At 62.2% G+C, this 56,409-nt stretch carries 58 protein-coding genes and 1 pseudogene (1 of these 59 running past the window's edge); 15 read left to right on the forward strand and 44 right to left on the reverse strand.

Annotation, left to right across the window (positions count from 1 at the left end):
* Positions 1-45: 45 nt before the first annotated feature.
* On the reverse strand, positions 46-816 hold the full coding sequence (locus XB14_RS14805; protein WP_077962352.1) for a flagellin: 771 nt from the start codon (positions 814-816) through the stop codon (positions 46-48).
* A gap of 288 nt (positions 817-1,104) precedes the next feature.
* Positions 1,105-2,046, reverse strand: coding sequence for a flagellin (locus XB14_RS14810; protein WP_064816979.1), 942 nt, complete (start codon positions 2,044-2,046; stop codon positions 1,105-1,107).
* A gap of 369 nt (positions 2,047-2,415) precedes the next feature.
* Here XB14_RS14810 and XB14_RS14815 point away from each other — a divergent pair, with 369 nt between their 5' ends.
* Positions 2,416-4,329 carry a glycosyltransferase family 41 protein gene (locus tag XB14_RS14815; protein ID WP_077962353.1) on the forward strand — a complete coding sequence of 638 codons (1,914 nt, stop codon included), beginning with the start codon at positions 2,416-2,418 and terminating at the stop codon, positions 4,327-4,329.
* A 171-nt stretch (positions 4,330-4,500) separates the two neighbouring features.
* On the opposite strand, the gene fliP is transcribed toward XB14_RS14815, so the two are convergent.
* The 14 genes from fliP to XB14_RS14885 form a co-directional block, all read right to left on the reverse strand.
* Positions 4,501-5,238, reverse strand: coding sequence for a flagellar type III secretion system pore protein FliP (gene fliP / locus XB14_RS14820; RefSeq protein ID WP_077962354.1), 738 nt, complete (start codon positions 5,236-5,238; stop codon positions 4,501-4,503).
* Between the two features lie 8 nt (positions 5,239-5,246).
* Positions 5,247-5,744: a flagellar basal body-associated FliL family protein gene (locus XB14_RS14825; protein WP_077962357.1), complete on the reverse strand. Its 498-nt coding sequence runs from the start codon at positions 5,742-5,744 to the stop codon at positions 5,247-5,249.
* An 18-nt stretch (positions 5,745-5,762) separates the two neighbouring features.
* Positions 5,763-6,476, reverse strand: coding sequence for a flagellar basal body L-ring protein FlgH (gene flgH / locus XB14_RS14830; protein ID WP_077962358.1), 714 nt, complete (start codon positions 6,474-6,476; stop codon positions 5,763-5,765).
* The gene (locus XB14_RS14835) at positions 6,473-7,012 is read right to left on the reverse strand and encodes a MotE family protein (protein ID WP_077962359.1); all 540 of its coding nucleotides are present in this window, start codon (positions 7,010-7,012) and stop codon (positions 6,473-6,475) included. Before XB14_RS14835 ends, flgH begins: the two co-directional genes overlap by 4 nt.
* Positions 7,009-8,124: a flagellar basal body P-ring protein FlgI gene (locus XB14_RS14840; protein WP_077962360.1), complete on the reverse strand. Its 1,116-nt coding sequence runs from the start codon at positions 8,122-8,124 to the stop codon at positions 7,009-7,011. Before XB14_RS14840 ends, XB14_RS14835 begins: the two co-directional genes overlap by 4 nt.
* Positions 8,121-8,633 (reverse strand): flagellar basal body P-ring formation chaperone FlgA, encoded by a 513-nt coding sequence (flgA, locus tag XB14_RS14845; protein WP_077962361.1) that lies wholly within the window; start codon positions 8,631-8,633, stop codon positions 8,121-8,123. The genes XB14_RS14840 and flgA overlap by 4 nt, the downstream gene beginning before the upstream one ends.
* Before the next feature lie 16 nt (positions 8,634-8,649).
* Positions 8,650-9,438 carry a flagellar basal-body rod protein FlgG gene (flgG, locus tag XB14_RS14850; RefSeq protein ID WP_077962362.1) on the reverse strand — a complete coding sequence of 263 codons (789 nt, stop codon included), beginning with the start codon at positions 9,436-9,438 and terminating at the stop codon, positions 8,650-8,652.
* Between the two features lie 11 nt (positions 9,439-9,449).
* Positions 9,450-9,791, reverse strand: coding sequence for a flagellar hook-basal body complex protein FliE (locus XB14_RS14855; protein WP_077962363.1), 342 nt, complete (start codon positions 9,789-9,791; stop codon positions 9,450-9,452).
* Entirely contained in the window at positions 9,791-10,210 is a 420-nt protein-coding gene (flgC, locus tag XB14_RS14860; protein ID WP_077962364.1) for a flagellar basal body rod protein FlgC, read from the reverse strand. The genes XB14_RS14855 and flgC overlap by 1 nt, the downstream gene beginning before the upstream one ends.
* 5 nt (positions 10,211-10,215) lie before the next feature.
* A complete protein-coding gene (flgB, locus tag XB14_RS14865) occupies positions 10,216-10,596 on the reverse strand; it encodes a flagellar basal body rod protein FlgB (RefSeq protein ID WP_077962931.1) in 381 nt (126 codons plus the stop codon).
* A 177-nt stretch (positions 10,597-10,773) separates the two neighbouring features.
* The gene (locus tag XB14_RS14870) at positions 10,774-11,328 is read right to left on the reverse strand and encodes a flagellar protein (RefSeq protein ID WP_077962365.1); all 555 of its coding nucleotides are present in this window, start codon (positions 11,326-11,328) and stop codon (positions 10,774-10,776) included.
* Entirely contained in the window at positions 11,328-12,719 is a 1,392-nt protein-coding gene (gene fliI, locus XB14_RS14875) for a flagellar protein export ATPase FliI (RefSeq protein ID WP_077962366.1), read from the reverse strand. Before fliI ends, XB14_RS14870 begins: the two co-directional genes overlap by 1 nt.
* 18 nt (positions 12,720-12,737) lie before the next feature.
* The gene (gene flgF, locus XB14_RS14880) at positions 12,738-13,463 is read right to left on the reverse strand and encodes a flagellar basal-body rod protein FlgF (protein ID WP_077962367.1); all 726 of its coding nucleotides are present in this window, start codon (positions 13,461-13,463) and stop codon (positions 12,738-12,740) included.
* Positions 13,464-13,465: 2 nt separating this feature from the next.
* The gene (locus XB14_RS14885) at positions 13,466-14,245 is read right to left on the reverse strand and encodes a DUF1217 domain-containing protein (protein WP_077962368.1); all 780 of its coding nucleotides are present in this window, start codon (positions 14,243-14,245) and stop codon (positions 13,466-13,468) included.
* A 183-nt stretch (positions 14,246-14,428) separates the two neighbouring features.
* On the opposite strand from XB14_RS14885, the gene motA reads away from it, so the two are divergent.
* The 6 genes from motA (at position 14,429) to XB14_RS14915 (ending at position 19,705) form a co-directional block, all read left to right on the forward strand.
* Complete coding sequence (gene motA / locus XB14_RS14890; RefSeq protein WP_077962369.1) at positions 14,429-15,307, forward strand: flagellar motor stator protein MotA; 879 nt, start codon at positions 14,429-14,431, stop codon at positions 15,305-15,307.
* 4 nt (positions 15,308-15,311) lie between these two features.
* On the forward strand, positions 15,312-16,253 hold the full coding sequence (locus tag XB14_RS14895; RefSeq protein ID WP_077962370.1) for a FliM/FliN family flagellar motor switch protein: 942 nt from the start codon (positions 15,312-15,314) through the stop codon (positions 16,251-16,253).
* Between the two features lie 60 nt (positions 16,254-16,313).
* Positions 16,314-16,922: a flagellar motor switch protein FliN gene (gene fliN, locus XB14_RS14900; RefSeq protein ID WP_179119595.1), complete on the forward strand. Its 609-nt coding sequence runs from the start codon at positions 16,314-16,316 to the stop codon at positions 16,920-16,922.
* A gap of 29 nt (positions 16,923-16,951) precedes the next feature.
* A complete protein-coding gene (gene fliG / locus XB14_RS14905) occupies positions 16,952-17,983 on the forward strand; it encodes a flagellar motor switch protein FliG (RefSeq protein ID WP_077962372.1) in 1,032 nt (343 codons plus the stop codon).
* Positions 17,984-18,182: 199 nt separating this feature from the next.
* Entirely contained in the window at positions 18,183-19,259 is a 1,077-nt protein-coding gene (flhB, locus tag XB14_RS14910; RefSeq protein ID WP_077962373.1) for a flagellar biosynthesis protein FlhB, read from the forward strand.
* A 5-nt stretch (positions 19,260-19,264) separates the two neighbouring features.
* Entirely contained in the window at positions 19,265-19,705 is a 441-nt protein-coding gene (locus XB14_RS14915; protein ID WP_077962374.1) for a hypothetical protein, read from the forward strand.
* 107 nt (positions 19,706-19,812) lie between these two features.
* Here XB14_RS14915 and visR read toward each other — a convergent pair whose 3' ends face one another.
* The 20 genes from visR to XB14_RS15015 form a co-directional block, all read right to left on the reverse strand.
* Entirely contained in the window at positions 19,813-20,559 is a 747-nt protein-coding gene (gene visR, locus XB14_RS14920; protein ID WP_077962375.1) for a transcriptional regulator VisR, read from the reverse strand.
* 12 nt (positions 20,560-20,571) lie between these two features.
* Positions 20,572-21,312, reverse strand: a complete 741-nt coding sequence (visN, locus tag XB14_RS14925) for a transcriptional regulator VisN (protein ID WP_077962376.1) — start codon at positions 21,310-21,312, stop codon at positions 20,572-20,574.
* An 840-nt stretch (positions 21,313-22,152) separates the two neighbouring features.
* On the reverse strand, positions 22,153-23,826 hold the full coding sequence (fliF, locus tag XB14_RS14930) for a flagellar basal-body MS-ring/collar protein FliF (protein WP_077962377.1): 1,674 nt from the start codon (positions 23,824-23,826) through the stop codon (positions 22,153-22,155).
* A 358-nt stretch (positions 23,827-24,184) separates the two neighbouring features.
* Positions 24,185-24,577, reverse strand: a complete 393-nt coding sequence (gene cheT / locus XB14_RS14935; protein WP_077962378.1) for a chemotaxis protein CheT — start codon at positions 24,575-24,577, stop codon at positions 24,185-24,187.
* A 73-nt stretch (positions 24,578-24,650) separates the two neighbouring features.
* Complete coding sequence (gene cheD / locus XB14_RS14940) at positions 24,651-25,205, reverse strand: chemoreceptor glutamine deamidase CheD (RefSeq protein ID WP_077962379.1); 555 nt, start codon at positions 25,203-25,205, stop codon at positions 24,651-24,653.
* Complete coding sequence (locus tag XB14_RS14945; RefSeq protein WP_025425902.1) at positions 25,202-25,591, reverse strand: response regulator; 390 nt, start codon at positions 25,589-25,591, stop codon at positions 25,202-25,204. The genes cheD and XB14_RS14945 overlap by 4 nt, the downstream gene beginning before the upstream one ends.
* Positions 25,591-26,649 (reverse strand): protein-glutamate methylesterase/protein-glutamine glutaminase, encoded by a 1,059-nt coding sequence (locus tag XB14_RS14950; RefSeq protein WP_077962380.1) that lies wholly within the window; start codon positions 26,647-26,649, stop codon positions 25,591-25,593. The genes XB14_RS14945 and XB14_RS14950 overlap by 1 nt, the downstream gene beginning before the upstream one ends.
* The gene (gene cheR, locus XB14_RS14955; RefSeq protein WP_077962381.1) at positions 26,646-27,554 is read right to left on the reverse strand and encodes a protein-glutamate O-methyltransferase CheR; all 909 of its coding nucleotides are present in this window, start codon (positions 27,552-27,554) and stop codon (positions 26,646-26,648) included. The genes XB14_RS14950 and cheR overlap by 4 nt, the downstream gene beginning before the upstream one ends.
* Positions 27,551-28,021: a chemotaxis protein CheW gene (locus XB14_RS14960; protein WP_077962382.1), complete on the reverse strand. Its 471-nt coding sequence runs from the start codon at positions 28,019-28,021 to the stop codon at positions 27,551-27,553. Before XB14_RS14960 ends, cheR begins: the two co-directional genes overlap by 4 nt.
* Before the next feature lie 5 nt (positions 28,022-28,026).
* Complete coding sequence (locus XB14_RS14965) at positions 28,027-30,318, reverse strand: chemotaxis protein CheA (RefSeq protein WP_077962383.1); 2,292 nt, start codon at positions 30,316-30,318, stop codon at positions 28,027-28,029.
* 19 nt (positions 30,319-30,337) lie between these two features.
* Entirely contained in the window at positions 30,338-30,703 is a 366-nt protein-coding gene (locus XB14_RS14970; protein ID WP_025425897.1) for a response regulator, read from the reverse strand.
* A 3-nt stretch (positions 30,704-30,706) separates the two neighbouring features.
* A complete protein-coding gene (locus XB14_RS14975) occupies positions 30,707-31,000 on the reverse strand; it encodes an STAS domain-containing protein (RefSeq protein ID WP_065372388.1) in 294 nt (97 codons plus the stop codon).
* Between the two features lie 41 nt (positions 31,001-31,041).
* Entirely contained in the window at positions 31,042-32,655 is a 1,614-nt protein-coding gene (locus XB14_RS14980) for a globin-coupled sensor protein (protein WP_077962384.1), read from the reverse strand.
* A 689-nt stretch (positions 32,656-33,344) separates the two neighbouring features.
* Complete coding sequence (locus XB14_RS14985) at positions 33,345-34,733, reverse strand: FGGY-family carbohydrate kinase (RefSeq protein ID WP_077962385.1); 1,389 nt, start codon at positions 34,731-34,733, stop codon at positions 33,345-33,347.
* A gap of 4 nt (positions 34,734-34,737) precedes the next feature.
* Positions 34,738-35,052, reverse strand: a complete 315-nt coding sequence (rhaM, locus tag XB14_RS14990) for an L-rhamnose mutarotase (protein ID WP_077962386.1) — start codon at positions 35,050-35,052, stop codon at positions 34,738-34,740.
* A 7-nt stretch (positions 35,053-35,059) separates the two neighbouring features.
* Positions 35,060-36,064, reverse strand: coding sequence for an ABC transporter permease (locus tag XB14_RS14995; RefSeq protein ID WP_077962387.1), 1,005 nt, complete (start codon positions 36,062-36,064; stop codon positions 35,060-35,062).
* On the reverse strand, positions 36,064-37,044 hold the full coding sequence (locus XB14_RS15000) for an ABC transporter permease (RefSeq protein ID WP_077962388.1): 981 nt from the start codon (positions 37,042-37,044) through the stop codon (positions 36,064-36,066). The genes XB14_RS14995 and XB14_RS15000 overlap by 1 nt, the downstream gene beginning before the upstream one ends.
* Positions 37,041-38,537: a sugar ABC transporter ATP-binding protein gene (locus tag XB14_RS15005; RefSeq protein WP_077962389.1), complete on the reverse strand. Its 1,497-nt coding sequence runs from the start codon at positions 38,535-38,537 to the stop codon at positions 37,041-37,043. The genes XB14_RS15000 and XB14_RS15005 overlap by 4 nt, the downstream gene beginning before the upstream one ends.
* Before the next feature lie 322 nt (positions 38,538-38,859).
* Positions 38,860-39,849, reverse strand: coding sequence for a rhamnose ABC transporter substrate-binding protein (gene rhaS / locus XB14_RS15010; RefSeq protein WP_077962390.1), 990 nt, complete (start codon positions 39,847-39,849; stop codon positions 38,860-38,862).
* 120 nt (positions 39,850-39,969) lie between these two features.
* The gene (locus XB14_RS15015; protein ID WP_065774466.1) at positions 39,970-40,782 is read right to left on the reverse strand and encodes a DeoR/GlpR family DNA-binding transcription regulator; all 813 of its coding nucleotides are present in this window, start codon (positions 40,780-40,782) and stop codon (positions 39,970-39,972) included.
* Positions 40,783-40,984: 202 nt separating this feature from the next.
* Between XB14_RS15015 and XB14_RS15020 the strand changes: the two genes are divergently transcribed.
* The 7 genes from XB14_RS15020 to XB14_RS15050 all read left to right on the forward strand — a co-directional run bounded on the left by XB14_RS15020 (position 40,985) and on the right by XB14_RS15050 (position 47,917).
* Complete coding sequence (locus tag XB14_RS15020; RefSeq protein ID WP_077962391.1) at positions 40,985-43,084, forward strand: bifunctional rhamnulose-1-phosphate aldolase/short-chain dehydrogenase; 2,100 nt, start codon at positions 40,985-40,987, stop codon at positions 43,082-43,084.
* A 14-nt stretch (positions 43,085-43,098) separates the two neighbouring features.
* Complete coding sequence (rhaI, locus tag XB14_RS15025) at positions 43,099-44,394, forward strand: L-rhamnose catabolism isomerase (protein ID WP_077962392.1); 1,296 nt, start codon at positions 43,099-43,101, stop codon at positions 44,392-44,394.
* A 157-nt stretch (positions 44,395-44,551) separates the two neighbouring features.
* Positions 44,552-44,806: a GlsB/YeaQ/YmgE family stress response membrane protein gene (locus tag XB14_RS15030; RefSeq protein ID WP_077962393.1), complete on the forward strand. Its 255-nt coding sequence runs from the start codon at positions 44,552-44,554 to the stop codon at positions 44,804-44,806.
* Positions 44,807-44,948: 142 nt separating this feature from the next.
* The gene (locus XB14_RS15035; protein WP_077962394.1) at positions 44,949-45,137 is read left to right on the forward strand and encodes a hypothetical protein; all 189 of its coding nucleotides are present in this window, start codon (positions 44,949-44,951) and stop codon (positions 45,135-45,137) included.
* Positions 45,138-45,225: 88 nt separating this feature from the next.
* Positions 45,226-45,687, forward strand: a complete 462-nt coding sequence (locus XB14_RS15040; RefSeq protein ID WP_077962395.1) for a YbaK/EbsC family protein — start codon at positions 45,226-45,228, stop codon at positions 45,685-45,687.
* Positions 45,688-45,807: 120 nt separating this feature from the next.
* Entirely contained in the window at positions 45,808-46,194 is a 387-nt protein-coding gene (locus tag XB14_RS15045; protein WP_043613096.1) for a DUF930 domain-containing protein, read from the forward strand.
* Between the two features lie 475 nt (positions 46,195-46,669).
* Positions 46,670-47,917: a glycosyltransferase family 2 protein gene (locus XB14_RS15050; RefSeq protein WP_077962932.1), complete on the forward strand. Its 1,248-nt coding sequence runs from the start codon at positions 46,670-46,672 to the stop codon at positions 47,915-47,917.
* Between the two features lie 105 nt (positions 47,918-48,022).
* Here XB14_RS15050 and XB14_RS15055 read toward each other — a convergent pair whose 3' ends face one another.
* The 8 genes and pseudogenes from XB14_RS15055 to XB14_RS15085 form a co-directional block, all read right to left on the reverse strand.
* Entirely contained in the window at positions 48,023-48,244 is a 222-nt protein-coding gene (locus XB14_RS15055; protein WP_034796981.1) for a hypothetical protein, read from the reverse strand.
* Positions 48,245-48,485: 241 nt separating this feature from the next.
* The gene (locus XB14_RS15060; RefSeq protein WP_419178597.1) at positions 48,486-49,682 is read right to left on the reverse strand and encodes a flagellin; all 1,197 of its coding nucleotides are present in this window, start codon (positions 49,680-49,682) and stop codon (positions 48,486-48,488) included.
* Between the two features lie 171 nt (positions 49,683-49,853).
* Positions 49,854-50,249: pseudogene (locus tag XB14_RS33935) on the reverse strand (hypothetical protein); the annotation flags it as partial.
* Positions 50,250-50,430: 181 nt separating this feature from the next.
* Positions 50,431-51,477, reverse strand: a complete 1,047-nt coding sequence (locus XB14_RS15065) for an acyltransferase family protein (protein ID WP_077962397.1) — start codon at positions 51,475-51,477, stop codon at positions 50,431-50,433.
* Between the two features lie 200 nt (positions 51,478-51,677).
* Positions 51,678-53,183, reverse strand: coding sequence for a tripartite tricarboxylate transporter permease (locus XB14_RS15070; protein WP_077962398.1), 1,506 nt, complete (start codon positions 53,181-53,183; stop codon positions 51,678-51,680).
* Position 53,184: 1 nt separating this feature from the next.
* Positions 53,185-53,706, reverse strand: coding sequence for a tripartite tricarboxylate transporter TctB family protein (locus tag XB14_RS15075; RefSeq protein ID WP_077962399.1), 522 nt, complete (start codon positions 53,704-53,706; stop codon positions 53,185-53,187).
* 1 nt (position 53,707) lies between these two features.
* Complete coding sequence (locus XB14_RS15080) at positions 53,708-54,688, reverse strand: Bug family tripartite tricarboxylate transporter substrate binding protein (protein WP_234804048.1); 981 nt, start codon at positions 54,686-54,688, stop codon at positions 53,708-53,710.
* A 54-nt stretch (positions 54,689-54,742) separates the two neighbouring features.
* Positions 54,743-55,813 carry a 4-oxalomesaconate tautomerase gene (locus tag XB14_RS15085; RefSeq protein ID WP_077962400.1) on the reverse strand — a complete coding sequence of 357 codons (1,071 nt, stop codon included), beginning with the start codon at positions 55,811-55,813 and terminating at the stop codon, positions 54,743-54,745.
* Positions 55,814-55,911: 98 nt separating this feature from the next.
* On the opposite strand from XB14_RS15085, the gene XB14_RS15090 reads away from it, so the two are divergent.
* A protein-coding gene (locus XB14_RS15090; protein WP_077962401.1) for a LysR family transcriptional regulator crosses the window boundary here: on the forward strand, positions 55,912-56,409 show its 5' portion. 402 nt of this gene lie beyond the right edge of the window; the window shows 498 of its 900 coding nt (coding positions 1-498); it begins with the start codon at positions 55,912-55,914; the stop codon falls past the right edge of the window.

Consider the following 56,409-nt stretch of genomic DNA (forward strand, 5'->3'; position numbering starts at 1 on the left):
TTCGAAATGACGGGCGAAGGTCGCCCGTCTTATGCTGCCTGCCGATTAACGGAAGAGCGACAGGATGTTCTGCGAGTTCGAGTTGGCGATCGTAAGCGCCTGGATCCCGAGCTGCTGCTGCGTCTGTAGAGCCTTCAGGCGGGTCGATTCCTCGTTCATGTCGGCGTCGACGAGACGGCCAACGCCCTTCTCGATCGAGTCCGAGAGGTTGTCGACGAAGCCCTTCTGCAGGTCGATACGGCTGTTGAGTGCACCGAGGTCGGCCGCAGCGTCGGTCATCTGGGTCAGGACGGAGTCGACACCAGACAGAGCCTGCGACAGAGCGCCGGTCGTCATGCTGGTGATGTCGAGCGCGTCGCGGTTGAACGAACCAACAACCGACTTCGTGCCGGCAGCGTTGTTCGGGTCGGTGTAAACCCAGTTTTCGCCGGAGAACGAGGCCGACTTGGCAATGCTCAGAAGCTGGTTCTGCAGCTCCTTGATTTCCTTCTGGATCTTGCTCTTGTCAACGCCCGGCTCGCTGGCGGTTACCAGCTTCTTCTTGATTTCGTCGACGACGTCCTTGGAGTTTTCCATGGCCGAAGAAGCAACGTCGGTCTTGGCGGCGCCGAGGCCGAGGGCGTCCTGAACGGCCGAGAGGGCCTTGTTGTCCGAACGCATGGTGGTCGCGATCGACCAGTAAGCAGCGTTGTCAGCCGCGGTGGCAACGCGCAGACCCGAGGAGATGCGCTCCTGGGTGGTTTCCATCGAGGAGTTGATCGAACGCAGGGTGGCGAGTGCGCCCATGGCAGAAGAGTTGGTCAGAATGCTCGTCATTGGCTGAGTGCCCCTTGTTGGCAAAGATGGAATGAAAAGGGACATTCCGGGATTACCGGGAAACGACGGTCAGCCTCATGCCTGCTGACGCTTTAATCTGTTCGGGTCAACCCGTCGTTTCGATGGTTACAACAAACACCATCGTGGTTAACGAACCCTAAAACCCGGAGAAACTTTTCGAAGTTTTATCAGTGCATTGGCGACAAATAAAAACCGCGCCTCTTGCGAAGCGCGGTTTCGTATCTTGCATCGGGTGCGGACCGTGGCCCGCCCCTTTCAGCCTGCCGATTAACGGAAGAGCGACAGGATGTTCTGCGAGTTCGAGTTGGCGATCGACAGTGCCTGGATGCCGAGCTGCTGCTGCGTCTGCAGAGCCTTCAGGCGGGTCGATTCCTCGTTCATGTCGGCGTCGACGAGACGGCCAACGCCCTTCTCGATCGAGTCCGAGAGGTTTTCGACGAAGCCCTTCTGCAGATCGATACGGCTGTTGAGCGCACCGAGGTCGGCGGCAGCGTCGGTCATCTGGGTCAGGACCGAGTCAACACCCGACAGAGCCTGCGACAGAGCGCCGTTCGTCATGCTGGTGATGTCGAGCGACAGAACGCTGAAGGTCAGCGATACGGTCGCGCCGGTCGTGTCGGTGTAGGAGATGTTGCTGGAGAGCAGGCCCGTGCCGTTGGTGACGTTGGCACCGGAAGCGTTCACTTCGATCAGCGAGCTCTTGTTGGTGTCGTACTGCAGCGTCGTCAGGCTGACATTGCCCTTGGCGTCGCGGTTGAACGAACCAACGACCGACTTCGTGCCGGCAGCGTTGTTCGGGTCGGTGTAAACCCAGTTTTCGCCGGAGAACGAGGCCGACTTGGCAATGCTCACGAGCTGGTTCTGCAGCTCCTTGATTTCCTTCTGGATCTTGCTCTTGTCAACGCCCGGCTCGCTGGCGGTTACCAGCTTCTTCTTGATTTCGTCGACGACGTCCTTGGAGTTTTCCATGGCCGAAGAAGCAACGTCGGTCTTGGCAGCGCCGAGGCCGAGGGCGTCCTGAACGGCCGAGAGGGCCTTGTTGTCCGAACGCATGGTGGTCGCGATCGACCAGTAAGCAGCGTTGTCAGCTGCGGTGCCGACGCGCAGACCCGACGAAATACGCTCCTGGGTGGTTTCCATCGAGGAGTTGATCGAACGCAGGGTGGCGAGTGCGCCCATGGCGGAAGAATTGGTGATGATGCTCGTCATTAGAGTGTCCCTTGATTACTTTAGACGATTTAGGGGACATACCGGACTTCCCGGTGATGGCGGATCGGCTTCATGCCACTCGGTTCCAACTATCTCGGAAGAAACCAAACCCGTCATGTGAAAGGGACTATCGCGTGCAAAGCTTGCGAATTGATTAAATGCCCAAGGCAGCTTGGGCCGAGATAACTTATACTTAACAAGACTTTAATGGCGCCACGAATGCAGAGATCACGGCCCCGCTGCCGCCAGCATAGATGTGTCGGACGGTGGTTCGCTCCTGCCTGAGGCAAGCTCCCCCGGGTAAACTCGGCTTCGAACAAGGACTAGCAAGCCGGCGCCGGTCGCCGCGCCTCTTCGACGGAGCTCTTAGTGAACGCCCAAGCCATCTTTTCGACCGCCTCCCGGCAATACCAGAAGGGGCAGTACACGGACGCGCTCAACCAGCTGAATGTGCTGATGGAGATCAACCGCGACACCAAGACCTATGTGCTTCTGGCGAAGGTCCTCGTGAAACTCGGTTTCAAGGCCGAGGCGGCCCGTGCCTACCAGCTCGCCGGTGAAGCCGGCGGCTCGCGGGCGGAAGATTACCTCACCGACGCCATGAAGCTCTACTTCGCGAACGGGCAGGAGGACGAGGCGCTGAGCATCGGACTGCCGCTTCTGGAGAAGGCCAAGACAGACGCCGAGATCGCCTTCATCATCGCCTCGATCTTCCTCAAGCGCGGCGAAAAGGAGATCCTGGGGCTTTTCAAGGCGCCGCTGACCCTGAGCACCAACCGTCTGCACAATGCGCTTGCCTTCAAGCTGTTGACCGCCGAGATCAACGACCTGCAAGATCGTGACGCGCTCGCCAATCTCTTCCGCAACAACCCGAAGAACACCACGCTGCGGTCGGCCCATCTCGTCTATGCGCGTGAGGCCAACGACTATGCCGAGGTCGAGAAGCACGAACGCGACATCCAGCGGGCACTGAAAGCCGGGCAGACCGAAATTCTTGCAGCTGAAGCGCCCTACTATCACGCGACCTGGTGTGGCGACGAAAGCTTCAACCGGGTCGCCGGCGCACAGCTCAACCCGTTCCCGAGCAGCCTGACGGAAGTACGCCGCGCCGCGCCGCACCGCTGGGGCGAGCGCATCCGCATCGGTTATGTTTCCGCCGACTTCTGGGACGACCATGCGACGATGAAGCTGCTGAAGGCGGTGTTGATGGCGCACGACAAGACGCGCTTCGACGTCACCCTCTTCTGCCATACCAAGAGCGCACTTGCGGCGCGCGACCAGGACATACGGGCAAGATGGGGCAGGATCGTCGAGATCGGCGACCTCACCGACGACGAGGCTGCGCATGTCATTCGCCAGGAAAACATCGACATTCTCGTCGACCTGAAGGGGCATACGCTCGAAAGCCGGGTCTCCATCTTCAACCGGGCCGCAGCTCCCGTGCAGGTGGGCTGGCTGGGCTTCCCCGGGACCACCGTCAACGTCGATCTCGACTACATCATCGGCGACCCTTGCGTGCTTCCGGACAGCAGCAAGGCGCATTACTACGAAAAATACTGCCGCCTGCCGGAGACCTACCAGCCCAACGATCCCTACGAGCGCGCCCGGCCCCGGGCGATTTCGCGCAAGGATGTCGGCCTTCCCCAGGATGCATTCGTGTTTGCCTCATTCAACGCAAACCGCAAGATTTCGCTTCAGACGGTCAACCTCTGGATCGACATCCTTCACCAGACCCCCGGAAGCCTGCTGTGGGTGCTGTGCGACAGGGCGGATGCACGCACAAATCTGCTGGCCAAGTTCAAAGGCGCCGGCATCGATACCAAGCGCATCGTCATCTGCGGCAAGTTCGCCTACCAGAACCACGTCGACCGCGTTCCGCTCGCCGATCTCGGCCTCGACACCTATCCCTATAACGGCCACACGACCACATCCGAACAGCTCTGGGCAGGCCTGCCAGTGCTCTCCTTCAAGGGCACCAACTTCGCTTCGCGCGTCAGCGAAAGTCTGTTGAACGCCATCGGCCTGCCGGAACTCGTGGCTGAGGGACCGGAAGACTACGTCAAGGAAGCTGTCGCGCTCTACAACAACCGTGACAAGATCGCCGATTATCGAAAGAGGCTGGACGAGAACCGGTTCCGGATGCCGCTATTCGATGCGGAGCGTTTCTGCCAGCACCTGGAAACGGGCTACGAAATGATGGCCGACCGCGCCAAGCGCGGACTGGCCCCCGATCATATCGACGTTCCGGCGTTGCCGGCGCGCACCGGGTCGTTCGAGCGCTGAACGGCGATCATCCCTGAAAGACAAAAGGCAGCGCCGCGGCGCTGCCTTTTTTGTTGTCCCGTTTCGAGGATCGCAAAGCCCGATGGCGGGAATGTTCCGGAGCGCCGCTGGCCGAAGCAACCGCACCGCGGTCGTCGTCGTTATCGTGCTGCGCGCTCTTGCGCGAGGGGCCTAGCTGAAGGAGCGCACCAGACTGCCGACAAGCAGATTCCAGCCGTCGATCAACACGAAGAAGAGAATTTTGAACGGCAGCGAGATCGCCGTCGGCGGCAGCATCATCATACCCATGGCCATGGTGATGGTGGCGACGATCAGGTCGATCACCAGAAAAGGCAGCATGATCAAGAAGCCGATTTCAAAGCCGCGGCGAATTTCCGAGATCATGAAGGCCGGCACGAGCGCGCGCAGGTCGACCTTGTCGTCGACGACCACCGTCTGGCCCTTTTCCTTGGCGAGATCTATGAAGAGCTGCAGATCCTTGTCGCGGGTGTTGGCGAGCATGAAGTCGCGGAAGGGCTCGGTGATCCGCGGGATCGCCTCCGTCTCGGTGATCTGATTCTTCATCAGCGGGTCGATGCCATCGCGCCACGCGCGATCGAAAGTCGGCCCCATGACGTAGAAGGTCATGAACAGCGCCAGCGAAACCATGATCATGTTGGACGGCGTGGTCGCCAGGCCCATGCCGGTGCGCAGGATGGCAAAGGCGATCACGAAGCGCGGAAAGCTGGTGACCATGATCAGGATGCCGGGGGCCACCGACAGGACGGTCAGAAGACCGAAGGTGCGGATGATCCACGAGGCGGCAGAGCCGTCGATAGGCGTATTCAGGATATCAGAGGGAAAGCTCTGGGCGCCGGCAATACCGGACATCGCCATCATAGCAATTATAAAGGCGACTAGCCGGACCATTTACCGAATCATTGGATGACGAAGGTTCTGAACATCACATTGGTTACGCGCCCATCGGAGCGCAGGTCAACCCGCTCCTGGATGTCATCCCTGAGATATTGAAAGCCGCGCGGTCCCTGGATCTGCTGCAGGGAAACGGTCTTCAGATAGGCGGCGATATCCTGGTGGACCTGCTCGGCCAGCTTGGGGTCGGGCACGCCATCGAACTGCAGCGCCACTTCCAGCCGGATCCAGTTTTCCGAGGGATAGGCGAGGTTGGTGGTGATCGGCTCGAGCTGAATGACGCCATTCGCCTCCGTCGCCACCTTCGGCAGGCCCTCTTCGCCGGTCGCATTGGCGGCCGGTTCCTTGGCTGCCTCCACCTCTGCCTTCGGCGGAGGCGGGGCGAGCAGGCCGCCGACCAGCCAGCCGCCGCCGCCGGCAAAAAGCGTCAGCACGGCGATGGCCGCAATGGTCAGCACCTTCGACGGCGGCTTCGGGCCGGTGGCGGAGTCAAGTTCTTCCATCTTGCCGTTCCCTGCCGATCAGATCGGCGAAAATAGATCCATGAACTGCTGGCCGTAGGGCGGCTGCTGCACTTCGGTCAGGCGACCACGCCCGCCATAGGAGATGCGCGCCTCGGCGATGCGGTCGTAGGAGATGACGTTGTCGGCATCGACGTCTCGCGGCCGGACGATGCCGGCGACATTGAGGATGCGCAGCTCGTGGTTGACGCGAACTTCCTGCGAGCCGCTGATCAGCAGATTGCCGTTTTCGAGGACCCCGGTGACAACGGCGGCAACGAGCACCCGCAGCTTTTCCGAACGCTCCGTCGTGCCATCACCCTCGGTCTTGGTGTTCGAGCCGTATTTCAGCTCGCCGGACCAGTCGAAGTCGCTCGTCTGAGACTTGCCGTTGGCGCCGACGTTGAAGCCACTCGAGTTCTTGCGGCTGCGGTCCGTCTTGTTGTCGAAGGTTGCGCCTTCGTTGATCTTGATGTCGACCGTCAGGATGTCGCCGACATTGATCGCGCGCGCATCCTTGAACAGCGCCGACTGCTGGTCGTTCCACAAGGAATAGCCGTTCACCATCTGGCGCGGCTGCTTCGGATACATCGCCAGCTGCGGTGTCTGCGAATATTGCAGGCCGCTGCCGATCGGGCTCATCGATGGTGCCCGGCCGATCTCGTTGAACGCCTGGTTCTGACATCCCGCAAGGAGGGCGGCCCCGGTCAGTATGGCCGTTAGACGCGTTTTCATGATGGTTCCTTCGAGGTGTTCGGGTCGCTGGCGCTCGAGATGATGTTGGTGAGGACCGCCGCCTTCTCGTCGGTCATCTCGCTCAGGATCAGCGAGGACTGGCGCGGCGGCAGCTGCATGACGATGGCGGCGGCAATCTCCGGCCTCACCATTTCAAGCTTGCCGGCGGCGGCGTCCGGTTTCATCGTCTTGTAGATGTCGACGAGGCCGAGTTCCGCCTGTTTCAGGAAATCGTTGCGACGCTTCAGCCAGTCTTCGTATTCCTCGCGGCGTTTCTCCAGCGTCGCGATGCGCTCGTCGATGCCTGCCTGCAGCGTCTCGAGGTCCTTGCGCTGCAGCACGTAGCGCTGATCGCGCGCCGCATCGGCGATGTTGGTGCAGAATTGCTGGATCTCGTTCTGAGTCGCGTCGCCGGCAGGCGGCGCCGTGACGTCCTGGGCAAAGGCGCCGGGCATCGACAGCATCGACGCGACAGCTGCCGCGGCGAGCAGCAGCTTGCGGGTCCGGCCGAGAGAGTGATTGTCATTTGCCGTCATTGCAGCACAAGCTCCGCCTGGAGGGCACCGGCCGTCTTGATGCTCTGCAGGATGGCGATGATGCCATCCGGCTTGACGCCGATATTGTTGAGGCCGGCGACGAGCGAACGAAGGCTCGATCCGTTGAGGATCGCCACCGCCCCGCCGTCCGACTGGGCGTTGATCGTCGTGTTCGGTTCCATCGCCGTCTGTCCGCGCGAGAACGGCAGCGGCTGCACGACCGTCGGGGTCTCACTGACCTCGACGGTGAGCGTGCCGTAACTCACCGCGACTTCGTTGACCCGAACATCCTGGCCGATCACGATCGTGCCAGTGCGTTCATTGATGACGACGCGTGCCGGAACATCGGTCTCGATGACAAGATTTTCGATGTCGGCCATCAGCCGGGCGAGATCCGCCATCTTCGGCTTCTCGACGAGAACGGCCTGGCTATCGCGCGCTTCGGCAATGCGTCCGCCATATTGCTGGGCCGCATACTTGTTGATCGCAGCCGCCATGCCGACGGCGGTCGAGAAGTCCGGGTTGCGCAATTGCAGAACGAGGTTGAAGCCGTCCTTGAACTTGGACGGAAGCTCGCGCTCGATGATGGCGCCGTTCGGCACGCGTCCGGCTGTCGTGACACCCTGGTTGAGGGTCGCGGCGTCGCCTTGAGCGTTGAAGCCGGTCACGACGACGGAGCCCTGCGCGACCGCATAGATCTGCCCGTCGGCGCCGGAAAGCGACGTCATCACCAGAGTGCCGCCGCGCAACGAGGTGGAATCACCGAGCGAGCCGACGGTTACGTCGACGCGGCTGCCGGGGCTCGCGAAGGGTGGCAGCGTCGCCGTCACGAGCACCGCCGCAACGTTGCGCGTGCGGGAATCGCCGCCCTGCGTGGAAATGCCGAGGTTCTGCAGCATTGCACGGATCGACTGGTCGGTGAACGGTGACGAGCGAAGGTTGTCGCCGGTTCCCTGAAGGCCGACGACGAGGCCGTAGCCGATGAGCTGATTGTCGCGACCCGCCTGGAGCGAGGCGACATCCTTGATCCTGGACGCGCCGAAGGCAGGCGTCAGCCCCACGGAGAACGCGACGGCAAGCGTCAGGAACCATTTGCATGCAAGCATTTTCATTTCGCCACCACATGGATAGTGCCGTCGGCCATCACCGTCCCGGAAACGATGACGCCGGTATCGATGTTACGCGCCCGGATGAGCTCGCCGACGGCGGCGTCCTGGAGCGGCGATCCGGCGGCGCTGATGGTCAGGCCGCCATTGCTGAAGACGAGGCGCACGGTCGAGCCGCGCTCGACGGCGTATTGCTCGCGAAGCGCGCTGACGAGGATCACCCGGCCGGGCAGAAGCGTGCGCTTGGTGACCTTGCCGTCGATTTCGCTCAGGGTTCTGACGTAGCCGTCTGCAAGGTCGGGATTGGTGACGTCGACCACTTCGACGCGGCTCGCGTCGACGGTCTCGCCCGGATAGATGGTCTGCGTGGGGATCACCGCCGTCGGCCGCTCCGCATGGCCTGCCGAAGGCAGCAGGAACGTGGCAGCAAGCAGGACGCCTGCCGCCAACCGCCGCGCCTTGGATGCGCGGCCGGCCTGCGAAGCCTCGATGTCTGCGGATCGGCGAAACGTCATGTTTGCCCCCTTTTCGTTACCTGAGGTTCTTGCTCACCGTGGCGGCCATCTCGTCGGCAGCCTGAATGATCTTGGAGTTCATCTCGTAGGCGCGCTGCGCCGAGATGAGGTCCGTGATCTCCTTGACCGGATCGACGTTCGACGCTTCGAGATACTTCTGCTTGATCTGGGCGAAGCCCGGATCCGCCGGGGTGCCGACAATCGGCTCGCCGGAGGCCGGCGTCTGCTTGAAGAGGTTTTCGCCCTGCGGCTCCAGACCCGCCTCGTTGACGAAATTGGCGACCGTCAACTGGCCGACTTCCTGCAACGCCGGGTCGTTACCGATGCGCACCATCACCTGACCGGACTTGGTAAAGACGATTTCCGTCGCATCCTGCGGAACGGTCACGCCCGGAACCACGGTGTAGCCGTCGATGGTGACGAGCTGGCCCTGGGCGTTCTTGTTGAACGCGCCGGCGCGGGTATAGACCGTTTCGCCATCCGGCGTCTCGACCTGGAACCAGCCGCGGCCGATCAGCGCCAGGTCGTAGTCGTTGCCGGTCGAGACCATGCTGCCCTGGATGTGAAGGTTGCGCACGGCGGCGGTCTGTACGCCGAGGCCGATGATCGCGCCTTCAGGAACGATCGCCTGGTTGGAACGGTTCGGCACGCCCTGGGCGCGCTCGGTCTGGTAGAGCAGATCGGAGAACTCGGCACGCGCGCGCTTGTAACCCGTCGTGTTGATGTTCGCGATGTTGTTGGCGATGACTTCGAGGTTCAGCTGCTGGGCGTTCATGCCCGTGGCGGCAATGGAAAGGGCCTTCATGTCTCGTTCCTTCAGATCTGCATGCGCGCGATTTCGAGGTAGGCGGTGACCACCTTGTCGCGGATGGCGATCGCGGTCTGCAGCGACTGTTCGGCGCTCATGACCGCATCGACGACTTCACGGGTGTTGGCCTGGCCGCGGATGCCGTCGAGCGACGCGCCTTCGGCCTTCTTCATGGCGCCGATGGCGTCGCTCGCCATGTCACCGAGAACAGAGGCGAAGCTCTGCCCCTGCGGGACAGCCGGCGTTGCGGCCGGCATGCCGAAGACCGACGACGAGGACGACGTGGAGCGGGTGCCGTCGGTCTCCTTGGTGACCGAGAACGCGCCGAGGGATTTAACTGCATCGATCATTATTGCGAGGCTCTCAACAGGTCGATTGTCTGGGAAATCAGGTCGCGGGACTGCTTGATGGTCTGGAGGTTTGCCTCATAGGCGCGGTTGGCTTCGCGCATGTCGGCCATCTCGACCAGGATGTTGACGTTCGGCAGCTTGACCATGCCCTTCTCGTCGGCGGCCGGATTGCCCGGGTCGAACTCGATGTTGTAGTCCGAATCGTCCGTGCCGAGGCGCTCGATCTCGACCAGCGAGGCGCCGCTTGCCCGATCCACTTCGGCGGCAAAACTGATGGTCTTGCGGCGATAGGGATCAGAACCCGGTATGTCACCGGTCGAGCGGGCGTTGGCGATGTTTTCGGAGACGATGCGAAGGCGGGTCGATTCCGCCTGTAGGCCGGAGGCCGATACCTTGAGGGCCGAGGTCAATGGATCCATGATTCTTACTTCCGTACCGTCATCAGCATCATTCGGTGAAAGGCCTTTACAAGGCCGGCGCTGAGCTCGTAGTCGCGCTTGATCTCGCCGGTCTTCATCATTTCCTGCTCGATCGCGACGCTGTTGCCGGATTGCTGGATCTGCACGCCGTCGACCATGCCGACTTCTGCCACCTGCGAGGCTGCGAGGCCTTCGGTGAAGTGTGCCTTGTGGGTCGCCGCCATCTGGATGCCGGCGTCCTGCAGCACGCTTTCGAACGGCTTGACGTCCTTCGCCTTGTAGTGCGGCGTGTTCGCATTGGCGATGTTGCCGGCCACCACGTTCTGGCGAACGGTCAGCCACTGGGCCTGCCGGGACGCGAGTTCGAAAAGCTGAATCGGTTGCATCAAAAGCTCCATGCTTGATGATGCGAACCTAGGCCGGTAATCTTGCGTGGGACTTTCGTCGGAAAGCGATGCCGGAGAGAACGCCGCCCTGGCCGCCAACGGTTGCCCAAAAGGCGGAAAGCCGCGTCATCCGACAAAGATGGCACGGCGATCGGCGGCAAGAAAAGCGAGCCGACCTCAGTCGGCCTGGTACATTTCGCCCGAGGAGGTGATCATCACCCAATGGCCGTCACGCTGCTCGAGCGTGGCAAGACGCGTGTTGTCGGGCAGAACCGAGCCGATGCGCACGATATACATGCCGCTCGCATCCTCGATCAGCGCCCGGCCGTTGGCGACATGCATCAACTTGAAGCCCGACTTGCCGGGAAAGGGCTGCGACAGCCCCTCTCGCGCGGCAGCGCCTTCCGGTCCCGGGCCGGCGCCGATGCCCGGTACCGACGCCGTCGTCAGCTGGTCGATGGCGGCCAGGGTTTCGCCGTCCGCATCGGGCATGGCGAGCGGCGAGACCGAGACGACGTTGCGCGCGGCACGCTCCGGCAGATCACGGGTCGAGCCCTGCCACAAAGGCGGCATGGTGAACTTGTCCTGGTGGAAGAAGGCGTACCAGGGAAAGAAGGTTGCGAAAGCGGCGAGCGCTACGCCGGTCGCGGCCAGGAACTTGTCGGTCATCGGCATGCGGCTTCGCTTGCGCTGATGGACCATCTCGTCCGCATCATAGTCGGTCATGGTCATCACCTCGCTCTCGCACCCGGCTGATTGCCCATCGCCGCCGCCTTCAGCGCATTGGCGAGATCGGCAAAGGCGTCCTGTGCCGGGCGCTCACCGGCGGTTTGCGTCAGTACGTCGTAGATGACCGGCACCTGCTTGATCGCCATATCGAGATCCGGATCGCCGCCTGGGCGATAGCCGCCGATTAGGCGAAGGTCGCGGGTCTCCTCGAAACGGTGGATCAGAGCCTTCAGGCGCGAGACCAGCTTCTCCTGGTCGGGGGTCCAGGCCTTGCGCGCAAGGCGCGAAATCGAGGCGAGCGGATTGATGGGCGGATAGCGCCCCTCCTCCGCAAGACTGCGCTCGAGCACGATATGACCGTCGAGAATACCGCGCGTCGAGTCGGCAACCGGATCGTTGTGGTTGTCGCCGTCGACAAGGATCGAGATGATCGCCGTGATGGTACCGGCGCCCTCGGTGCCCGGGCCGGCGCGCTCCAGCAGGCGCGGCAGTTCGGTGAAGACGGAGGCTGGATAGCCGCGCGCGATCGGCGGCTCGCCGGACGCGGTTGCCACCTCGCGGATCGCATGGGCAAAACGGGTGACGCTGTCGACGATCAGAAGCACGTTGTCGCCGTTGTCGCGATAGTGCTCGGCGATGGTGACGGCGGTCAGCGGCGCCATCTTGCGCAGCATCGGGCTCTCGTCGCTGGTCGCCACGACAGCGACCGACTTCGCGAGATTGTCGCCCAGCGTATCCTCGATGAATTCGCGCACTTCACGGCCGCGTTCGCCGACCAGCGCAATCACCACCTTGTCGAAGGCATCGGCCCGCGCCAGCATGGAGAGCAGCGTCGACTTGCCGACGCCGGAACCGGCGAAGATGCCGAGACGCTGGCCAAGGCAGAGCGGCGAGAAGATGTCGATCGCGCGCACGCCGGTCAGGAAGCCCTTCTCGACCCGCTTGCGCGTCATCGACGGCGGCGCGGTGTTGGAGATCGAGCGGCGCACGTCGCCCTGCTGCAATGGACCGAGACCGTCGATCGGCTCGCCGAGCGCATTGATCGCGCGGCCGCACCACTGGTCCGTCGGCGCGACGCGGAAGGCGCCCTTGCGAATGACGGTGTCGTGGATGCCGATCGGGTCGCCGGGCTCGATCGGGCAGACGACCACCCGCTCCGGCTCGACCCGAACCACCTCGCCGAGATGGGTTCCGGTGGCGCTCTTGTGGGCGACGAAGTCGCCGAGCCGCACATGCCGCGACAGGCCCGTTACCGTGTAGTGGCCGGGCGAGATCGTCTGGACGTGACCGCCAGGCGCTATGGAGAATTCGGGTTTGGCATAGCGTTCGACCAGACCGGCAAGTGCCGCCAGAGATGTCGATCCCGCGCTTGTTTTCAGGCCTTCGCTTTGCATGCCGATGTCCGTCAGAGATTAGCGGCTGCCGCCAAGCGTCTTGACCGCTTCTTCGAGCGATCCTTCGCTGTCGCGCAGCAGGGCGGTGATGTTGTCGAAGGCGCGGGTGACCATGATCAGTTGCGACATTTCCTGGATCGCATTGACGTTGGACTCCTCGAGGAAGCCCTGCATGACGCCGACATCGAAACGGTCGACGACCGGCTCGGCCTGCGCCGCCGGCTGAACGGCGCTGTTGTCGAGGCGCACGAAGCCCTTGCTGAAATCGGCTTCGTAGAGACCGAGCGAGGCGACGGCGACGCCGTTCTGGTGAAGCGCGCCATCGGCGCCGACGGTGATCTCGCCGCCGTTACCGTTGAGCTGGATCGGCGCGCCGCCGGCATCGAGCACCGGATAGCCGCGGATGGTGACGAGTTCGCCGGTATCGGTCAGCGTGAACCGCCCGTCGCGCGTCAGCGCCTGGCCTGCGGGCGTCTCGATCTGGAACCAGGCGTCGCCCTTGATGGCGAAATCGAGCGCCGAGCCGGTGCGCGTCAGCGAACCGTTGCTGGTGTTCAGGAATTCCTCGCCCTTGCTGACATAGGCAACCTTGGTCGGCTTCGTGTCGCCGAGCATCTCGTTGAACTTCACCTCGGTGCCGCGGAAACCGACAGTGTTGGAGTTCGCGATGTTGTCGGCAAGCGTGTTGAGGCGCTTTTCAAGCGCCATCTGCGACGAAATCGCGACGTAAAGACCGGTTTGCACGTTCAGTTTCCCCCGAGTTTCAGGCTGTTGATGGACAGGAGAAGATCGGAAGAAATGCCGTAGCCGCTCGATGAGCCGAAGACCGCGAGCGGATCGTAACCGTCCGTTGAATTTTTGGTTTCCCAGAGCGCAGTGAACCGGTCGAGAAACGCGGTCACCTTGGTCGGATCCTGGAAGTCCTTGAAGTCGAGCGCCTGTTCGTAGGCCTCGGCCTGACGATCGACATTGGTTGCTGCGAATTCGTCGGGCAGCTGCAGGGCCGTGCGCACCACCTGGGCCAGAGCCTCGTCCGCGATGATGGCGTAGCCGCTGTCGATCGTCGGCGCCATGCGTGAAAAATAAAGTGCGAGCCTGACGCCGGCATTCTCCTCGCCGGCGTCCTGCTCCAGGGTCTGGCGGGTGTATTTATCCGCGACGCCCTTCTGCGCACGGTCGAAGGACGTGGCGGCACTGCCGTGAGCGGCAAAGTTCAGCGATTCGACCAGTTGCTTGTAGCGGTTGTCGGTCAGCTTGTTGGCAAAGGCATCCTCGTTGTCGACGCCCTCGGTCAAAACCTTGCGCATGAAAGCCTTGGCATAGCCCATGTCTTCGAGACCATGCGCCTTCATCGCGTAATTGTAGAGCCTGGCATCAGCGAAGAAATCGTCGATGGTTTTGACGTCGCCGATTTTCGACAGATAGTACTCGGTCTCGCGCGCCACGTCCGGCTGCTCGGCAACGCGGGCCAGCGACTTCGTCAAGTCGGCCGTAATCAGCTTGTAGCTCGTATAGGTCGTGGTCACGATCGCTCCGCCCCTGCCGGAATGAGACAGGCAGCCCCTTGAGCCTGCCTTGACAAATCCTGACCGGACAGCCTTGCGCGAACCTGTTCCGGCAGGCGGCCCTATCGGCCGTGCCGGCCAGCCTCACGCAAGGATGAAACCGTATCCCGTTAGCGGAAAATAAGATCGCGACAGGTATCGAAAATGAATATCATCATCGGGCTTCTTGTGACGTTCGGCTGTATCCTCGGCGGCTATCTGGCGATGGGCGGCCACATGGAAGTCCTCAACCAGCCCTTCGAGCTGTTGATCATCGGTGGCGCCGGCGTCGGCGGTTTCATCATGGCCAACTCCATGAAGGTGGTGAAGGATACCGGCAAGGCGCTCGGCGAAGCCTTTCGCCACAAGGTGCCGAAGGAGCGCGAGTATCTCGACACGCTCGGCGTTCTCTATTCACTGATGCGGGACCTGCGCACCAAGTCGCGCAACGAGATCGAAAGCCACATCGACAACCCCGAGGAATCCTCGATCTTCCAGTCGGCCCCGACGGTTCTGAAGAACAAGGAGCTGACCGCCTTCATCTGCGATTACGTGCGCTTGATCATCATCGGCAACGCCCGTTCGCACGAGATCGAAGCGCTGATGGACGAGGAAATCCAGACGATCACCCACGACAAAATGAAGTGCTATCACGCGCTGACGACGATGGGCGACGCCTTCCCGGCGATCGGTATCGTCGCGGCCGTTCTCGGCGTCATCAAGGCGATGGGCGCGATCAGCGAGGCGCCGGAAGTTCTGGGCGCCAAGATCGCAGCCGCCCTCGTCGGCACCCTGCTCGGCGTGTTCCTGTCCTATTCGATCGTCGCGCCGCTCGTCGCCAACGTGAAGTCCGTGCGCGAGAAGCAGAACCGTCTCTATGTCATCGTCAAGCAGACCCTGCTTGCCTACATGAACGGTTCGGTTCCGCAGGTCGCTCTCGAATATGGCCGCAAGACCATCTCGGCCTACGAGCGTCCGTCGATCGACGCGGTCGAGCAGGAAATGATGAACCCCGGCGGCGGCGGCGAAAGCAAGGCGGCTTGATCCCATGAATTCCGCGACATCCAACGTTCACGCATTCGACCGGAAACTTCTGGCGCGCATGACCGGCGCGCTGGGCGACGACCGGGTGATCGGCCGGCTGGCCCTCGAACTCGGCCAGGTCTTCAGCGAATTCCTGCCGGATATCTGCCGGGCGGAGACGGGTCAGGACATCACCATCGGCTATGCCGGCCACCGGACCGGGATGCGCCGCGAGTTGATCTCGGCGATGGGCACGGGCGTGCTCATCAGCGAGGTTTCGCTGCGCAACTGGTGCACGGACTTTCAGATCGGCTGCGACAGCCCGATCATCATCGCTCTGGTGGAAGCGCTTCTTGGTGCCGAGCCCGCCGGCATCGAGGAACCGCAGCCGCGCGCGCTCTCACAGATCGAAATCGACGTGGCCGTGCCGCTGTTCGAAAAGATCGCCGACGTGCTGCGCACGGCCGTCAATGCCCCCGGCGGCTTCGAGCCGATCGTCGAACGCCCGCTCAACAGCACCGCCCGGCCCAAGCCCGATCCGATGATCGAGGACGTGCATGCCGGCGCCATCGACATGACCATCGGCTTCGGCCCCGTGCTTTCCACCTTCTCGGTCATCGTTCCGCAAAGCGTGCTTCTGAAGACCTCGATCGTCTTCCCCAAGGGCGGACAGCAGCGCAAGGCGAAAGCCGAGTGGACCGAGCAGCTTGAGGAACAGGTTCGCCGTTCGGCGGTGACGATCGAGGCGCGCATCCGGCTCGAAAGCCTGACGCTCGATACGATCAGCCGCCTGCAGCCGGGCGACGTCATTCCGTTCCTCGACACCCAGGATGTTCGCGTCGACGTCAACGCCAATGGCCGCGACCTTTATGTCTGCGAATTCGGGCGCGCCGGATCGAAATACACGGTTCGGGTCAAGGATACGCACGGGTCCGAACAGGACATCCTTCGCCACATCATGAGTTAAATCGGCCTGCCGCGCACTCGCAGCATGCCTGAGGCAAGCTTCAACTGGAATAGTTCTCACATGGCACCCAAAAAAGCACCCATCAACGAACAGGCCGAAGCCGCTGTCGGAGACATGGAACTCGACCAGGCGATCAATGACCTGCGCGGTGTCCTGAAGCAGGATTCCGACACGCCTGCCGCATTCGGCTCGGAATTCGGCGGCGACACGCTTGGCGCGGCCGATTTCGGCAGTGAATTTGGCGCACCGGCAGCGGGCGGTCTCGACGCATTCGGCGGCGATTTCGGCTCCAGCGACTTCGGCGCCGAACTCGGCGGCACCGCCGCGACCAGCGATTTCGGCGGCGCGGATTTTGCCGCGACGTCCTTCGACAGCGCCGAGGCTGCCGTCGATACGCCGCCGGGCAGCGGCATGACCGCCAACCTCGACCTGATCATGGACATTCCGATCGACGTCCAGATCGTGCTCGGCACGAGCCGGATGCAGGTTTCGGGCCTCATGAACCTCAGCGAGGGCGCGACGATCGCGCTGGATCGCCGCATCGGAGAGCCGGTGGAAATCATGGTCAACGGCCGGGTGATCGGCCGTGGCGAAATTACCGTTCTCGAAGGCGACGATACCCGCTTCGGCGTCAAACTCATCGAGATCAAGGGCAATAAGAAGTCGTAGGGCCCAATGATTGGGCGAAGGATAAATCCATGATGGATTTCGAAAGTTTCGAGGCTCAGGCGCTATCAAGGCCGCTCAGCCAGACGGACAAGGCGGCGGCCGTTCTGCTTGCCATGGGCAAGGGCGTCGCCAGCAAACTCCTGAAATTCTTCACCCAGAGCGAGCTGCAGTCGATCATCGCGTCGGCGCAGTCGCTGCGCGCCATTCCGCCGCATGAACTCGAAGCGCTCGTCAACGAGTTCGAAGATCTCTTCACCGAGGGTGCCGGCCTCATGGACAACGCCAAGGCGATCGAGAGCATTCTCGAGGAAGGCCTGACGCCGGACGAAGTCGACGGCCTGCTCGGCCGACGCGCCACGTTCCAGTCCTATGAAGCCAACATCTGGGATCGTCTGCAGGAATGCGACCCGGTGGCCGTTTCCGTACAGCTTGCCAAGGAACATCCGCAGACGATCGCTTACGTTCTGTCGATGATGCCTTCGAGCTTCGGCGCCAAGGTGCTGCTGCAGCTGTCGGAAGACCAGCGGCCGGACATCCTGAAGCGCGCCGTCAACATGAAGGACGTCAACCCGAAGGCCGCGGCGATCATCGAGAACCGCGTGATGGAAATGATCGGGGAGATGGAAGCGGAACGCAACTCGGCGGGCCCGGCCAAGATCGCCGAGGTCATGAACGAGCTCGACAAGCCGCAGGTCGATACGCTGCTCGCCTCGCTCGAATCGCTCAGCACCGCTTCCGCCAACAAGGTTCGCCCGAAGATCTTCCTCTTCGACGACGTGCTCTACATGCCGCAACGCAGCCGCGTTCAGCTTTTCAACGACGTGTCGACCGACATCATCACGATGGCGCTGCGCGGCTCGACGTCGGAACTGCGCGAATCGGTGCTTGCCTCGATCGGCGCGCGCCAGCGCCGCATGATCGAGTCCGATCTCGCCATGGGCGATGCCGGCATCAATCCGCGCGACATCGCCATCGCACGGCGCTCGATCACGCAGGAAGCCATCAGGCTGGCCGCGAACGGCCAGCTCGAGCTCAAGGAAAAGGACGTGCAGGCGGCCTGAGGCCTGCCTTCGTCCGACGAGCCGCACAAAGCGGCCGACCGATCGCTCCGCAAAGGGTAATTTCTGTTGAGCCCCGGCGAATGCCGGGGCTCAACTCTTGCCTGGCTCCCGCGCTGGGTCCACTACAGGAAGCGCAATTGAGGACGCCTGTCCGCCGGGACGCGCGTCGCTGTAGAGGAACCGGGAGCCGTCCTGTCTCATGTCGGACGATCAGGATAAAGACAGCAAAACAGAGGCCCCGTCAGAGAAGAAGATCTCCGACGCTGCGGAAAAGGGCAACGTGCCTTTTTCACGCGAGGCCACGATGTTCGCATCGACGCTCGCGATCTACATTTTCTTCGTCTTCTTCCTGACCGACGGCGTCGCCACCCTCACCGAGGCGCTCAAGGACATCTTCGAGCAACCCGAGGCCTGGCGGTTGGAAAACGCCACCGACGTGGTAGCGCTGATCACCCATCTCGTCTGGAAATCGACGGCCCTGGTTGTCCCGGTTTTCGTCCTGCTGATCGTGTTCGGCGTCGGCGCCTCAATCTTCCAGAACCTGCCTCGGCCGGTTCTCGACCGTATTGCGCCCAAGCTCAATCGCGTTTCGCCGATGGCGGGCCTCAAGCGGATCTTCGGCATCCAGGGCCTGGTCGAGTTCGGCAAGTCGCTGTTCAAGATCATCATCGTGTCGGTCGTCGTCGTTCTGGTGCTCTGGAACGACTATTTCGCGACGCTCGACCTGATGTTCTCCGATCCCGTCACGATGTTTGCGACGATGGCGAGCGACCTCAACGAGATCATGATCGTCATTCTGCTTGCGACCGCAGTACTCGCGATCGGCGACCTCTTCTGGTCGCGGCACCATTGGTACACCGAGCTGATGATGACCAAGCAGGAAGTGAAGGAGGAAATGAAACAGGCGCAGGGCGACCCGATCGTCAAGTCGCGCCTACGCTCGATGCAGCGCGACCGGGCGCGCAAGCGCATGATCTCGTCGGTGCCTCGCGCCACGCTCGTCATCGCCAACCCGACCCACTATGCCGTTGCCTTGCGTTATGTCCGCGAGGAGAGCGACGCGCCTATCGTCGTTGCAATGGGACAGGACCTAGTTGCCCTCAAAATCCGTGAAATCGCAGAGAAAAACGGTGTTCCCGTCTTCGAGGACCCGCCGCTTGCACGCTCCATGTTTGCACAAGTCTCGGTGGATAGTGTGATTCCACCGGTGTTTTACAAGGCTGTCGCCGAACTCATTCACCGGGTGCATGCGTCGCAACCAAAACGGATGACATAACTCCGATGAAAAAGTGCGAATTCTCCGAGAAGCGGGAACAGATCGTAGCTGAAGCAATTCGCCCCGTGGCGACCGAACTGCGTCTGATCGACGCCGCCGATTTCATCGCGCTGTTGCGGTTCGAGTCCTATGCCAGCCTTGCTGACCTCGTCGAATCGGCAGCGGAGCTCTATTTCCTTCCCGGCACGGTCAATTTCGGCCTCGGCGGCAACTACAATCTGGATTGGGACTGCGAGCCGGAAATCGTGCTCGACCTCGAACTGAAACCTCGCGGCGTGACCATCTACGTCCGTCTGTCGCTCGGCAACGAGACGGCGGGAATCGAAATCAGCCACATCAATTTCCAGAACCCTTCGTCCGATCCGGACGAGAACACGGCCTTCCTGGCGCGCAGCCTGACGGAGGCGAAATTCATCAAGTCCTATGAGTTGCCGCTGGCGAGCTGAGAGCACCTGTCGGACGGCTCTCGACCGGACGCGCGATAGACGCTGTCAGGTTAGTTTCCGGCGGCCGCGCGGCTCAAAAGGCCGGCGCGATCCGTCGTTTGTCCAGATTAGCTGATATAGCCGAGGCGGATCGCCTTGGCGATCGCCTGGATGCGGTTGACCGAATCGAGCTTTGTCGTCGCAGCGCCGAGATAGGCGTTGACCGTGTGGACCGAAAGCCCCATGCGCTCGGCGATCTCTTCGCTGATGTGACCGTCGCCCGCCATCTGCAGACAGGCGATCTCGCGGTCGCTCAAGGTTTCCGCCGGCGCGACGCGTTTTTCGTCGGCCGCCAGCAGATCGGTCATGATCATGCAGCTGCGGCCGTGCAGATCGACCACCTGCTCGGTGGAGGCGTCGACATAGCTGCCGGCAAAGACGACATAGCCATTGCCCTGGGCGCCGAGCCTGACGGGAAAGGCGATGCCGGAATAGGGAAGCTTGCGGCCCTTCAGGCGATGCGCAAAAGGCGCAAGGTCTGAGAGCTCGGCCGCCTGGTGCTCGCCGGCACCGTTCCAAAGGATCGGCAGCAACGACTGGTCGAGATGGGCGACCAGTTCTTCGCCATAGGCAGTGACGAGATCATGGGCGTTCGCCTCGGCCGCGACACCCCAGTTGTCGAGGACGCAGGTCAGCTTTCGCGCGCTGCCTGTCCCCTTGCCGTTGAGGCGCAGGACTGCGAAGTGCTTGGCGTTGATTTGACGCTGCATGGCCTGCAGGCGCGTGACCAATGTGGCCGCACGCGCGGCGCGGTTGCCGTTCCTTGCGAGCTTCTGCTCGTCCTCGATCCGACCGCCGCCAAGAAAATGCGTCATCGCGCCCGCCCCTCACACAAGATTGTTGCGCACCGCGTAGGCAATCGCTTCCGACCGCGTCCTGGTCGCGGTCTTGCGCATGACGCTGGTGATGTAGTTGTTGATGGTGTTGCGCGAAATGCCGAGGATCACTGCGATCTCTTCGCTCGTCTTGCCTTCGGCAATCCAGAACAGGCACTCGAGTTCGCGCTCCGTGAGCTCGAAGTCCCGGTCATGGCGAACTTCGGCGCGCGTGGTGAAGCTTGCCAGGTACCCCGCCAGAAGCGTGACGTCGCGCAGGTTCTCCTGCGACAGGATCACGTCATCCGGGACCAGCAGCATCAGGGAAAACCGCAGCCGTCCGACATTGAAGGTGATGGCGCAATATTCGCGACTGATGCCGCGCGGCAGTTCGATATCATCAGGCAGCGCATAAAAACAGGGCTGCAGCACGGCGAGGCACTTTTCCAGCTCGGTGGTCTTGGCATGGAGCGCGGTGATCACGCCGGAAAGCCGTCGGACGACGTCGAAGGGCCAATCGGAGCAGACGACATGGTCGAGCCCGCTGTCCTGCGAGAGATCGTAGCGTGCCAGGAGATAATGGCTCGCACCGACATATTCCGTCAGCGCCGAAAGACCACTTCCGAGACCACCCCGCCCGGCGACTTCGCCCAGTCGTCGCAAAAGCTGATCGCGCGAAAACCCGCCGCCGCGTGCGCGTGTCGGTGCCGTCGGCAAAGGCCAGACAGCAATGTCTGCTTGCGAAATGTCCATGAGTTCAGCCCCTGTACCGGATCCACATCCCGGAACTGCATTTGCGCTGCCGCCGCCAACAGCCGGCCGAAGCCGATTATTACCACCAGTCGCAGATCAGGACGCGAATCAACTGCTAAAAATGTACATCGGAGCGAGAAAAAAAACATCGCCCTCTTCTGGCTATTTACTTCGCATCGCGTGCATGTCGCGAATCGCGATCGAAACATCCCGCGAATGTCCCACCGCTGCCGCAGTATTCGTCACGGATTGGCAACATGTTGAAAGACAAAGTCTTTTCTCGCAAAGACCTGCTGTTTCCACGGCCAAGACCGGCTTGGATGCAGCGTCACAGACGGCAAAGTGGGCGATTTGATCCCAAAAAAGGACGTTTTCTCGCCGGCGCAGAATTTCGAATTCGCCAGATATTATACTTTGTTCTCACAGCTGTTGCTCAAATGCACCAGCCGATTTTCAGAGAGCGCTCATTTTACCAATATATAAATTGTGAAACTCATAGAATAAATTCTGACAGTAACGATGATATATTTTCAATAAACTCTGTATAGCGCGATTCCAGCATAGTAGATGGCAACGGGGAATGCACGTCATGCGGGCGCGCCGAATCTATAAATTAAGATATCGTTAAAATGTTACCATCCCGACATCCGGCAGGACTCAGCCGAACTCCCTTCGAAACTTGAAGCAAATTCGAAGCCAGATCAAAACCGGCAGCCAGACTCCCGCAATATTTACCCCGAACATCAAAACGCGTCGCCAGCGCAATGAGGCGCGCGGCGACAAAGAAAATCCCGCCACGAGGGCGGGATCTGCAAGACATCGCGAAGCCGTTTCCTGTTATCAGGCCGCCTTGTCGAGGGCCCACTTGCGCAGGATCTTGGCCGCGCGCTCTTCGCTGATCTCGACCATACGCGCCAGGCGCCGTTCCGGTCCTTCCTTGACGCGGCGGTTGAAGCCGCCGTCGTCGCCCATGTTGAGCAGGTCGTCGGTGCTGTCGAAGCCGAAGTCCGAGCCGAAGCCTTCCATGAGGGCTCCGCCGGCGCCAGCGGTCGCCGGCGAGAAGTCCGGCAGTTCGAGGCCCGCGGCTTCGCCCTGGAGCTGGCCGGCATTGCCGCCGAGACCGAGCTGGCGAGCGAGCGGCCGCATGCCCATCCAGACGACCAGGAAGGCGACCACGATGAAGGCAAGGGCGTTGATGATGCCGCCGAGGTTGCGGGTCAGCGTCTCCATCACGCCGGGGCCGGCAACAGCCTGGTCGAGCAATTGCGTCTCGACGAAGTCCATGGCGGTCAGGGTCACGATATCGCCGCGGCTGGTGTCGAGGCCGGCGGCCGAAGCGACGATCTTCTGCATGTCAGCGAGATAGGCGTCGATCTTTGCCTGGTCGGCCGGTTCGCCGACCATCGCGGCCAGGCGGCCACGGTTGACGACGACGGCAACGGAGAGGCGCTCGACCGTGTAGCTGTTCTTGACGGTGGCGATCGTCTTGCTGTTGATCTCGTAGTTGGTCTGCTCTTCTTTTTTCTCGGCTTCGTCGCTCGACCTCGGGCCGGCGCCGCCGGTCGGAGCGGCCTGCGGAATGTTCTGCTGCACGGTCGCGGCATTGTCCGGCTGCTGCTGGCTGGACTTCTGCTCTTCCTTGGTCACACGGGTCGAGCGCTCGACGCGCGATTCCGGATCAAAGACCGTTTCCTGGATCTGCTGCGTATCGGTGTTGAGGCGCGCCGTGACGCTGGAGCGGAAGTTGTCCATCCCCAGGAACGGGGCCAGGGCATTGTCGATCTTCTTCTCAAGCTCGGTCTGCACGTTCTGGACGACACCGAGCGACTGGTTGAGCGCGCTGTTGGCCGGATCGTCGCCGGAGGCGAGCAACTGCCCGGTCGAATCGAGCACCGTCACGTCGTCGACGTCGAGCCCCGGTACGGAAGAGGCGACGAGATGCCGGATCGAAGCGGCGGCACTGCGGCCAACGGTGGCGCTGGCGCGGATCATGACCGAGGCGGTCGGGTTCTGGTCAGCCTTGCGGAAGCTGCCGCGCTCCGGCATCACGATGTGGACGCGGGCGGCGGCGATGCCGGAGATCTGCTGGATGGTGCGGCCGATTTCGCCTTCAAGCGCGCGCACGCGGGTCACTTCCTGCATGAAGGAGGTGAGGCCGAGCGAACCGACATTGTCGAAGAGTTCGTAACCGGCGTTGGCGCTGCTCGGCAGGCCACGCTCGGCGAGCAGCAGGCGTGCCTTGCTGGTCATGCCAACGGGAACCTGGAGACTGGCGCCGTCAGCCCCCACATTGAAGTCGATGTTGGCCTCCGCCAGCGCGATGCTGATCTGGGTGACATCGCTGCGTTCGAGCCCGACATAGAGCGTCTCGAACGAGGGTCTGTTGACGTAAATTCCGGCCCCGAGCACCATGCCGACCGCGACAATGCCAGCCGCCGCCAACGCGATCAGCTTGCCTTGCCCGAGACTGCTCAGGTTCTTCGTGAACGTCGAGAGTTGATCCAACAGACTCATTCTGTTTCCGCACCCAGTATCGCAAGGTCAACGGGCCGATCATCGGCCGAGCGCCCTGCGCAGTTCCAACATTCGGGTTTTCTGGGTATCGACATGCCGAGTATCGACTTCCAATGCGCGCGAATCCACCAGTCCCGATCCGGACCGTAGGAAACGAAACTTGCGCGAACTTGGCCAGATGAGCCCAACAGGAGCGCCGGAGGCTTCGCCGCAGAACTTATCCACCGGCGCGAAACGGGCTGGGCGGCGCGACCAAACCGACGCGCCAAGCCGCGGCCGCATCGAGATGCGGCGTATCAACAAACTGATTTTACAGCGATAATTTCAGACTTGCGGTCGGGAACGCACTTTGCGAGCGTCAGAACGCTTCGAAATCGCCGGCCGCCTTCGTCAGCGGCTGCGAGTGGCCGTGGCGCAACATGCCGTTGCCAAGTGCCTTTTTCATGTCGGCAAGCTTCACCAGGTTGACGGCGGTGGTGACGTCGACCATCCAGGCGTCCGGGATCGACGCGGTAATCGTGTCGATGAATTCGGCAAGCCCGCGGGTCTTCTGCACGGCCAGGTCGATGCCCTGCAGCACCATCATCTTGTCGGGGTTCGCAAGCGCATCGGCGCCCTCGTCGCCGGCGAGCTGTGGCTCGATCCGCTCGATCAGATAGGCGACGTCATGCAGTTCTGTGACAATGCGCATCAGCACTTCGGGGAGCGCTTCTTCCACGTGCGGCATGTGGCCCTTGTAGTCGGTCTGCATCGGTATGTCTCACGTGGCTCGGGGCTTCGGTAGAAGTCGTAGTTCAGGCCTGCGAGGCGCCTGCCTCGCAGGGTCAGAAGAATTCGATGGAGCTTTCGGCCGGCTTCGGCGCGACGATCGGGCGTTCCTCCATCTGCACCGTGCGCTGGGTCTCGACGCCGGTCAGGGCATATTGCCGGGCGCGACCGCTGGACGGCCAGTATTCGAGCTTGCGGCCGTGCTCGCCGCCGGTGCTCTCGCCGACGATGCGGATACCCTCGTCGAGCAGGAACTGGCGCGCGAAGGCGGCGTTCTGCTCGCCGACATTGGAGAAGCGCGCGATCGTCTTGGCGCCGCCAAAGATCTTGGCTTCAAGACGGTCTCGCCGAGCACCCTGCTTGAGGAGGCCGTTGATGAGCAACTCCATGAGGTGGACCCCGTAGCGGGTCGCATCGCCGCCGGAGATGGGCGACGTCGCGGAACCGGGCAGCAGAAAGTGGTTCATGCCGCCGACGCCGACCACGGGATCGCGCATGCAGGCTGCCACGCAGGAACCGAGAATGGTCGACAGCACGATGTTCGGATCGTTGAAGACCTTGTACTCGCCCTGGATGACATGCACGCGCTTGCCGGCGGATTCCATGTTCATTTGAGCGCCCCGAACACGGCTTCGATCGCAGCCTTCATCTTTTCGATGGTGAAGGGCTTGGCGAGAACATTGTTGGCACCAAGCGCCGCCGCCTTCTGAACCAGCGCACGATCGCCCTGGGCCGTCAGGATGATGAAGGCCGCCTTCTTCGTCGCCGGGTTGGAGCGGACCGCCTGCAGCAGGCCAAGGCCGTCCATCTTCGGCATGTTGAAGTCGGAGATCACCAGGTGGTGCGGGTTCTGGGCCATGATCTTCATGCCCTGCTCCCCATCACCGGCAGCGGTGATCTGCTTGAAGCCGAGCTGCTGCAGGGCATCACCCAGGAGTAGGCGGCTCGTCACCTGATCGTCGACGATCAGAACTTTGATTTTTTCGGCGATGGACATTATTCGCTTCCTTCCTTGCGGAGCGCCGCTGCTTTCAGGACCTCCTCCCCGATGGAGCCGAGGGGGAGCTGGGTTTCAACGGCGCCCAATTCATAGGCGACTCTCGGCATGCCGTAGACGACACATGTCTTTTCGTTCTGGCCGAAGGTCTTTGCTCCGGCATGCCGCATTTTCAGAAGACCGGAGGCGCCGTCGCGCCCCATGCCGGTCAGAATGACACCGATCGCATTGCGGCCGGCGAGCTCAGCGACGGAATCGAACAGCACATCCACCGAAGGGCGATGGCCGTTGACCGGATCGCGGTCGACCAGGCGGCAGCAGGGTGCCGTCGCGTTGGCGACCTGCAGGTGACGCTCGCCGCCGGGCGCCAGGTAGACCTTGCCGATTTCGAGCCGCGCACCGTCCGTCGCCTCCTGCACCGTCGGCGCGCAGAGGCGGTTCAGCCGCTCCGCGAAGCTCTTGGTGAAGGTGTGCGGCATGTGCTGCGTGATGACCGTCGGCGGGCAATTGGCCGGGAACTTCTGCAGCACCGTGATCAGGGCTTCGACGCCGCCGGTCGAGGCGCCGATGGCGATGATCTTGCGGCCGGCCCGGTACTCGGACGCCGTATTCGCATTGGCCGGAGCCGGCGCCGCGACCTTATTGCCGGTGATGATGAACTTGCGCTGCGAGCGAGCGGCCGCCTTTACCTTGTCGACGAGGCCGGCAAAGGGATGCGGGTCGCCCGGATGCGGCTTGCCGACGCAATCGAAGGCGCCGATCTCGAGTGCTGCGATCGTCGCTTCAGCGCCCTTGTGGGTCAGCGTCGAGACCATGATGACCGGCATGGGCCTGAGCCGCATGATCTTGTCGAGGAATTCGAGGCCGTTCATGTTCGGCATTTCGATGTCGAGGGTGATGACGTCAGGGTCGAGCTGCTTGATCGCCTGGCGCGCTTCCATGGCGTCGGCCGCCTGGCCGACGACGGTCACATCGGGATCGGCGTTCAGGACAGCGGTAATCAGGCCACGCATGGTGGCGGAGTCGTCAACGACGAGAACACGAGCGGGAGCGGTCATGCCCGTCCTCCATGAAACTTGCCGGTATGGCGGTAGGTGGTGATGCCGATATTGTCGAAGTGCGACTTGGCGTCGCCAGACACGCGCTCGGAATGGCCGATATAAAGATGACCGTCGGTGTTGAGCATGCCGGCGAAGCGCGACCAGATCTTCATCTGCGTCGGCTCGTCGAAATAGATCACGACGTTGCGGCAGAAGATGACGTCGAACGGCCCCTTGAACGGCCATTGCGCCATCAGGTTCAGCTCGTTGAAGGTGATCAGCCGCTTGACGCGATCATCGACCTGCCACTTGAAGCGGCCGCCGGCATTGACCTCCGAGAAGTATTGCTTGCGCATTGCCGGGTTGACGGTTTCGAGCGCGGTCGCGTCGTAGGCCCCGGCGCGGGCGAGCGCCAGGATCTTCGGGTCGATATCGGTCGCCAGGATGCGGAAGTCGTAGTCGGCCGCATTCGGCAGCAGCGACAGAACCGTCAGCGCGATCGAATAGGGTTCCTGGCCATCGGAACAGGCGGCCGACCAGATGCGCACCCGGCCACCGGCCTTGGCACGCGCGATCAGTTCCGGCAGCACATCGGTCTTCAGATGCTCAAAATGATGGTTCTCGCGGAAGAACCGCGTGAAGTTGGTCGTCAGGTGTGAAAGCATGTCACGCCGCGCGGCAGCACCGGCGGGCGAAGAGACCAGCTGGCAATACTCGCGGAAGCCCTTGAGCCCGAGATTGCGGATATGCTTCGACAGGCGCGAATAGACGAGCGATGCCTTGGTCTCGTTGAGATAGATGCCGGCATCCGCATAGATCATCGCGGCGATCTCGGTGAGATCACGACGGGTTAGCGGATACTCGCCGCTCGCCAGGCATTCGTCCGGCGACAGTTTCTGTTCGAAGGCGACCTGGTTCCTCATGCGGCTTCCCTTTCTTCCTGCGGGAAGATCGCTTCCAGCTCGATGAGGCAGATCATCCGGCCTTCGATCGCGAGCACGCCACGGGCAAAGCTCTTTTCGAACTCGGACGAGATGACGTCGGGCGTCGGCTGGATCTTGTCGTCGGTGATCGTCAGGATGTCGGAGACGGCATCCACCAGAAGGCCGACGACCTGGCTTTTCACCTGGGCGACGATGATGACGTGGCGCACGGTCGGTTCGGCCGGCTTCATGCCGAGCCGGGCCGAAAGATCGACGATCGGCAGCACGGCACCGCGCAGATTGATCACGCCGAGCACGTAAGGTGGCGCATGCGGCATCGATGTCGCAGGCGTCCAGCCACGGATCTCGCGCACCTGCATGATGTTTACGCAGAATTCCTGATCCCCGACGCGGAAAGCGATCAGCTCCCGTCCGTCCGTCGTCAGATTTTTTGCGGCATAGGTCATTGTCATTATCCGGCAGCAGCAAGTGACATTTCAGGCTTCAGCGAATGCCCGCGCGAGGCGGCGACGATCGCATCGACGTCGAGGATGAGCGCGACGCGCCCGTCGCCGAGAATGGTCGCGGCGGCGATGCCCGGCACGTGCGTGTAGTTGGCCTCGAGGCTCTTGATCACCACCTGGCGCTGCCCCTGGATCGCATCGACCATCAGCGCACGCTGGCCGCCACCTTCCGATTCGACGAGCAGGGCGACGCCTTCGACCGGGTTCGCCTGGATGGCACGGAAGTTGAGGATCCGGCCGACGTCGACGAGCGGGCAGAAGGAGTTGCGGATCGAGATCAGCCGCTGGTTGGAGCCGAAGGAATGGATCGCTGCGGCTTCCGGCTGCAAGGTCTCGACGATTGCCGTCAGCGGCACCACCAGTGTCTGGTTGGCGACGGTGACGACCATGCCGTCGAGCACGGCGAGCGTCAGCGGCAGGCTCATGGTGAAGACCGAGCCGTGGCCCGGCTTCGAGGAGATGTTGATGCGACCGCCGAGCGCCTGGATCGAACGCTTGACCACGTCCATGCCAACGCCGCGGCCGGAAATGTCGGAGATCTTGTCCGCCGTCGAGAAGCCGGCGTGGAAGATCAGGTTGTCGATCTCTTCGTCCGAAAGATTGGCGTCGGCGGTGATCAGATCGTTGTCGATCGCCTTCTGGCGCACCTTCTCGCGGTTGATGCCGGCGCCGTCGTCGGCAAGCTCGATGACGATGCGACCGGAACGGTGCTTGGCCGTCAGGCGCACCGTGCCTTCGGCGCTCTTGCCGGCGGCAAGGCGCTTCTCCGGCGTTTCGAGACCGTGGTCGACGGCGTTGCGGATCATGTGGGTCAGCGGCTCGGCAAGCTTGTCGATGACCGTCTTGTCGACTTCGGTGTTCTCGCCTTCAGTGATCAGGCGAACCGACTTGCCGGTCATGTCGGCGATTTCGCGGACGATACGCGACATGCGCTGGAACACCGGCTTCACCGGCTGCGCACGGATCGCCATCACCGAATCCTGGATCTCGCGGGTGAGCTGCTGCAGCTCTTCGAGGCCCATATTGATCGAGGACGTGCCGTTGTTGTCGTTTTCGACGACGCTCTGCGAGAGCATCGCCTGGTTGATGACCAGTTCGCCGACAAGGTTGATCAGGCGATCGACACGATCGAGATCGACGCGGATGGTCGGCGTTGCAGCCGATGCGGCAGCCTGTTGCGCGGCAGCGCTCTGGGCGGCGGCACTGGCTGCCGCCGGCGCCGGCTTCTCGGCCGGTGTGCGAGCGGCGGACTGCGCCATCTGCAGCACGTTGCTGGCCGTCCCCGCGGCGGAAACCGCAGCGTCGCGATCCTGCCGCCGGGAGGCGAGCTGTTCTTCTTCCTCGACGACACCGACCAATACCGCCGGCTCATCATCCAGGATCGACAGATCAAAGGGCACCGGCTGCATCGGCAGCTCTTCGCCCGACTGCGTAGCCTCGTCCTCGACCAGGGAAATCTCCAGGTCGCAATCCCACTCGGCAAATTCGAAGACGGTGCGGATCGCGTCCTCGCCCTTGTCGGTCTTGAGCGAGATCTTCCAGAAGAAGTAGGCACTCTCCGGGCTCAAGCGATCGAGCGTCGGCAATGCGCCCATGTCGCAATGGATGCTCATCTCGCCAAGGCGGGAGAGGTCGCGCAGAAGCAGCGTTGCCTCGTTGCCCTTGGCATAGAGATCGGACTTCGGCTTGAAGACGATCTCGTAGACGGGCATGTCCATCAGCGGCTCTTCGGCCGCATCGAAGTCGTCGAAGGAAAAGGCGACCGGCTGGAAGCCTTCGTCGTTGACCGGCGGCGGGGCCACGACCGCGACGGGCTTGGCGACCGGCTCAACCGCTGCTGCGGAAGCCTGCGGCACTTCGCCGTTTGCGAGCGCCTCGAGCTCCTTGATGAGCTGGCGGCTGCGGGCCTCGTCGACGCTGCCGCCGTCGCGGGCGGCATTGGTGAGGTCAGCCAAGACGTCGGCCGACTTCAGCATCACCTTCAGCACTTCCGGTCCGGGATCGAGCCGGTTGGAACGAACGCAATCAAGGGTCGTCTCGAACACATGCGCGAACGAGACGAGGTCGTCGAGCCCGAAGGCGCCGGCGCCACCCTTGATGGAGTGCACCGCACGGAAAACGGCATTGACCGTTTCCGGGTCGCGGTCGCCATCATTGAGCTTCAGCAGACCCGATTCCAGTTCGGCGAGCTGCTCCTCGCATTCCTGGAAGAAGATCTCTTTGATTTCGTTCATATCCATTGGAGGCTATCCCCGGACTTCAGGCCGTTACGCGCTCGATTGCATCGATGAGTTTGGTGGGGTCGAACGGCTTGACGATCCAGCCCGTTGCTCCCGCCTGGCGTGCGCGGTTCTTCTTTTCCGCGTCGCTTTCGGTGGTCAGCACCAGGATCGGAATGGCGCGGTAGCGATCGTTCTTGCGCACGCCTTCGATGAAGCCGAAACCGTCGAGACGCGGCATGTTGATGTCGGTGACGATCACGTCGGGATTGGCTTCCTCAAGGACCTCAAGGCCCTCGACGCCGTCCTCGGCCTGGATCGTTTCGAAACCGGCATTGTTCAACGTGACCAGCAGCATGTTTCGGATCGTCCGAGAGTCGTCGACCGTCAGAACTCGCTTCTTCATTTCTCAAATCTCCTTTGCCACCAGGTGGTCGATCTCGACCCCGATGAGCTGTGTCGTTTTCTCGAAAGCGTCCGACACCTTGCTGAAGGTGAAAGACAAATGATCCTCTTCCCAGGTCTTGGCGCCGGCCATCAGCACCTGAACACAAAGCGTGCCGACCCGCTCGACCGCGGAAGCGTCGATCACGATGTCGCTGCCCTTGAGCGCGAGCAGCTTCTCGTGCAGTGCCGTCGCCTCGTTCAGGTCCAAAACCGGAGCGAGGCTGAGCGTCTTCTGAGCGGTCTTCTTGCTGGCCATTCCTGTCTTCCTCGACTGCTAACTCTCTACTGCCCTTGAAATCAGCGCTGCCAGCCGGCGAGCCGGCGCTGCAGCCCATCGTCAAACAGCGGCGGTACCGGCTCGTCGGCAACGGCCGACGCCTGACGGAAGGGCTCGCTGCCGGCGCGTGTCGGCGAAACCGGACGACGGCGCTCCAGGCGGAACTGGCGGATCGTCTCGCCGAGCTCGACGATGACCGTATGAAGATCGTCGGTCGAGCGGACCGTCTCGCCGGCAAGGGCGGCACTTGCCTCGACACCCCGGGAAATCGTGCCGATCTCGGTCGCAACGCCCCTGAGGTCGCCGACCTGCTGCTCCGCCTCGCGGGCGATGCCGGAAACGGCGGAATTGATCGACGTGACCTGCTCGACGATGCTGCTGATCGCATCCTGGGTGCGGCCGACGATCTCGACGCCGGTCTCGACCTGCGCCTTCGTGCCGGAAACAAGCTGCTTGATTTCGCGCGCCGCTTCTCCGGAACGCTGCGCCAGCGCGCGCACTTCCTGGGCGACGACGGCAAAACCGCGACCGCTGTCGCCGGCGCGTGCCGCTTCGATGCCGGCATTGAGCGCCAGCAGATTGGTCTGGAAGGCGATCTCGTCGATGACACCGATGATCTGGCCGATCTTTTCGGCCGATGCTTCGATGTCGGCCATGGCGGAAATCGCCTGGCCGGCGATCTCGCCGCTGCGTTCGACGGCGATGCGTGTCTCGTTGGTCTTCGTTTCCGTGGCGCTGATCCGTCCCGAGCCGGTCGCCATGCGTCCGGCCATGTCGGCGAGCGCTGCAAGCTGCCCGGAAAGCGCTTCGGCTTCGGCGCTTGCCTTGTCGGAGAACGATGCTGCGCCGCCGCGCATGCGGTCGACCAGCGTTTCGGCAGCACGGCTGCGCTGATCCGATGTCTGGAGGCTTTGCTGGATCTGCTCGAGCGCTGCGTTCAGGCTCGCGACGATCGGCTGATAGGCTTCAACCGCCGTTTCCGGCAGCCGAGCGCCGAGATCGCCCTGGCTCACGCCTTCGGCAAAGTCGCCGAAGAGCGCCTTGACCTCCAGTTCGTCGGCGCTGCGCTGTTCGGCGAGTTGCCGCTGATGCTGCTGTCGAAGCGCATTGAAACGGAGCGAAACGCCGATCTCGGTATCGACAAAAGTGGTGCGCACCAGCGCGGCAACCAGCTCGCAGAGTTCGCGGCGGCGCGCCTTGCCCATCGGCAGGAAGGACTTTGGCCAGGCATCCTCGATCAGTCCGACGATCAGATGTTCTAGCACGACGGCGTGGCTTGCCATCTGCCAGCGCGGGTCGAGGCCCATGCGGCTTGCGGTGTCTGCGAGCACCTTGATGCGCTCGGCATAGAGCCCGTCGAAGCGCGCGTCGGTCAACACGCTCCAGTGCGACGACTGAAGGTCCTGAAGGCGATCGATCTGGCGGTCGCTGTCGAAATGGCGCGCGGCGTCGGGATAGGTCTGGAGGCGCTGGAAAAGATCGCGAAGCGCCTGATCAATGCGGGGAGAAAGCTTCTGTCGGTTATCCCGGACGCGGTTGCAGGTCTCGTCGTCGAGCCCGGCAAAACGCAGGCGCTCCAGCAGGCTGCCTGCCTGGCCCTTTTTTGCCTGTTCTGACGATGATTCCTGCCTCAACGCTGATCCCCGGGTAATACGCGTTTTCGAATTTCCTGGGGAGGTTCAAGGGAGCCACAGTCCACCGGACGTGCACGCCACATCGATGAGATCAGCCCCCGCCGTTAGCGTCTGCTGTCGTTCATCCCGCAAGTAAATTCGGTGAAGAATGGATACCGGACCGGAACCGGTACGGCGGGGCGGCATCATGCCTTGAGGAGACTTGTGAATTATCCCATTCCGACGTGTGGGACCATGTTTATGGTTAATTCCTTGCTTGAAGGTTAACGGTCCCTCGCCTCTAATCGGATTCACTAAAATTCACAGGGTGTTTTCGCGCGCTATTTTTGCGCTGCAACAAAAATGTAATAAACAGCCGCGAAACCAACAGGTTCTCAATCACAAGAGTTTAGAATTGTGCTTTGACTTGCGCTCGCGTATCGAAGCGAAAGTGAAGTGGGCGCTCAAATGCGCGAAGAAACCTTCGCACCGGGCAAAGCGACATCATGACGATGCGCTTACAGGAAACGAACAATGATTGTTCTTGGCATTGGCGCCGCACTCACAGCAATCCTGACGATGATGGCAGTATCGATCGTGCTCAACATCGAACATAACCGGTCGGCAAAGCGCAGCTCTGTGTTTTGATCGGGCTTTAGCCCGTCTCTTACTGACACAAGCAGGTATCTCTGCGGCCGGAAGCAGATGCGCTACGGCTGCTTTTCTTTGTCCGCGTGGTCCCGCGTCGCTTTCTGCCATGCCTGTGCATAGGCGACGAGGTTTTCCGTCGCCTCCCCCGAAAGCCGCTCTACGCCGGTCCGGACCCTGGAGCCCTTAACCAGGCATGCGGCTCCGAGGCTCGTACCCGTGATATTGTGGGGATCGGCAAAGACCGGCCGGCCGGTCGCGGCCGCGAGCATGCGCAGGTAGGTGCCGTTGGCGGCAAAGGGCCCTTCGACGACGATGTCTCCCCGCGCTCCGATCAGATCGAGGCAGGTCGCCGTCATCAGCGCCAGATAGAACGAGACGACCACGAAACGCTCATCGGGCTTAAGCATCCGTTGCTGCGTCGTCCACGTCGCCTTCAGGCCCGGAAAGGGCCCTGACCCCTCGGGGATCGACGGCAGCAGCATGTGCCGAGCCGAGGCAACGGCCTCCTCCGTCTCAGGCGGCACGGGGATCGCCCCCTCCCCGAACAAGAGCTGGAAGGCACGGCCGCCCATGAAGCGGGCCGAGGGCACGGGGTCGCCTGATGCGTTGACGTTGACAAGCGTATCGCGACGTTCGTCGAGCGGCCTCGGCTCCGCGCCCACCGCCAGCATGACGACCCAGGTGCCGGTGGAAACCACCGAGAAGGGCGATGCCCGCGTCAGCAGATGCGGCAGCAGCGACGCGTTGGAATCGTGAATGCCACAATAGACGGGCGTGCCTTCGGCAAGGCCGGTTGCGGCGCAGAGTTCCGGCAGCAAGGCACCGGCGATATCACTCGCCTTCAGCACCGGCGCAAAGAGCGGACGCCAGCCCTGACGTTCAACCAGGGACGAGTAGGTAGCGGCTCTCGGGTTCCAGAGATCCGTGTGGCAGCCGAGCGAGGTCAGCTCGTTTGAGAGCGTGCCAGTCAGCCGGTAGGTCCAGTACTGCGCATAGGTGAGGATCGAGGCGACCCTGGCAAAATCGTCCGGAAAGGTCTTCTGCTGCCAATAGAGCTGCGCACCAACATTGAGGCCCATCGGCAGGCGCGCCGAACCGGTTTCGGCAAAGGGCGGCCTTATGTCATCATATTCCGCAGCCAGGCTGTCCGGACCCGAATGTTCATAGTCGAGGACCGGAAGCGCCAGATTGCCTGATGCATCGAGCACGACCGCCGTCGCACCATGGGTGGTGATCGAGATTGCCTCGAAGGCGTGTTCGGCGTTCAGCGCCGCGAGGCTTTCCAACACGAATGTCCAGAGACGCTCGATATCGAAATGAGGATAAAGACCGTCGGTCAGCACCGCGTTCGCCGTCTTGCGGACGGCGATCTCCTCGAAACGATCGAGATCAACGGCCGCGACCTTGGCATTCGTCTTGCCGATATCAATGACACCAACGACCCGCATCAGATCAGTCCATATGAAAGACGGTCGTGAGCGGCACAGCCACCGGCTCGTTGTCGCCATGGGTTTCCATGATGTCGGCCATATAGGCCCACCATTTCCGCATGATCGGATGGGACGGCAGGTCGGCCATATGGTGGTCGTCGGTGCGCCAGAGCACGCCGAACAGCAGATTGGTTTCCTCGTCCAGATGGATGGAGTAGTCGGAGACGCCGGCTTCCTTCAGAAGTGCTGCCAGTTCCGGCCAGATCGCATCATGGCGGGCCTTGTATTCGGCGGCCATGCCCGGGTTCAAACGCATGCGGAACGCATATTTTTCCATCAGACCCTCAATGCGCCAGACGACGGCGGGCGCGCCGCCAGAGGATGGGGAGCGCGATCACCGAGATCAGCAGCAGCCCGATGAAGATCGACATGACGATGCCGGGCACGTTGAGCAGACCGAAGCCGAAGGTCACCATGCCCATGATCAGCGCGGCGAGCACGACGCCGGGGATGGTGCCGGAGCCGCCGAGAATGTTGACGCCGCCGAGCACCACCATCGTCACCACCTCAAGCTCCCAGCCGAGCGCGATCGACGGGCGTGTCGAACCGAGCCGCGAGGTCAGGCAGATCGAGGCGAGCCCCGCCATCAGGCCGGTCAGGAGAAACAGGATGAACTTCACGCGCGCGACACGGATGCCGGAAAATAGCGCCGCCGTCTGGTTGTTGCCGATGGCATAGACGGCGCGGCCGAAATTGGTCTTGTGCAGGACGACGCCGTAGACGATCGCAAGCACGACGAAGAGCGTGAACTCGAAGGAAAATACCCACCAGACATAACCCTGGCCGAACCAGGCAAAGCTGTCGGGATAGCTGGTAAAGGCCTGGTCGCCGAGGACAATGAAGGAGAGCCCGCGGAAAAGGCTCATGGTGCCGATCGTCACCACGATCGAGGGCAGCCCGAGGCCAGTGATCAGAAGGCCGTTGATCGCGCCACAGGCAAGCCCGACCGCAAGGCCGATCACCACCAGCGCCGGCGTGTCGAAGCCGAGCTGGACGGCATAACCCATGGCGGTCGACGCGAGCGCGATAATCGAGGCAACTGAAAGGTCGATCTCGCCGGAGATGATCACCAGCGCCATGGCAAAGGCGATGATCGCCTTTTCGGTAAAGTTGAAGGTGGCGTCCGAGAGGTTCCATGGATCAAGGAAATAGGGCGACGCCAGCGAGTTGCCGAGGAAGATGAGGCAGGCGACGACCAGCAGCAGGCTCTCCCAGCTCTTCAAAAGCCGAGCGCCGCGTCCTTCCAGCCGGTCGGGAATGTTACGCGGGGTCAGGTGGGTTTCCGCCATCAGACAGCCTCCGCTTTTCTCAAGATGACACGTCCCTTGCGCCGCTCGGCGCGGGCGTTGACGGCAACGGCAATGATGATGACCATGCCCGAAATCGCCATCTGCGCGAAAGGCGAGATGTTGATGACCGGCAGCGCGTTCTTGATGACGCCGAGAAACAGCGCGCCGAGCACGGCGCCGGCCACGGTACCGATACCGCCGGCGATCGAGATGCCGCCGATGACGCAGGCGGCGATGATGTCGAGTTCGAAACCAAGCGCGATGTCGACATAGGCGACGGCATAGCGCGACACCCAGAGATAGCCGGACAGCCCGGCAAGCGCGCCCGAAAGACAATAGGCGAAGAAGCGAGTACGGCCGACATCGATGCCGGTATAGACGGCCGCATGCGGATTGCCGCCGACCGCATAGAAGGCGCGCCCGAGTGCCGTGCGGCTCATCACCAGGAAGACGAGCCCGATCATGACAAGCGACAGCCAGGAGAGGACCGGGAATCCGGCGAGTTCATCGCGCGGCAATGCCTTGAACGCATCGCTCATCTGATGGGCGTTGATCCACTTGCCGTCGCTCAAGAGAAAGATCAGGCCACGATAGATGGTGAGCGTGCCGAGCGTGACGACGATCGGCGGGATATCGAGCTTCCAGACAAGCGCGCCGTTGATCATGCCGAGCAAAGTACCGAGCATGACGGCAGCAAGAATGATCAGCGGGATCGGCAAGCCGGGATAGGCGGCGTTCAGCATCGCCGCCATCATGCCGGACAGCGCCAGGTTGGCGGCCATCGAGAGGTCGATGCAGCGCGTCAGGATCACCGCCATCTGGCCAAGCGCCAGGATGATCAGGATCGAGGTGTCATTGTAGACGCGCGCGAGGTTCGAAGGCGCGACAAAAGCCGGAAAACGCCAGGTGATGAGCACAAGCAACACGGCGATCGCGGCGACGAGCAACAGTTCGCGGTTCTTGAGGATGTTTGCCATCACGCGGCCTCCTGGATGCCGGCGGCGGCGCGCACCAGCTTTTCCGCCGTCAGATCGGCACGCTCGAAGCGTCCGGCGATCCGGCCTTCGCGCATGACGATGACGCGGTCGGACATGCCCATGATCTCGGGGATTTCCGAGGAGACCATGATGACGCTGAGGCCTTCGGCCGCCAGTTCGCTCATGAAGGCATGGACTGCCGCCTTGGAGCCGATGTCGATGCCCTTGGTCGGCTCGTCGAGGATGATCACCTTCGGCCGCGTCGCCAGCCATTTGGCGATGACCACCTTCTGCTGGTTGCCGCCAGACAGCGTGCCGACGTCCTGGTCGAGCGAGGCCGCGCGCAGGTCGAGGCGCGAGGTGTATTCGCGGGCGATCGCGAACTCGTTGGCAAGCTTGAGGAAGCCGGAGCGCGAGGTGCGCGACAGCGACGGCAGCGTAACGTTCTGGAAAATCGGCAGGCCGATGATCGCACCCTGGCGGCCGCGCTCCTCCGGCACGTAGACGATGCCGGCACGGATCGCCTCGGAGGGGCTGCGGATCACCAGGATCTCGCCGTCGAGGCGGACGGCGCCGGCCGACGGCCGGGTCACGCCGATCAGCGACTGCATGAATTCCGAACGGCCGGCGCCGACCAGGCCGTAGAAGCCGAGGATCTCGCCGCGGCGAAGCTCGAAGTTGATGTCCTCAAATTCGGTCGGATGGCGGTAACCGGAAACGGTCAACACCGGCTCGCCGATCGCCACGTCCTTCTTCGGATAGACCGAACCGACGGCGCGGCCGACCATGAGACGCACCAGCTCGTCCTGGCTGACATCGGCAATCAGGCCTTCGTCCACCATGGTTCCGTCGCGAAAGACCGTGTAGCGGTCGGCGATGCGGAAGATCTCATCGAACTTGTGACTGATGAAGAGGATCGCCTTGCCCTCGGCTTTCAACCGTTCGACGAGGGCATAGAGCTCGTGGATTTCCTTGTGCGACAGCGCCGCTGTCGGCTCGTCCATGATCACCACCTGGGCATCGATGGAGAGCGCACGGGCGATCGCAACGAGGTGTTTCCTGGCGATGCCGAGATCGCGCAGGCGGATGGTCGGATCGAGATCGGCACCGGCGCGCGCGAGCAGGGCGCGTGCGTCGGCGTTGAGCTTCTTCCAGTCGATCAACCCGAAACGATTGCGCGGGGCGTGGCCGAGGAAGATGTTTTCGGCGACCGACAATTCGTCGAAGAGCACGGTCTCCTGGTGGATCGCGGTAACGCCAGCGCGTGCGGCTGCGAGCGCCGTCGGGAAATGCACTTCCTTGTCGGCAACGCAGATCGTGCCCTCGTCCGGTTGGTAGATACCGGTCAGGATCTTCACCAGCGTCGATTTGCCGGCGCCGTTCTCGCCGACCAGCGCTGTCACCGATCCCGGATAGAGCGACAACGAAACGTCGGAGAGCGCCTTCACGCCGGGGAAGGACTTCGAGATCCCCTCAAGCGCAATGGCGGGCTTCATCCGCGATGTGAGCGTATCCTGCAGCAAGAGACAGTCCACCTATTCAGTCGTTTCGATAACGTCTTGCAAGCGCGTCGGTCGCGCAGTTCGGATAGTCCCCACTGCCTTGGCAGTTCGGGGTTGCCCCTCACCCTAACCCTCTCCCCGCACGCGGGGAGAGGGAACGAGGATGCCGCGCTCGTCCCGCCTCGTCGAGAAGATGGGCAAACCGTTGCCGCAGGTTCCCTTCTCCCCGCAAGCGGGGAGAAGGTGCCGGCAGGCGGATGAGGGGCGCTCCCCTCACCGCGCGGATGAGGGCAATGCCGGTCCGGAGTTCGCAAGATCAGAAGATCTTGGCGAATTCCTCGACGTTCTTGGCGTCGTAGACGAACGGGTCGGCCATCGCGCCTTCGTTGTTGTCGTCGAGCTTGACAGCACCCATACGGCCCATCTTCAGTTCAGCGCCCGGCTTGGCTTCGGCACCACCGATCAGGTCATAAGCGATCATCGTTGCGGAATAGCCGAGGTCGATCGGGTTCCAGATCGCGAAGGACTTGGAAGCGCCCGACTTCACGTGGCCGGCCATTTCCGAGGGGAGGCCGAGGCCGGTGACATTGATCTGCCCGATCTTGCCGGCGTCGGTGACGGCCTGGGCGGCCGCGACGATGCCGACCGAGGTGGGCGCGATGATCGCCTTCAGGTTCGGATGGGACTGAATGAGGCCTTGCGTTTCGCGATAGGATTTGTCGGCAAGGTCGTCGCCATAGACGGTCGCAACGACATTGATGCCCTTGTAGTTGCCCTGAACCTTCTTCATCTCGGCGATCCAGGTGTTCTGGTTGGTCGCGGTCGCGGACGCCGAAAGCACGGCGACGTCGCCGCCCTCAGGCAGGTTGTCGGCGGCAAGCTTGATGATCATGTTACCGATCAAGGGGTTCGACGACGGATTGAGGTGCATCATCCGGCCGTCCTTGGCGACGCCCGAGTCCCAGGAGATGACCTTGATACCACGGTCCATCGCCTTCTTCAGCGCCGGAACGAGGGCGTCGGTGTCATTGGCCGAAACGGCGATCGCATCGACCTTCTGGGCGATCAGCGAATTGATCACCTCGATCTGGCCTTCGGCCGTCGTCGAGGTCGGGCCGGTATAGATCACCTCGACGTCACCCAGTTCCTTGGCGGCTTCCTGGGCGCCCTTGTTGGCGGCCTCGAAGAAGCCGATGCCGAGCGCCTTGACGACGAGCGCGATCTTCTTGTTTTCCGCATGCGCGGCATTGGCCATCAGCGCCAGCGAAACGGCGGCCGTGACCATCAGTGATTTCAGGATCTTCATGCTCATTTCCTCCCAATGACCGGCGCGCGACAGGCGTCGCCGGCGCGGCTTCCTCCGTTCGGCAACGAACCGGCCCCTTTTTTGGCCGTGAGCGTCACCTTCCCCTCTCCTCGCCCTCCCTCAGGCGGACGAGGACATGTTCTCCGCATCTGCGCCGGCCCTGCTGCTGGCAACGACCAGCCTCACGCCGGCGTTTTCAAGCATCGCGGCATGCCTGTCCTCGATGCCCGAATCCGTAATCACCGTGGCGATCCGCTTCAGCCCGCACAGGATGAGGCTCGAGCGCTTGTGAAATTTCGACGAGTCGACCAGCACGACCAACTCGTCCGCCTGGTCGATGAGTTTCTGCTCGGCCTGGATCAGAAGCGGATCCGCCTCCATCAGGCCGAGCGGGCCCAGCCCCTGCGCGCCCATGAACATGCGGCGCGCATAGAAATTGCGCGTCACGTCGTTGTCGAAGGGGCTCAGGATGATGTTCTGCTCGCGGTAGATCGTGCCGCCCGACAGCATCACCGTGTTCTTGGAGTGCTTCAAAAGGTGCTCGGCGATCGGGAAGGAGTTGGTGAAAACCTGCATCCGGCGATTGCTTAAGAAATGCACCATCTGGAAAGTGGTGGTTCCGCCGTTGATGATGATCGGCTCGCCATCCTCGCAGAGCGCCACCGCCTCCTTGGCGATCGCCTGCTTCTCGCGGGCATGCAGCCCCTCGTTGACCTTGAACGGCCGGCCGGCAAGCCCGACGAATTGCGGCGGGTTGATCGCCTCGGCACCGCCGCGCACGCGGCGCAGCTTCTTCTGCACATGGAGAGCCGCAATATCGCGCCGGATCGTCGCCTCGGAACTGTCGGTCAGATCGACCAGTTCCTGGACGGTGACGACGGGTTTTTCCTGAACCGCCGACTGAATGATCCGGTGTCTTTCTTTCTCGTGCATCCGCTCCTCCGATGACGTTCATGCTTCCATCACGATCGACCATTGTCAATCACAAACAATCATATTTTTTCATTGTGCAGCGCAGTATGCGCGAACTTGATCGTTTTTGATTGACTTTAACGCTCAAGTCCTGTGATCTGATGCCAACCATATCTTTGCGCGGCCGCCAAGCCGCGCGGCATCAGACCGGGAGGAATTCGAGATGCTCGACAAGCAGCAGGGCGCGCGACTTGCAAACCTTTGGGACGAGGCAAAGGCTGCCGGCATGAGCGAATCCGAGCGCCTGCTCTATCGCTCGAACCTGCTCGGCTCCGACAAGCGCATCACCAATTACGGCGGCGGCAACACCTCGGCCAAGGTGATGGAGAAGGACCCGCTTGGCGGCGGCACGGTCGAGGTTCTCTGGGTCAAGGGGTCCGGCGGCGACGTCGGCACGATCAAGCTCGACGGCTTCGCCACCCTCTATATGGACAAGCTCAACGCGCTGAAGTCGATCTATCGCGGCGTCGCGTTCGAAGACGAGATGGTCGGCTACCTGCCGCATTGCACCTTCAACCTCAACCCGCGTGCAGCCTCGATCGACACGCCGCTGCATGCCTATGTGCCGAAGAAGCATGTCGACCACATGCACCCCGACGCGATCATCGCGATTGCCGCGGCCAAGAACAGCCGCGAGCTGACGGCGAAGATCTTCGGCGACGATATCGGCTGGCTGCCGTGGAAGCGCCCGGGCTACGAACTCGGGCTGTGGCTCGAAAAATTCTGCCTAGAAAACCCTGATGCCCGAGGCGTCGTGCTCGAAAGCCACGGTCTCTTCACCTGGGGCGACACGGCGAAAGTGGCTTACGAGACGACCGTCGAGATCATCAACAAGGCCATCGCCTGGTTCGAGGCCGAGAACACCAAACCCGCCTTCGGCGGCGCGGTGAAGCCGACGCTCGACGCTGCCGCCCGCGCCGACGTCGCTCGCAAGCTGATGCCGGTCATCCGCGGTCTGATCAGCGCTGACGAGAAGAAGGTCGGGCATTTCGACGACAGCCAGGCGGTGCTCGATTTTGTCACATCGCGTGACCTTAAGCCGCTCGCAGCCCTTGGGACGAGCTGCCCCGACCACTTTCTGCGCACCAAGATTCGGCCTCTGGTGATCGATTTCGACCCGGCCAATCCCGATGTCGACAGGACGCTCGCTGCCCTTCCCGAAGCAATCGCCGCCTATCGTGCCGACTACGCGGCCTATTACGAGCGCTGCAAGCACGCCGACAGCCCTGCCATGCGCGACCCGAACGCGGTCGTCTATCTGGTGCCCGGCGTCGGTATGATCACCTTTGCCAAGGACAAGGCGACCGCCCGCATCTCCGGCGAGTTCTATGTCAACGCCATCAACGTCATGCGTGGCGCCTCGGGCGTGTCGACCTATGTCGGGCTGCCGGAACAGGAAGCCTTCGACATCGAATACTGGCTGCTTGAGGAAGCAAAGCTGCAGCGCATGCCGAAACCGAAGAGCCTGGCCGGCCGCATCGCGCTCGTCACCGGCGGCGCCGGCGGTATCGGCAAGGCGACGGCCAACCGGTTGATGCAGGAAGGTGCCTGCGTGGTGCTTGCCGATATCGACGAGACCGCGCTTGCGGCTGCCGAAGCTGAACTTTCGGCCCGCTACGGCAAGGACTTCGTGCGCTCGATCAGCATGAACGTCACCAGCGAAGCAGCGGTCGAAAACGGTTTCGCCGATGCGCTGCTCGCCTTCGGCGGCCTCGACATTCTCGTGTCGAATGCCGGCCTTGCCTCGTCGGCCGCGATCGAGGACACAACGCTCGCGCTCTGGACCAAGAACATCGACATCCTGACGACCGGCTATTTCCTCGTCTCGCGCGAGGCCTTCCGCATCTTCCGGCAACAGAAGGCCGGCGGCAACGTCGTCTTCGTCGCCTCCAAGAACGGTCTGGCCGCCTCTCCCGGCGCATCTGCCTATTGCACCGCCAAGGCGGCCGAGATCCACCTCGCCCGCTGCCTGGCGCTCGAAGGGGCTGGCGCGCAGATCCGCGTCAACGTCGTGAACCCCGACGCGGTGTTGCGCGGCTCGAAGATCTGGACTGGCGAGTGGAAGGAACAGCGCGCCGCCGCCTACAAGATGGATGTGGACGATCTGGAAGCGCATTATCGCGAGCGTTCGATGCTGAAGCTCAGCGTCTTCCCCGAGGATATCGCCGAGGCGATCTACTTCCTTGCCTCCGACATGTCGGCGAAATCGACCGGCAACATCATCAATGTCGACGCGGGCAACGCCCAGTCCTTCACCCGCTGATCGAGGAGATTTTCATGACGACGACCATGATCAGTCAGGCGACCGTCGAGGCCGAGAACGAAAGCCGGCTCACCGCACTTCGCCGGGATTATGAGAGCCTCGGCGAAAGGCTCAGCCGGCGCGGCATCGCGATCGACGAGATCAAGCGGAAGGTCGCCGCCTACGGTGTTGCCGTCCCTTCCTGGGGTGTCGGCACCGGCGGCACGCGCTTTGCCCGCTTCCCCGGCAAGGGCGAACCACGCAACATCTTCGACAAGCTCGAAGATTGCGCAATCATCCAGCAATTGACCCGGGCGACGCCGACCGTCTCGCTGCATATCCCCTGGGACAAGGTGAGCGACATTTCCGAACTAAAAGAGAAGGGCACGTCGCTCGGCCTCGGTTTCGATGCGATGAACTCCAACACCTTCTCAGACGCGCCGGGCCAGGAACATTCCTACAAGTTCGGTTCGCTATCGCATGTCGATGCCGCCACCCGCGCTCAAGCGGTCGAACACAATCTCGAATGCATCGAGATCGGCCGGCAGCTCGGATCGAAAGCGCTGACGGTGTGGGTCGGCGACGGTTCCAACTTCCCCGGCCAGAGCAATTTCACCCGCGCCTTCGAGCGTTATCTCGACGCGATGAAATCGGTCTATGCGGCGCTGCCGGAGGATTGGCGAGTCTTTACCGAACACAAGATGTTCGAGCCGGCCTTCTATTCGACCGTTGTCCAGGACTGGGGCACCAACTACCTGATCGCGCAGGAGCTCGGGCCCAAGGCCTTCTGCCTCGTCGACCTCGGCCACCATGCGCCGAACGTCAATATCGAGATGATCGTTGCCCGCCTCATCCAGTTCGGCAAGCTCGGCGGCTTCCACTTCAACGATTCGAAATATGGTGACGACGATCTCGATACCGGCTCGATCGATCCCTACCGGCTGTTCCTTGTCTTCAACGAACTGGTGGATGCGGAAACCCGCAGGGCCAAAGGATTCCAGCCGGCGCATATGCTCGACCAGAGCCACAATGTCACCGACCCGATCGAGAGCCTGATGACGAGCGCAACCGAGGTCTGCCGCGCCTATGCCCAGGCGCTGATTGTCGACCGCCAGGCGCTCGCAGGCTACCAGGACGACAACGACGCGCTGATGGCGACCGAGACGCTGAAGGTAGCCTTCCGCACCGACGTCGAGCCTATTCTCGCGATGGCGCGGCTGGAAAGCGGTGGCGCGGTAGCGCCGGTCGCGACCTACCGCAAGAGTGGCTACCGCGCCAAGGTGGCAACCGAGCGTCCGGCCGTTGCCGGCGGCGGCGGCGGGATCGTCTGAAACCTGGTCCGCCGCGCCGCACTCCCATCCCGGGATTCGGCGCTGCAGCTGGCATCTAACGGCTCAAAAAAATCGCTGTGCGATGAAATTGCCCCCTATCTGATTTCAATTCCTGATCTATCTTTCCCTTGGAGATTCAACGGAAAGGGACCCGTTCATGGGCATTGAAAGCATTCTCGTCTTCCTCATCGTCGGCGCGGTCGCCGGCTGGCTCGCCGGCCTCATCGTCAAGGGTGGCGGATTCGGCCTCGTCGGCAACATGGTCGTCGGCATCATCGGCGCCTTCATCGCCGGCTTCCTGTTCCCGGCGATCGGTATCAGCCTTGGAACCGGCATTCTCTCGGCGATCCTGCACGCTACGATCGGCGCCGTCATTCTGCTGGTGCTCATCCGCATCGTCAAACAGGCCTGACCCATACCGTCAGCGGCAGCATCCTTCGCGCTTGGGACATCCCCGGGCCGTTCCATCTGGACGCGCGAAGGGGGCTGTAGCACTGTGATCTGCTGGACGGGTCACCGGGACCGGAAACGCACATTGCCAGACGGAGGCGAGCATGGACGCGCTTTACACCGACAAGATCGAAACGGCGCTCAAGTCTTTCATCGCGGATCATCCGGGTATGCAGACACGGGACCAGGCGATCGTCGCAATCCTCGAGAACTGGTTCACCAGCCACGGCTACCTGCCGCCGCAGCAAGAGGGCCTGCGTCCGGAAGACCTTGACGCCTCCAATGACGACTGAGAGATTTGCGCGCCGGCGCCGCGTGCCATCCCGGTCTGCGCGCCGGGGTTGATCACCATCGCCTTTCAAATAACGTGAACTGTTCGCCATGAGCCTGACCTCCGTCAAAGACTTTTTCTCCCAGAACGCCCCCGACATCGACGTCATCGAGCTTCAGCAGAGCACCGCCACGGTTGCGCTTGCGGCCGAGGGCCATGGCGTCGAGCCGGCGCAGATCGCCAAGACGCTGGCACTTCGGGTCGGAGACGACGTGATCCTGATCGTCACGCGCGGCGACGCTCGCCTCGACAACAAGAAGTACAAGGCCCGCTTCGGCACCAAGGCCCGTATGCTCGGTTTCGACGAGGTGGAAGCGGAGACCGGGCATCCGGTTGGCGGCGTCTGCCCCTTTGGGCTTGCCAAGCCGCACAGCATCTATTGCGACCTGTCGCTGAAGGCCTACGACATCGTCGTGCCGGCCGCCGGCGCTACCAATGCGGCCGTGCACATCAGCCCCGCCCGCATCGCCGAGCTGACCGGCGCCGAGTGGATCGACGTATCGGAAGCGTAGTTTGCCGTTGCGGATACGGGGCATGCCTTGGAATGGCCACAAAGCTTAACTGAAACCGCAAGCGCGCGCCGGCAGTGATTTGCCGGGTTGGTCCTTTCCGTTCCCAGGAGTCCGTCAAGCATGAAGCTACTCGCGTACCCGCTCGTCTTCGCCGCCACATTTTCCCCGGCGCTGGCGATGGATCAGTCCCTGGTGCGCCAGTTCGAGAAGCTTGATCCCCAGACCCGCCTGGAGCAGCGCTGCGACACCGAAGCGATGGAGCGCATCAACGCCGACAAGTCGTCCTTCAAGCCGGACAAGGTGATCGCCTATACCTTCGCCGAACCGGTCGTGAAGGAAGACAAGATGAAGGCGCCGGGCGCGGTGTTCCGCAGCAAGGGGGAATGGTACAAGCTGAAGTTCAAGTGCCGCACCGATGCGGAACACCTGGATGTCCTGTCTTTCGAGTACAAGATCGGCGAGCTCGTGCCGCACGAGAGCTGGGACGAGTTCTACCTCTACCCCTGACGAGCGTCGAAGGACGCGGTGGCCTTGAGGGCGAAGAGCCCTAGAGGATGGCGACGAGAAAGAGCAGCGAGCAGAACGACAGCGCGGCCATGATGCTCATCAGCATCTTCATCATGTGCTCTGCCATATCGTACACCCTTACATCAGCTCTATCGGAATGGACGAACGCGACGGCGTATCCCGTCCGGCAGCTCCAATCCGTCGGACAAGGAGCGGCGTGAGCCTGATCCGAGATTGCGCCCGCATGGTTAACAAAGCGTTAACCGCGTTCGACCGGCGCCGAGAGGGGCCGACATCACCTATCCAAGACAAGGCTCACACAAGATCGACGCGGAATAACGAATGTGCAGGGATAGGTTCCCTGCATGCGCGGTATCCCTGCGCCTTGCATGCAGCGCCAGGGCCTGGTGGTGCGGGCAACGGCAACGTCCGAAGAGACGGGAAACCGCACGAGAAAAGCACCATGGAGAGGCGCGTGAGCCAGGTTAAGCTGAGCATTTGCATTCCAACCTACAATCGCGCAGCCTTTCTCGAGAAGGCGCTCGCCTACTTCGTCGACCTTTACCAATTCTCCTATAAGTACGAGATCATCATCTCCGACAACGCGTCTACGGACGACACGCGCGACGTGGCCGAGCGCTTCATCGCCAAGGGCCTGCCGATCCGCTACCTCAGGCAGGCGGAGAACTACGGTTCGGGCGCCAACGTCGTCAGCGCCTTCAGCCGCGCGACCGGCGAATATGTGCTCTATCTCGCCGACGACGACATCCTGATCAACGAAGGCATGCGCGAGGCGATCCGCTACCTGGATCTCAATCCGGAAGTCACCGCCTGCTACGCGCCCTGGTACACACATGACGAAGTCGAGGAGCGCGATGATCCGCCGTTCTACATCGTCGACAAGGACACGAAGTTCAAGAAGCGCGCCTCCGAGGAAGTGTTCGACTTTCTCTGCGAGCGACACGTGTTTCCGGAAATCGGCATCTACCGGGCGTCGGCGCTACGGTCGGCCTGGGTGCCCAGGAACTTCGCCTACTGGGCCTTCGCCTATCTCGCCCATTTTCTGGAGCAGGGCGCCGTCGCCTTCCTGAGAAAGCCGTTCTACCGACAGGTCACCCGTTCGAAGATTGCCCGCGACCGGCCGCAAGCTGGCCATGCCGACGTGCTCACCGCCTGGGACAGCTACCGCGGCGGCCTTGAATATTTCCTCTATTCCGGTGCCAAGCGCGGCGCCGTGCGGCTAACACCGGAGCGCCGGGCCTATCTCGATGCGCAGGTGAGGGATTTCACCATGCTGCGAATGACGGTCGCCCTGCGCATGTGGCTCGCGAAGAAGGACTACATCCGCGCCTATGAGCTTTATACCCGCCTGATGCTCGGCGGCTTCGAACATCATCCCGAACTGCAGCGGTCAAAGGGCGTTTTGCCGCTCATGGTCGCCCTGCAGACGGTGATGTGGCACACGAACGCGGTCGCCGAGATCGATCGTCTGGTGCTGCACGGGGTCGAAGACCATGGTGCGATCGAAGAGCTGTTGCGCGACCTTGGCCTGCGCTCCCATATCGCCGTCGTTCCCGGTACAACGCAACTCACGCCGGACGAAATTGCCCGCACCGCCGTCTTCGTCACGGTCGACAGCGATCGCAAGCACTATCTTCGTAAAGGGCACCTGCCGAACCTGGTGGTCAGCGAAAGCGACATCCTCAACCACGTTCTGCTTTAAAATGTAAAAGGGCGCCGCTGGCGCCCTCGTTTGTTTCGCAGGTTATGCCGGGTAGCGCGACGGGCAAAAAGGCCGCTTGGCCACGCACGCCCCACGGATACCGCACTACTTGCGCATGATGCCCTTGTAATAGGCGCCGTTGCGCGGCGGCGGGCGGTTCACGACCTTGGCCTCAGGGTTGTACTTCTCGCTCTTGTGGCCTTCGTTGATGGGCGTTGTCGATACGCCCTTATAGTAGCTTCCGCCGGCAAATGCCGGAGCAACGCCGCCCACGGCGACCGTCGCAGTCACCAAAGCTGCCAGAGAGAGTGTCGCAAGTTTACGCATGTCTAATCCTCGTTGACCCGGCCACGCCCCCGTTTTTTCCGGATGTCGCGGCCTAAATTGTGCGGCGACGAACTGCGCCGCTCAGGTCCTCCCGGGCGCCAGAATAGGCAGAAGCTGCGACACGCCTGTAACGCAGGTGACAGCCGAAGGGTCTCGCCTGCGCTAAGCTCCGGGGTCAGTCAAAGCCAGGGTCCGGAAAAAGGACGGCCAATCCCCTCCAAATCGACCGTTGTGACTTTTCTCAGCGGAAAAGCTGCAGGATGTTCTGAGCGTCGGAGTTGGCGATCTGCAATGCCTGAATGCCGAGCTGCTCCTGCGACTGCAAGGCCTTCAGCCGCGTCGATGTCTCGTTCATGTCGGCATCCACCAGGCGCCCGACCCCCTTGTCGATCGTTGCAATCAGCGTTTGCGCGAAACTCGACTGCATGTCGATGCGGGACAACAGCGAACCGAGTGCTGCGGCACCGTCGATGGTCCGCTGCATGACGATTTCTATGTACTGCAGATAGGAATCGATCGATTGCGGGTTTGCGGCGATATCGACGTCAAGGAAGTTTCTGCGGGCGATCGGCTCGATGTTCACCTCGATATTGGTGAAGCCGATACCGGTCCCGGCGCCGGATTTCCGATCGAAGGCCGGATCGGATTTTATCAGGATGCCACCTGAGCCGTTGTTCTGGATGATGGTGTTGGGCCGGTTGATGAGCGACTGAAGCACCGTCACCATCTCGTCGACCGTTTCGATCTTGCCGGTATCCTTGCCAAGCAGCGCGTTCACCTGATTGCGGTCGAAGGAATGGGTGCTGGGAGCTTCGCCGTTCACCGAAAAATTGAAGGACACGACGACGTCCTTGTAGACCTCGAACTGCTCGAACGTCAGTGTTATCTCCGATCCGCGCTCGCCGAAATCCGAGTTTTCAACGAGACCCGCTCCGCCACCGCTCGACGTGTTCACGACCAGATTGGCGACCTCGACATAGGAGCCGTCGAGGGCGGAATTCTGCTGTGTCATAAAGCCGATCTGATTGATGATGGGGGCGTAAGGTTCGTAGGGGTGTCTGTAGGTCTTGACCGTGGCGCCGGTCCCGGCCTGCTTGACCGCATGGTCGAGCACCGCTGCATACTGCGTGTAGTCCGAAATCACGCCGTTGGCGGCGGCTCCGAGCACCGTATCGACGGTCGTGCGGTCGACGGTGACCGGCGTCGTCTTTCCGGGGTGTAGCGGCAGCGACAGGCCTTGAAAGCTGCTGTCCTTGTCGACGATGACGTCAAACGTGATCTTGTCGCTCGCGTTCGAAAAGCTGAGCGGCCCTGTGAAGTGGAACACGAATTCACCGGCCTGGCCGATCCGATTGTTGTAGTTGCTGTTGGTCGTATACCCGTCGACGTCGACCGACGTCACGAAACGGATCCCGCCGAGGGTCTTCAGATCGCGCATGTCGGCCTGCAGAATACCGCCGCCGGTGCTGTTGAAGAGCGAGGAGTCCCGCAAGAAGAAGTCGGCCGTGTTCAGCGATACGGCGCCTTTGGGGTTCCTCGAAAAGGAGGACACGACGGAGGTTCGGTTCAGGTCGCTGTCGTAGATGTCGGATACATTGGTTCTCAGCCAGTTCTGTCCGCTGAAGCTCGCCGAATTGACGATGCTCAAGATCTGCTGCTTGAGCTGGTCGAGTTCCTTCTGGAGCTTGCCCTTGTCGACACCGGGCTCCCTCGCCGTCACCAGCTTGGCCTTGAACTCGCTGAGAATGCCGGCGACCGCATCCATCCCCGCATAGGCGGTTTCCACCTTCGCCGCCCCAAGCCCGAGGGCATCATGGACGGCGGACACCGCCTTGCTGTCAGAGCGCATCGTCGTCGAGATCGACCAGTAGGCGGCGTTGTCGGCAGCCGTCTGGATTCTCAGCCCGGAGTTCAGTTGCCCGCGGACCTGAGCCGTGTCGGAATTGATCGTTCGCAGAGTCTGGAGCGCAGAAATCGCCCCGGCGTTCGTGAGAATGCTGGCCATTTTAGTGACATCTTAAAATTGAAAAATGCCCGTCATGGGCCGCTGTGATTGTGGCGATACAACCAAATAGATGGTTAACACGGGCTTAAGAAAGTGAGCTCAACCGGCCTCATGTAACAAATATTGCGTAAGTCAGACCTGACATTGGCAGAAGTTGCGCTGATAGAGGCGCTGCCGCAGGTCAGGCGCGCTCGGCCGCAAGCGGCGCCGGCTGGGTTACCGGGAACGATGCTTTCAACGCGTCGAAGTGTTTTTCCATCAGATGCCAGGATATGGTCGCGACGATGACGGTGATCGTGCTCATGACGACGAACGTCATCGGCCCTGCCCTGTAGAGCGCCGGCCACTGCTCCGCGACCAGCCACCAGAGCGCCATATGGTACACATAGGTCGCGTAGCTGACCCGGCTGAGGAAGCGCGTGACGGGATTTGCCAGCAGATAGGCCGACACGCCCCTATAGCCGATATAGGAGCTCAGGACGATCGACGACAGCGCATAGATGCTGAGCAACTTGTAGGTCTCCGAGTGGCCGAACTCGGAACCGACGAGAAGGGGCGAGGCGATGATCGCGATCGACGCGAGGTTGTTGAGCTTGCTCGTCAGGACCGCCCGCACGTCGACATTGTCTTTCACCAGCGCCAGAAGCGTTCCTGCCGCCACCGGGTCGAACGCAAGAACGATGTTCGACCAGGCGAGAAGGCCGAGCTCGTCGCTATAGGTCCGGGCAATCACCGACATCGCGAAGATGATGCAATAGGCCACGAAAATATGCCGCCTGCTCAGGAAGATGATGATGAGCGGCGCGGTCAGGTAGAACTGTTCGACGATGTTAAGGCTCCAGAGATGCGCGGCAACCCAGGGCTCCCAGTCCTGGGTAATGGCGAAATACAGGCTCGACATCTGGAACGTGTGCCACGCAAGGCTGTTGCGTATGCCGTCCATATTGAACAATGCGGCCACGAACAGCATCAGGAAGAGCGCCGGAAGCAGGCGAAGCGAGCGGCGAATGTAGAAGTTGGTGACGTTGATCGTTGCCTGGGTGTCTTTTGCCGAAAGCAGGATCACCCCGATCAGGAAGCCGCTGATGATGAAGAAGAGTGAAACTCGAACAGATTCAAGTGTGGGATGCTCGTTCCAGTAATGAACGTACAATACCCCCGTCATGGCGATCACGCGAAGCCCGTCAATTTGCTCCCGCCTGTCGCCGCGCGCTCCCGTCGCAGCCATTCCTTTATCCCCGTAGGATATATTACTTAAATTATTTCTACTTAAGAATATCCTTGGAGAGTACGCCGCTTCCGCGCACTTGTGAAGAGGAGCGATGTTCTTGACCGATCGGAGACGATACCTCTCCCGCCGACCCGGAAACGGAAAGGCCACGGGGTGCGGAAACGCCCGTGGCCCTTGCTAACGTTTCGAAGCCAACTTCAGGCTTCCTTGAAGACCTCGTCGCGGTTTCGCCGCATCGACGGCGAGATGGCGATCACGAGCGCCATGACAGCAACCGCCAACAGGATTGCCGACAGCGGCGATTGCAGGAAGGTCAGCGGGCTGCCGCCCGAGATGATCAGCGACTGGCGCAGCTTCTCCTCGAGCAAGCGGCCGAGCACGAAACCGAGCGCCAGCGGCGCCGGCTCGAATTCGAGCTTGTAGAGAGCGTAGCCGATGATCCCGAACAGGGCGGCCATCATCACCTGGGCCGCATCGTTGGCGATCGAATAGAGGCCGATGCAGCAGAAACAGACGATGGCCGGAAAGAGCAGGCGATAGGGCACGCGCAGCAGCTTCACCCAAAGTCCGATCAGCGGCAGGTTGATGATGACCAGCATGAGGTTGCCGATCCACATCGACGCGATGAGCCCCCAGAACAGTTCCGGATTGCGCTCGATCACCTGCGGCCCCGGCACGATGCCCTGGATCATCATCGCCCCCACCATCAGCGCCATGACCGCATTCGGCGGCAGGCCGAGGGTGAGAAGCGGGATGAAGGAGGTCTGCGCGCCGGCATTGTTGGCGCTTTCCGGACCGGCGACGGCCGCCGGAGCGCCGTGGCCAAAGTCCTCAGGTCGCTTCGCCAGGCGCTTCTCCACCGCATAGCTGGCAAAGGGGCCAAGGATCGCGCCGTTGCCCGGCAGGACGCCGAGCACCGAGCCTAGGAAGGTGCCGCGGAGGATCGCCGGGAAATTATCCTTGAGTTCCTTCAGCGTCGGCCACAGGCGGCCGATGCGGCTGCGCACGACATCGCGGGCTTCCGGGTCGGCGAGGTTCTTGAAGATCTCGCCGAAGCCGAAGATGCCCATGGCCAGCACGACGAATTCGATGCCGTCCTGGAGCATTTCGAGGCCGAAGGTCATACGCTCGCGGCCCGTCTCCATATCCGCACCGACGCAGGAAAGCAGCACGCCGACCAGGATCATCGACACCGCCTTCAGAAGCGAGCCGTGCGCCAGCACCACCGCAAAAACGAGGCCCATGATCATCAGCGAGAAATACTCGGTCGGGCCGAAGAGAAGTCCCAAACGCGTCATCGGCACGCCGAGTGCTGCAATCACGATGGTGGCGACGGTGCCGGCAAAGAAGGAACCGATCGCCGCAAGCCCGAGCGCCAGGCCCGCCTGGCCCTTCTGGGCCATCTTGTGGCCGTCGATGGCGGTGACGACCGCGGTTGCTTCACCCGGGATGTTGACGAGGATCGCCGTGGTCGAGCCGCCGTACTGGGCACCGTAATAGATGCCGGCGAGCATGATCAGCGAGCCCGTCGGATCGAGCGAGAGCGTGACCGGCAAGAGGATCGCGATGGTGGCGACCGGGCCGACGCCCGGCAAGACGCCAACCAGCGTGCCGATGAGACAGCCGAGAAAACAGAGCGCGATGTTTTGCAGGGTGAAGGCCACGGTCATGCCGAGGCCGAGATTGATGAAGACGTCCAGCATCTCAGTATCCTAGAAGCCAGGGCGCGACGGGAACCGAAAGCCCGAGCGCATAGCGAAAGAGGCCGATGCAGAAAGCTGTAAGCACGGCGGCAAAGATGAGAAGTTCGCCAAGGCGCGCGTCGCGCGCGGCAAGGCCGGAAGCGACAACCGCCAGCGGACAGGCGATCGACAGGCCGAGACCGGGAATGGTGACCGGACCGAGATGATAGCCGCGCACCGTGACGGCGAAGAGAACGACGCCGAGGATGACGGGGATCGTCTCACGGATCGCCCAGCGTCCGGTCGATTGCCCCGGATCCTTTCGGCTCAGCACCAGCTGCAGGATCCCGAGCCCCAGGATGACGACGGAGAGCAGACGCGGCATCAGCCCGGAGCCGACGCCGTCCGAGGTCATGAAGGGCAGATCGGAGCCGGCCCACAGGCCGAGCCCGCCGAGGCCGACCAGCACGATGCCGGCCAGCCTCTCCCGGCCGAGCCCTCCCGCAGAGGGCTCGGTTTCAGTGTTCGTCGACGTGGCCTGCATCTTACTCGACCTTGATGTCGGCCGCTTTCACCACGTCGCCCCAGCGCGTGCGCTCCTTGGCCATGAAATCGGCAAAGGCCTGGGGGCCCATGGAGGACGGCACGGCGCCGTCGTTCTTCAGCTTGTCGAGCACGTCGGCATCGCTCAGCGTCTCGGTGGTCGCCGCTTCGAGCTTCGACTTCACCTCCGCCGGCATGCCCTTCGGCCCGACGAGGCCATACCAGGCAGACGCGGTGTAGCCCGGAACGCCGGCTTCGATTGCGGTCGGGACATCCGGCAGGCTGGCGAAGCGCTTTTCGCCAGTCACGGCGAGCGCTTTCAGCGTGCCGCTCTCGATCAGTCCGATCGCCGAGGGAATGGTGGTGACCATGAAGTCGATATGGCCGCCGACGAGATCGTTCACCGCCGGGCCTGCGCCCTTGTAGGGGACGTGCCGGACCTTGATGCCGGCCGTCTGGCCGAGCAGCAGCGCGCCGAGATGGCTGGCCGAGGCATTGCCGGCCGAACCATAGACCAGTTCCCCGGACTTTGCCGCCTCGACGAGCTCGCCGAGCGTGTTAACCTTGAGGGACGGTCCGACCACGACGACGAGGGATGCGTCCGCAATCATCGCGATCGGATCGAGGTCCGTACCCGGATCGGCCTTCAGCTTGAAGATATGCGGGTTGACCACCATCGGGCCCTGATTGCCGATCAGCAGGGTGTAACCATCGGGATCTGCCGCAGCGGCGACTTCAGTCCCGAGGTTGGCCGCGGCACCCGGCCGGTTTTCGACGATAACGCGACCGCCGAGCGCCTTTTCAAGCCGCGCGGCAAAGACGCGGGCAATGGCGTCCGTACCGCCGCCGGCGGCATAGGAAACCACCAGCGTGATCGGCTTGGACGGATAGGCGTCCTGAGCTACCACAGGTGCTGCGACCGACATGGTCATGGCGACCCCGCACAGGGCGAGGGCGACGCGACGGGTAAATTTCATGGGCATTTTGTTCTCCTCCCAGTTCGTTAATGCATTCGCGACACGTTGCTCGGCAAGACCCTAAGCGTCTTTGCGAACAAGAGCCGCACCTTCAAACAGCCGACGTGTGGTGCGCATCACAGACACTGTCGGGCTATTGTCTCCTATGGCCTTCTCAACCCTGACCCGCAGTTCGCCGGTCGGGTGCTCGAAGGCGAGCGTCGCCGGCAGCGAAAGCTCCGGAAAGCGACGGCCGACGAGGCCGGTCGGGATCGTTGCCGCCAGACCGAGGCTCACGGCACCGGTCGTTGCAAGCGCGGTATGGCAATTGGCAGGCGTGAAATAGCGCACGGCCAGATCGCCGCCGTTCACGGGCGCCCCGATCAGCACCGGCTTCGGCAGAACAGACTGGCTGACATCCCCCATTCCCATCAGCCTTCCGGCCTCCCGCCGGATTTCTTCGAGCCGCGCCATGAATCCCGTATCGGCGTCGAACGCCGCGGCCGGCTCCGAACCGCTATAGCCCATGTCCTCGGCACTGATGATCGCGACCGGCGTGGCGCCATCGAGCAGCGTCACTTCGAGACCGAGAATGGTATCGGTCGCCTTGCCGCTCGGTAGCAGCCGGCCGGTCTTGGCGCCGATCGCATCGCGAAACGCCAGATAGACGGGGGCGGCCTTGCCCGGCACGCCGTCGATCGCGGCCTCCCCCTGATAGGCGATGGCGCCGCCGGGGGTCTTAATGCGGGCGTCGATGATCTTGCCGGTGTTGACGTTGTGAACCTTGATGACCGTTTCGTCGCCGGTCGGCAGAACCAGACCCGCCTCGATGGCGAAGGGGCCGACAGCCGAGAGCATGTTGCCGCAGTTCGGCGCCGTATCGACGCTGCGCTCCAGCACCTTCACCTGGGCGAAGAGATAATCGACGTCGGCTTCCGGGCGGCTCGACGGACCGACGATCGCGACCTTGCTCGTCAGCGAATTGCCGCCGCCGAGGCCGTCGATCTGCAGCGGATGGCCCGACCCCATGATCTCGATCAGCAGGCGGTCACGCTCGGCGGGATCAGCCGGAAGATCGCGAGACAGAAAAAACGGCCCCTTCGACGTTCCGCCGCGCATCATCACGCAGGGTATCCTGATCAAGTCATCCATTCCGCATGCTCCTTCGAACCGGCCGCAACCGGCTGATCGGAGGGATCTCACGGATCAAATCTGTTGTGAAATGCAAAGAATGGCGTAATTATTCCGCTATGCGCAATAATTTTGAATTCCTCGACCTCAAGGCTTTCCTCGCCGTTCTTGACCTCGGATCGTTCAACGAAGCCGCCCGCCAGCTCAATCTTTCACAACCTGCGCTTTCACGGCGGATCAAGGGCTTCGAGCAATCTGTCGGGGCGCAATTGATCGAGCGCACGACCCGGCATGTGGCACCGACACAGGTCGGGCGCGAGCTTCTGCCGCTGGTCCGGCGTCTGGTCGACGAATTCGAGGAATCGATCCTCTCGATCAGCGATCTCGGCGGGCGACACCGCGCCCAGGTGACCATCGCCTCGGTCCCGACCGCGGCCTTCTATTTTCTTCCTAGAGTTGTACAGTCCTTCAACGACAAATTCCCGGGCATCCGCTTCCGCATCCTCGACCTGTCGGCCAATGAGGGGCTCGACGCTGTTGCCAATGGCGAGGTGGAATTCGGCATCAACATAACAGGGGCAGCGCGCGCCGATCTCAGCTTCACGCCGCTCGTCGAC

Source organism: Ensifer adhaerens, from assembly GCF_002007205.1.
GTDB lineage: Bacteria > Pseudomonadota > Alphaproteobacteria > Rhizobiales > Rhizobiaceae > Ensifer > Ensifer adhaerens_D.

Coding starts and splice junctions, on each gene's coding strand:
- XB14_RS14945 (WP_025425902.1), bottom strand. CDS start 25,591: ATGTCCATCGCCGAAAAAATCAAAGTTCTGATCGTCGACGATCAGGTG.
- flhB (WP_077962373.1), top strand. CDS start 18,183: ATGTCGGACGATCAGGATAAAGACAGCAAAACAGAGGCCCCGTCAGAG.
- XB14_RS15035 (WP_077962394.1), top strand. CDS start 44,949: ATGGACGCGCTTTACACCGACAAGATCGAAACGGCGCTCAAGTCTTTC.
- visN (WP_077962376.1), bottom strand. CDS start 21,312: ATGGACATTTCGCAAGCAGACATTGCTGTCTGGCCTTTGCCGACGGCA.
- XB14_RS15080 (WP_234804048.1), bottom strand. CDS start 54,688: ATGCCCATGAAATTTACCCGTCGCGTCGCCCTCGCCCTGTGCGGGGTC.
- visR (WP_077962375.1), bottom strand. CDS start 20,559: ATGACGCATTTTCTTGGCGGCGGTCGGATCGAGGACGAGCAGAAGCTC.
- rhaS (WP_077962390.1), bottom strand. CDS start 39,849: ATGAAGATCCTGAAATCACTGATGGTCACGGCCGCCGTTTCGCTGGCG.
- XB14_RS14995 (WP_077962387.1), bottom strand. CDS start 36,064: ATGGCGGAAACCCACCTGACCCCGCGTAACATTCCCGACCGGCTGGAA.
- flgG (WP_077962362.1), bottom strand. CDS start 9,438: ATGAAGGCCCTTTCCATTGCCGCCACGGGCATGAACGCCCAGCAGCTG.
- XB14_RS15065 (WP_077962397.1), bottom strand. CDS start 51,477: ATGGCTGCGACGGGAGCGCGCGGCGACAGGCGGGAGCAAATTGACGGG.
- rhaI (WP_077962392.1), top strand. CDS start 43,099: ATGACGACGACCATGATCAGTCAGGCGACCGTCGAGGCCGAGAACGAA.
- fliG (WP_077962372.1), top strand. CDS start 16,952: ATGATGGATTTCGAAAGTTTCGAGGCTCAGGCGCTATCAAGGCCGCTC.
- XB14_RS14975 (WP_065372388.1), bottom strand. CDS start 31,000: ATGGCCAGCAAGAAGACCGCTCAGAAGACGCTCAGCCTCGCTCCGGTT.
- cheD (WP_077962379.1), bottom strand. CDS start 25,205: ATGAACATGGAATCCGCCGGCAAGCGCGTGCATGTCATCCAGGGCGAG.
- rhaM (WP_077962386.1), bottom strand. CDS start 35,052: ATGGAAAAATATGCGTTCCGCATGCGTTTGAACCCGGGCATGGCCGCC.
- XB14_RS14895 (WP_077962370.1), top strand. CDS start 15,312: ATGAATTCCGCGACATCCAACGTTCACGCATTCGACCGGAAACTTCTG.
- cheT (WP_077962378.1), bottom strand. CDS start 24,577: ATGCAGACCGACTACAAGGGCCACATGCCGCACGTGGAAGAAGCGCTC.
- fliI (WP_077962366.1), bottom strand. CDS start 12,719: ATGCAAAGCGAAGGCCTGAAAACAAGCGCGGGATCGACATCTCTGGCG.
- motA (WP_077962369.1), top strand. CDS start 14,429: ATGAATATCATCATCGGGCTTCTTGTGACGTTCGGCTGTATCCTCGGC.
- XB14_RS14805 (WP_077962352.1), bottom strand. CDS start 816: ATGACGAGCATTCTGACCAACTCTTCTGCCATGGGCGCACTCGCCACC.
- XB14_RS15045 (WP_043613096.1), top strand. CDS start 45,808: ATGAAGCTACTCGCGTACCCGCTCGTCTTCGCCGCCACATTTTCCCCG.
- fliF (WP_077962377.1), bottom strand. CDS start 23,826: ATGAGTCTGTTGGATCAACTCTCGACGTTCACGAAGAACCTGAGCAGT.
- fliP (WP_077962354.1), bottom strand. CDS start 5,238: ATGGTCCGGCTAGTCGCCTTTATAATTGCTATGATGGCGATGTCCGGT.
- flgA (WP_077962361.1), bottom strand. CDS start 8,633: ATGACGTTTCGCCGATCCGCAGACATCGAGGCTTCGCAGGCCGGCCGC.
- XB14_RS14965 (WP_077962383.1), bottom strand. CDS start 30,318: ATGGATATGAACGAAATCAAAGAGATCTTCTTCCAGGAATGCGAGGAG.
- flgB (WP_077962931.1), bottom strand. CDS start 10,596: ATGCAACCGATTCAGCTTTTCGAACTCGCGTCCCGGCAGGCCCAGTGG.
- XB14_RS15040 (WP_077962395.1), top strand. CDS start 45,226: ATGAGCCTGACCTCCGTCAAAGACTTTTTCTCCCAGAACGCCCCCGAC.
- XB14_RS15030 (WP_077962393.1), top strand. CDS start 44,552: ATGGGCATTGAAAGCATTCTCGTCTTCCTCATCGTCGGCGCGGTCGCC.
- XB14_RS15005 (WP_077962389.1), bottom strand. CDS start 38,537: ATGAAGCCCGCCATTGCGCTTGAGGGGATCTCGAAGTCCTTCCCCGGC.
- XB14_RS14985 (WP_077962385.1), bottom strand. CDS start 34,733: ATGCGGGTCGTTGGTGTCATTGATATCGGCAAGACGAATGCCAAGGTC.
- flgC (WP_077962364.1), bottom strand. CDS start 10,210: ATGGATCCATTGACCTCGGCCCTCAAGGTATCGGCCTCCGGCCTACAG.
- XB14_RS14970 (WP_025425897.1), bottom strand. CDS start 30,703: ATGAAGAAGCGAGTTCTGACGGTCGACGACTCTCGGACGATCCGAAAC.
- flgH (WP_077962358.1), bottom strand. CDS start 6,476: ATGAAAACGCGTCTAACGGCCATACTGACCGGGGCCGCCCTCCTTGCG.
- cheR (WP_077962381.1), bottom strand. CDS start 27,554: ATGAGGAACCAGGTCGCCTTCGAACAGAAACTGTCGCCGGACGAATGC.
- XB14_RS14835 (WP_077962359.1), bottom strand. CDS start 7,012: ATGACGGCAAATGACAATCACTCTCTCGGCCGGACCCGCAAGCTGCTG.
- XB14_RS14825 (WP_077962357.1), bottom strand. CDS start 5,744: ATGGAAGAACTTGACTCCGCCACCGGCCCGAAGCCGCCGTCGAAGGTG.
- XB14_RS15020 (WP_077962391.1), top strand. CDS start 40,985: ATGCTCGACAAGCAGCAGGGCGCGCGACTTGCAAACCTTTGGGACGAG.
- XB14_RS14840 (WP_077962360.1), bottom strand. CDS start 8,124: ATGAAAATGCTTGCATGCAAATGGTTCCTGACGCTTGCCGTCGCGTTC.
- XB14_RS14870 (WP_077962365.1), bottom strand. CDS start 11,328: ATGACCATGACCGACTATGATGCGGACGAGATGGTCCATCAGCGCAAG.
- XB14_RS14810 (WP_064816979.1), bottom strand. CDS start 2,046: ATGACGAGCATCATCACCAATTCTTCCGCCATGGGCGCACTCGCCACC.
- XB14_RS14960 (WP_077962382.1), bottom strand. CDS start 28,021: ATGACCTATGCCGCAAAAAATCTGACGACGGACGGACGGGAGCTGATC.
- XB14_RS14950 (WP_077962380.1), bottom strand. CDS start 26,649: ATGACCGCTCCCGCTCGTGTTCTCGTCGTTGACGACTCCGCCACCATG.
- XB14_RS15075 (WP_077962399.1), bottom strand. CDS start 53,706: ATGCAGGCCACGTCGACGAACACTGAAACCGAGCCCTCTGCGGGAGGG.
- XB14_RS14855 (WP_077962363.1), bottom strand. CDS start 9,791: ATGATCGATGCAGTTAAATCCCTCGGCGCGTTCTCGGTCACCAAGGAG.
- fliN (WP_179119595.1), top strand. CDS start 16,314: ATGGCACCCAAAAAAGCACCCATCAACGAACAGGCCGAAGCCGCTGTC.
- XB14_RS15070 (WP_077962398.1), bottom strand. CDS start 53,183: ATGCTGGACGTCTTCATCAATCTCGGCCTCGGCATGACCGTGGCCTTC.
- XB14_RS14915 (WP_077962374.1), top strand. CDS start 19,265: ATGAAAAAGTGCGAATTCTCCGAGAAGCGGGAACAGATCGTAGCTGAA.
- XB14_RS15085 (WP_077962400.1), bottom strand. CDS start 55,813: ATGGATGACTTGATCAGGATACCCTGCGTGATGATGCGCGGCGGAACG.
- XB14_RS15060 (WP_419178597.1), bottom strand. CDS start 49,682: ATGCGCGATCTGAAGACCCTCGGCGGGATCCGTTTCGTGACGTCGGTC.
- XB14_RS15055 (WP_034796981.1), bottom strand. CDS start 48,244: ATGCGTAAACTTGCGACACTCTCTCTGGCAGCTTTGGTGACTGCGACG.
- XB14_RS15015 (WP_065774466.1), bottom strand. CDS start 40,782: ATGCACGAGAAAGAAAGACACCGGATCATTCAGTCGGCGGTTCAGGAA.